This window comes from Nannocystis pusilla (assembly GCF_020073745.1).
GTDB classification, from domain to species: domain Bacteria; phylum Myxococcota_A; class Polyangia; order Nannocystales; family Nannocystaceae; genus Nannocystis; species Nannocystis radixulma.
Map to the genome: position 1 here is coordinate 57672 of NZ_JAIRAU010000059.1, position 57671 is coordinate 115342.

The 57671-nt window shown below is 72.7% G+C and carries 44 protein-coding genes (1 of these 44 only partly in view); 23 read left to right on the forward strand and 21 right to left on the reverse strand.

Annotated features, from left to right (window positions below; genetic code table 11):
* Positions 1-8: 8 nt before the first annotated feature.
* The 3 genes from K7C98_RS41755 to K7C98_RS41765 are packed head-to-tail and all read left to right on the forward strand — an operon-like array spanning position 9 to position 2892.
* Positions 9-299 carry an acyl carrier protein gene (locus tag K7C98_RS41755; protein WP_224197539.1) on the forward strand — a complete coding sequence of 97 codons (291 nt, stop codon included), beginning with the start codon at positions 9-11 and terminating at the stop codon, positions 297-299.
* A complete protein-coding gene (locus K7C98_RS41760) occupies positions 296-1243 on the forward strand; it encodes a class I SAM-dependent methyltransferase (RefSeq protein WP_224197540.1) in 948 nt (315 codons plus the stop codon). Before K7C98_RS41755 ends, K7C98_RS41760 begins: the two co-directional genes overlap by 4 nt.
* A complete protein-coding gene (locus tag K7C98_RS41765) occupies positions 1240-2892 on the forward strand; it encodes an AMP-binding protein (protein WP_224197541.1) in 1653 nt (550 codons plus the stop codon). The genes K7C98_RS41760 and K7C98_RS41765 overlap by 4 nt, the downstream gene beginning before the upstream one ends.
* Positions 2893-2987: 95 nt before the next feature.
* On the opposite strand, the gene K7C98_RS41770 is transcribed toward K7C98_RS41765, so the two are convergent.
* Positions 2988-3836, reverse strand: a complete 849-nt coding sequence (locus tag K7C98_RS41770) for an alpha/beta fold hydrolase (RefSeq protein WP_224197542.1) — start codon at positions 3834-3836, stop codon at positions 2988-2990.
* Positions 3837-4419: 583 nt separating this feature from the next.
* Here K7C98_RS41770 and K7C98_RS41775 point away from each other — a divergent pair.
* Positions 4420-6603 carry a YncE family protein gene (locus K7C98_RS41775; protein ID WP_224197543.1) on the forward strand — a complete coding sequence of 728 codons (2184 nt, stop codon included), beginning with the start codon at positions 4420-4422 and terminating at the stop codon, positions 6601-6603.
* Positions 6604-6730: 127 nt separating this feature from the next.
* Here K7C98_RS41775 and K7C98_RS41780 read toward each other — a convergent pair whose 3' ends face one another.
* Positions 6731-7483, reverse strand: a complete 753-nt coding sequence (locus tag K7C98_RS41780) for a hypothetical protein (RefSeq protein ID WP_224197544.1) — start codon at positions 7481-7483, stop codon at positions 6731-6733.
* 896 nt (positions 7484-8379) lie between these two features.
* Here K7C98_RS41780 and K7C98_RS41785 point away from each other — a divergent pair.
* From K7C98_RS41785 to K7C98_RS41805, 5 genes are all read left to right on the forward strand, one after another.
* Positions 8380-9270, forward strand: a complete 891-nt coding sequence (locus K7C98_RS41785) for a DUF2490 domain-containing protein (protein ID WP_224197545.1) — start codon at positions 8380-8382, stop codon at positions 9268-9270.
* Positions 9271-9714: 444 nt separating this feature from the next.
* On the forward strand, positions 9715-11313 hold the full coding sequence (locus K7C98_RS41790; protein WP_224197546.1) for a DUF1592 domain-containing protein: 1599 nt from the start codon (positions 9715-9717) through the stop codon (positions 11311-11313).
* Positions 11310-12671 (forward strand): DUF1552 domain-containing protein, encoded by a 1362-nt coding sequence (locus K7C98_RS41795; RefSeq protein ID WP_224197547.1) that lies wholly within the window; start codon positions 11310-11312, stop codon positions 12669-12671. Before K7C98_RS41790 ends, K7C98_RS41795 begins: the two co-directional genes overlap by 4 nt.
* Positions 12672-12829: 158 nt before the next feature.
* Complete coding sequence (locus K7C98_RS41800; RefSeq protein ID WP_224197548.1) at positions 12830-13438, forward strand: hypothetical protein; 609 nt, start codon at positions 12830-12832, stop codon at positions 13436-13438.
* Between the two features lie 273 nt (positions 13439-13711).
* Entirely contained in the window at positions 13712-14005 is a 294-nt protein-coding gene (locus tag K7C98_RS41805; RefSeq protein WP_224197549.1) for a hypothetical protein, read from the forward strand.
* An 82-nt stretch (positions 14006-14087) separates the two neighbouring features.
* On the opposite strand, the gene K7C98_RS41810 is transcribed toward K7C98_RS41805, so the two are convergent.
* From K7C98_RS41810 to K7C98_RS41825, 4 genes are all read right to left on the reverse strand, one after another.
* Complete coding sequence (locus K7C98_RS41810; RefSeq protein WP_224197550.1) at positions 14088-14273, reverse strand: hypothetical protein; 186 nt, start codon at positions 14271-14273, stop codon at positions 14088-14090.
* A 29-nt stretch (positions 14274-14302) separates the two neighbouring features.
* Positions 14303-16018, reverse strand: coding sequence for a pectate lyase family protein (locus tag K7C98_RS41815; RefSeq protein ID WP_224197551.1), 1716 nt, complete (start codon positions 16016-16018; stop codon positions 14303-14305).
* A gap of 495 nt (positions 16019-16513) precedes the next feature.
* Positions 16514-19558, reverse strand: coding sequence for an AgmX/PglI C-terminal domain-containing protein (locus K7C98_RS41820; RefSeq protein WP_224197552.1), 3045 nt, complete (start codon positions 19556-19558; stop codon positions 16514-16516).
* 206 nt (positions 19559-19764) lie between these two features.
* Positions 19765-20691: a carboxypeptidase-like regulatory domain-containing protein gene (locus K7C98_RS41825; protein ID WP_224197553.1), complete on the reverse strand. Its 927-nt coding sequence runs from the start codon at positions 20689-20691 to the stop codon at positions 19765-19767.
* Positions 20692-20943: 252 nt separating this feature from the next.
* Between K7C98_RS41825 and K7C98_RS41830 the strand changes: the two genes are divergently transcribed.
* From K7C98_RS41830 to K7C98_RS41850, 5 genes are all read left to right on the forward strand, one after another.
* Positions 20944-22035 (forward strand): hypothetical protein, encoded by a 1092-nt coding sequence (locus tag K7C98_RS41830; RefSeq protein ID WP_224197554.1) that lies wholly within the window; start codon positions 20944-20946, stop codon positions 22033-22035.
* Between the two features lie 64 nt (positions 22036-22099).
* Positions 22100-22663, forward strand: coding sequence for an RNA polymerase sigma factor (locus K7C98_RS41835; protein ID WP_224197555.1), 564 nt, complete (start codon positions 22100-22102; stop codon positions 22661-22663).
* Positions 22656-23513: a hypothetical protein gene (locus tag K7C98_RS41840; protein WP_224197556.1), complete on the forward strand. Its 858-nt coding sequence runs from the start codon at positions 22656-22658 to the stop codon at positions 23511-23513. The genes K7C98_RS41835 and K7C98_RS41840 overlap by 8 nt, the downstream gene beginning before the upstream one ends.
* Before the next feature lie 79 nt (positions 23514-23592).
* Positions 23593-24258, forward strand: coding sequence for a hypothetical protein (locus tag K7C98_RS41845; RefSeq protein WP_224197557.1), 666 nt, complete (start codon positions 23593-23595; stop codon positions 24256-24258).
* A gap of 195 nt (positions 24259-24453) precedes the next feature.
* Positions 24454-24648 carry a hypothetical protein gene (locus K7C98_RS41850; RefSeq protein ID WP_224197558.1) on the forward strand — a complete coding sequence of 65 codons (195 nt, stop codon included), beginning with the start codon at positions 24454-24456 and terminating at the stop codon, positions 24646-24648.
* Positions 24649-24772: 124 nt separating this feature from the next.
* Here K7C98_RS41850 and K7C98_RS41855 read toward each other — a convergent pair whose 3' ends face one another.
* The 7 genes from K7C98_RS41855 to K7C98_RS41885 form a co-directional block, all read right to left on the reverse strand.
* Positions 24773-25654 carry a hypothetical protein gene (locus K7C98_RS41855; RefSeq protein WP_224197559.1) on the reverse strand — a complete coding sequence of 294 codons (882 nt, stop codon included), beginning with the start codon at positions 25652-25654 and terminating at the stop codon, positions 24773-24775.
* A gap of 108 nt (positions 25655-25762) precedes the next feature.
* Positions 25763-25942 (reverse strand): hypothetical protein, encoded by a 180-nt coding sequence (locus tag K7C98_RS41860; RefSeq protein ID WP_224197560.1) that lies wholly within the window; start codon positions 25940-25942, stop codon positions 25763-25765.
* On the reverse strand, positions 25926-26156 hold the full coding sequence (locus K7C98_RS41865) for a hypothetical protein (RefSeq protein ID WP_224197561.1): 231 nt from the start codon (positions 26154-26156) through the stop codon (positions 25926-25928). Before K7C98_RS41865 ends, K7C98_RS41860 begins: the two co-directional genes overlap by 17 nt.
* Positions 26153-26473, reverse strand: coding sequence for a hypothetical protein (locus tag K7C98_RS41870; RefSeq protein WP_224197562.1), 321 nt, complete (start codon positions 26471-26473; stop codon positions 26153-26155). The genes K7C98_RS41865 and K7C98_RS41870 overlap by 4 nt, the downstream gene beginning before the upstream one ends.
* Before the next feature lie 6 nt (positions 26474-26479).
* Complete coding sequence (locus K7C98_RS41875; protein WP_224197563.1) at positions 26480-26860, reverse strand: hypothetical protein; 381 nt, start codon at positions 26858-26860, stop codon at positions 26480-26482.
* Between the two features lie 27 nt (positions 26861-26887).
* The gene (locus tag K7C98_RS41880) at positions 26888-27772 is read right to left on the reverse strand and encodes a hypothetical protein (protein ID WP_224197564.1); all 885 of its coding nucleotides are present in this window, start codon (positions 27770-27772) and stop codon (positions 26888-26890) included.
* A gap of 435 nt (positions 27773-28207) precedes the next feature.
* Positions 28208-29332: an NADPH:quinone oxidoreductase family protein gene (locus K7C98_RS41885; protein WP_224197565.1), complete on the reverse strand. Its 1125-nt coding sequence runs from the start codon at positions 29330-29332 to the stop codon at positions 28208-28210.
* 105 nt (positions 29333-29437) lie between these two features.
* On the opposite strand from K7C98_RS41885, the gene K7C98_RS41890 reads away from it, so the two are divergent.
* From K7C98_RS41890 to K7C98_RS41905, 4 genes are all read left to right on the forward strand, one after another.
* Positions 29438-29842 carry a hypothetical protein gene (locus tag K7C98_RS41890; protein ID WP_224197566.1) on the forward strand — a complete coding sequence of 135 codons (405 nt, stop codon included), beginning with the start codon at positions 29438-29440 and terminating at the stop codon, positions 29840-29842.
* Positions 29843-29937: 95 nt separating this feature from the next.
* A complete protein-coding gene (locus tag K7C98_RS41895) occupies positions 29938-30156 on the forward strand; it encodes a hypothetical protein (RefSeq protein WP_224197567.1) in 219 nt (72 codons plus the stop codon).
* A 116-nt stretch (positions 30157-30272) separates the two neighbouring features.
* A complete protein-coding gene (locus K7C98_RS41900) occupies positions 30273-33371 on the forward strand; it encodes an FG-GAP-like repeat-containing protein (protein ID WP_224197568.1) in 3099 nt (1032 codons plus the stop codon).
* An 88-nt stretch (positions 33372-33459) separates the two neighbouring features.
* A complete protein-coding gene (locus K7C98_RS41905) occupies positions 33460-33966 on the forward strand; it encodes a DUF2505 domain-containing protein (RefSeq protein ID WP_224197569.1) in 507 nt (168 codons plus the stop codon).
* A gap of 255 nt (positions 33967-34221) precedes the next feature.
* Here the strand turns inward: K7C98_RS41905 and K7C98_RS41910 are convergent, their stop codons facing one another.
* Entirely contained in the window at positions 34222-36891 is a 2670-nt protein-coding gene (locus K7C98_RS41910; protein ID WP_263430315.1) for an FG-GAP repeat domain-containing protein, read from the reverse strand.
* Between the two features lie 418 nt (positions 36892-37309).
* Between K7C98_RS41910 and K7C98_RS41915 the strand changes: the two genes are divergently transcribed.
* On the forward strand, positions 37310-38191 hold the full coding sequence (locus K7C98_RS41915) for a hypothetical protein (protein ID WP_224197570.1): 882 nt from the start codon (positions 37310-37312) through the stop codon (positions 38189-38191).
* A 28-nt stretch (positions 38192-38219) separates the two neighbouring features.
* Here the strand turns inward: K7C98_RS41915 and K7C98_RS41920 are convergent, their stop codons facing one another.
* From K7C98_RS41920 to K7C98_RS41930, 3 genes are read right to left on the reverse strand one after another with little or no spacing between them, the layout of a single operon-like run.
* Positions 38220-41438 carry a serine/threonine-protein kinase gene (locus K7C98_RS41920; protein ID WP_224197571.1) on the reverse strand — a complete coding sequence of 1073 codons (3219 nt, stop codon included), beginning with the start codon at positions 41436-41438 and terminating at the stop codon, positions 38220-38222.
* Positions 41435-42814 carry a sigma 54-interacting transcriptional regulator gene (locus K7C98_RS41925; protein WP_224197572.1) on the reverse strand — a complete coding sequence of 460 codons (1380 nt, stop codon included), beginning with the start codon at positions 42812-42814 and terminating at the stop codon, positions 41435-41437. Before K7C98_RS41925 ends, K7C98_RS41920 begins: the two co-directional genes overlap by 4 nt.
* A 56-nt stretch (positions 42815-42870) precedes the next feature.
* Positions 42871-44856, reverse strand: a complete 1986-nt coding sequence (locus K7C98_RS41930) for a potassium/proton antiporter (protein WP_224197573.1) — start codon at positions 44854-44856, stop codon at positions 42871-42873.
* Between the two features lie 567 nt (positions 44857-45423).
* Between K7C98_RS41930 and K7C98_RS41935 the strand changes: the two genes are divergently transcribed.
* From K7C98_RS41935 to K7C98_RS41950, 4 genes are all read left to right on the forward strand, one after another.
* The gene (locus K7C98_RS41935; protein WP_224197574.1) at positions 45424-46299 is read left to right on the forward strand and encodes a universal stress protein; all 876 of its coding nucleotides are present in this window, start codon (positions 45424-45426) and stop codon (positions 46297-46299) included.
* 356 nt (positions 46300-46655) lie between these two features.
* Positions 46656-47783: an STAS domain-containing protein gene (locus K7C98_RS41940; RefSeq protein WP_224197575.1), complete on the forward strand. Its 1128-nt coding sequence runs from the start codon at positions 46656-46658 to the stop codon at positions 47781-47783.
* Between the two features lie 86 nt (positions 47784-47869).
* Complete coding sequence (locus tag K7C98_RS41945) at positions 47870-49585, forward strand: hypothetical protein (RefSeq protein WP_224197576.1); 1716 nt, start codon at positions 47870-47872, stop codon at positions 49583-49585.
* A 58-nt stretch (positions 49586-49643) separates the two neighbouring features.
* Positions 49644-50570 carry an AraC family transcriptional regulator gene (locus tag K7C98_RS41950; RefSeq protein ID WP_224197577.1) on the forward strand — a complete coding sequence of 309 codons (927 nt, stop codon included), beginning with the start codon at positions 49644-49646 and terminating at the stop codon, positions 50568-50570.
* A gap of 4 nt (positions 50571-50574) precedes the next feature.
* Here K7C98_RS41950 and K7C98_RS41955 read toward each other — a convergent pair whose 3' ends face one another.
* The 4 genes from K7C98_RS41955 to K7C98_RS41970 form a co-directional block, all read right to left on the reverse strand.
* Positions 50575-52371, reverse strand: a complete 1797-nt coding sequence (locus K7C98_RS41955; RefSeq protein WP_224197578.1) for a DUF3369 domain-containing protein — start codon at positions 52369-52371, stop codon at positions 50575-50577.
* A gap of 5 nt (positions 52372-52376) precedes the next feature.
* Complete coding sequence (locus K7C98_RS41960; protein ID WP_224197579.1) at positions 52377-53660, reverse strand: sensor histidine kinase; 1284 nt, start codon at positions 53658-53660, stop codon at positions 52377-52379.
* A gap of 367 nt (positions 53661-54027) precedes the next feature.
* On the reverse strand, positions 54028-54945 hold the full coding sequence (locus tag K7C98_RS41965; protein WP_224197580.1) for a hypothetical protein: 918 nt from the start codon (positions 54943-54945) through the stop codon (positions 54028-54030).
* Positions 54946-55258: 313 nt separating this feature from the next.
* Positions 55259-57671, reverse strand: partial view of an Eco57I restriction-modification methylase domain-containing protein gene (locus K7C98_RS41970; RefSeq protein WP_224197581.1) — the 3' portion only. Its footprint extends 521 nt past the window's final position; only the last 2413 of its 2934 coding nucleotides appear in the window; its start codon lies off the right edge, out of view — the gene reads right to left on this strand; its stop codon occupies positions 55259-55261.

The following is a 57671-nucleotide window of genomic DNA, read 5'->3' on the forward strand; positions in this document are numbered from 1 at the left end:
TATTTATCATGGACGGAATCATCGACAATGACCTGATCGTCGCCCGCGTGCGCGCGCTGATCGCCGACGCGGTGCGGCAGCCCGTGGCCGCGATCCCGCTCGACGTCCGCGTCGACGGCAGCGAGCTCGGCATCGATTCGCTGGGCCTCATCAAGCTGACCGTGCGGATCGAGGAGACCTTCGACATCACGATGCCCGACCTCGCCGCGCCGGGAGCCGGGCCGCTCGGCTCGGTGCGCGAGGTGGCGGCGCTGGTCGCGGAGCAGGTGGCGGCCCGCCAGGCGGGAGGTGCCCGGTGAACGCGATCGCCCACACCCGCGCCGAGCGCGAGGCCAACCTGCGCAGCGCCGCCGACCAGCGCGAGCACGAGCGCCAGGCCGTCGCCGCCCACTATGAACACAGCCCCGAGATCTTCTCGCTGGTGCTCGACAGCCGCCTGGCCTATGCGACAGGTGTATACGCGGACCCGGGCGAGGACCTCGAGACGGCGCAGGCCCGCAAGTACGCCCGGATCGCGGCCAAGCTCGACATCCGGCCGGGCCAGCGCGTGCTCGACATCGGCTGCGGCTGGGGCTCGAACCTGCTGTACCTGGCGCAGCACAGCGAGGGCGTGTTCCACGGCATCACCCTCAGCGCGCAGCAGCGCGAGGAGGCGCTCCGCCGGGCCCGCGCGTGGGGCGTGGCCGAGCGCGTCACGATCGACGTGTGCCACGTCGAGGACCTGCAGCTCGCGCCGGAGTCGTTCGACGCGATCCTGTTCAGCGGCAGCATCGTGCACATGCACAACCGGCCGGCGATCCATGAATGGGTCGGCCGGACGCTGAAGCCGGGCGGGCGCATGCTGATCTCCGACTGCTACTTCCCGGTGCAGCAGCGCGGCGACCGCGACAGCGCGGCGACCGAGTACATCTTCGTCGAGGCGCTCGGCTATTGCCGCCTGATCGGCCTGGCCGAGGAGCTGCAGCTGATCGAGCGCGCCGGGCTCGACATCCTCCACGTCGAGGACCTGACCCGCCACTACGCGCAGACGCTGGCCCACTGGATCGACAACGTGCGGCGAAATCGCAGGACGATCGAGGCGATCGCGCCGGGCTTCGCGGCGGTGCTGCAGCAGTACATGACGGTGGCGCGCATGAGCTTCGCCCGCCGCACGGCGCTCGAGTACATGATCCTGGCGACCAAGGGCGCGCCCACGGTCGACCCCGGCGCGTGGCCGATCGCGCAGAAGGGCGGGCGGTCGTGACGGCGCGGACGCTGGCGGGGCTGCTCGCGGCGCGCGCCGAGACCCACGCCGACGCGATCGCGCTGCGCTGCCGGGTCGCGGGCGACGAATGGCGCGAGCGCAGCTGGGCGGCCTACTGGGACGGCGCCCGCCGGGCCGCCGCGGGGCTGTGGGCCCGCGGCGTGCGCCCGGGCGATCACCTGCTGATGCTCGTCACCGACGTCGAATCAGCGGTGCTGACATTGTTCGGGGCGTGGTCGATCGGCGCGGTGCCGATCCAGGTCGGGCTGCCGTTCCGCCTCGGCGACGTCGCCGGCTTCATCGCCCAGCTCGAGGACACGGCCGCGCGGCTCGACGCGCGCGCGCTGGTGCTGTCGCGCGCGCTGGCCCCGTTCGCGCCGACGTCGGCGTCGCTGCCGGTCCACGTGGCCGAGGAGGTGGTCGAGAGCGAGCCGGCCGAGGGGCTGCCGCACCCCGACCAGTTCGCGGCCGACACGGCGCTGATCCAGCTGACCAGCGGCAGCACCGGCAGCCCGCGCGGGGTGGTGCTGACGCACGAGCGCCTGCTCCGGCACCTGCAGTGCATGAGCCGGGTGCTGCCGAGCCGCGCCGACTCGGTGGCGGTGTCGTGGCTGCCGCTGCACCACGACATGGGGCTCATCGGCGGGCTCCTGTTCCCGTTCTACAACGGGTTTACCGCCAACATGATGTCGCCGCTCGATTTCCGCGGGCGGCCGCTGGTGTGGCTCGAGGCGATGGCGAAGTTCCGGGCGACGATCTGCGCGGCGCCGCCGTCGGCCTACGCGATGCTGCTGCGCCTGGCCCCGAAGGCGATCGCGGCCGGCTACGACCTGTCGGCCTGGGAGTGCGCGATGATCGGCGCCGAGCCGATCGCGCCCGAGCTGCTGCGCCGGTTCGCCGACGCGTTCGCGCCGGCGAACTTCCGCGCGGAGGCGTTCTTCCCGGTCTACGGACTGGCGGAGGCGACGGTGGCGGTCAGCTTCCCGCGCCTGTTGGCGCCGGCGCGGGTGGTGCGGATCGATCGCCTGACGCTCGAGCGCGACGGTGTGGCCGCGCCCTCGGACGGGCCGCACGCGCTCGAGCTGGTCGGCGTCGGTCGGCCGATCCCGGAGACCAAGGTGCGCGTGGTCGATGCCGCCGGCGAGCCGCTGCCGGACCGCCGCGTCGGCGAGATCCGCGTGTGCGCGTCGACGCTGATGCGCGGCTACTACAAGGACCCCGCGGCCACCGAGGAGGCGCTCGCCGAGGGCTGGCTGCGCACCGGCGACCTCGGGTTCGTCGACCGCGGCGAGCTGTTCATCACCGGCCGCCTCAAGGACATCATCATCCGCGGCGGGCTCAACCTGATCCCGACGGTGATCGAGGACATCGCCGGCGCGGTGGACGGCGTGCGGCCGGGCGGGGTCGGGGCCGTCGGCGTGCGCGAGCCGGAGCTCGAGACCGAGGTGGTCTACCTGGTCGTCGAGACACGTCTCGAAGGACAGGACCAAAAGGACTTGCGCGAGCGCCTCGACGCGGCCCTGCAGCTGCGCGGGGTGACGGTCGACCGGATCGCGCTGGTGGCCCCCGGCGCGCTGCCGAAGACGACCAGCGGCAAGCTGCGGCGGCGCGAGATCGCGGCGGCGCTGGGCCGCGGCGAGGCGCTGTGACGGCGCGGCTCGGCGGGCCCCGGGCCCGCCGGGCCATGAACGACCGGGTGATACGACCGGCGGCGCTGAAGGACATGTCCTTCAGCGCATGAACATCAGGCCAGGAACTCGAGGACCAGCGCGCGCCAGCGCTCGGGCGCCTCGATGGCCACGGTGTGGCCGACGTCGGGAAGGACCTCGGCGCGGGCAGGGCCGGGGAACGCGGCGGCCAAGGCCTCCAGCTCGCGCGGCGGCGCCAGGCGGTCGAGCGCGCCGGCCAGCAGCAGCACGGGCGCGCGCACTCGCGGGGCCAGGTTGGGGGGAGCCCACGGCGAGTCCGGGCCGTCGCCGAGCGTCTGGGCGAACAGGGCGGCGATGCCCTCGTAGCTGTTGCGCCGCACGGTGGCCTTGACGAACGCCGCGAGCACCGACTCGTTGGCCTCGAGGTATTTGGGACCGAGCGTGTCGGCGAGGCTGAGCCAGGCGAGGGCCTCGAGGTCGCCGGTCCTGAGCGCCTCGCGCCAGGAGCGGAGGATCACGCGCCCGAGCGCCCCGCGGCCCGAGCCGACGCCCGACAGCACGAGCCGGCGCACCCGCTCCGGCCGCTCCGCCGCGATCCCGAGCGCGATCCGCCCGCCGAACGAGAAGCCGCACAGGTCGACCGGCTCGGTCACGCCGAGCGCGTCGAGCAGGTGCTCGAAGTCGCGGACGTGCACCGGCGGCGACACGTCGTGCGTGGCGAGCCGCGTCTGCCCTTGCCCGCGCGCCTCGACCACGATCACGGGCCGCTGCGCCGCGAGCGGCCGCACCTGCCCGCCCCAGCTCGACAGCGTCTGTGTCATGCCGCCGACGATCACCAGCGGCGGCGCCGTGCCGCTCTCCGGCCCGGCGTGGCGGTCGATCTGCACCTGGCCCGTGACTCCCGGGCCGGCGACTGGGTCGGGGATGGCGATGAACTCGGGCACGCCCGCTCCGAGCTTAAAGCCCGGGTCGCGCCGATTCAACCACCCTCGCGCGCGACGACGCGGGGCGCACGCGGGCGCGGAGAACCTCGCGTCCGCTCTTCCGCAGGGTCGGACGCGAGGTCGAGCTCGAACGATCGCGGCGGGCCGATCGATCATACGTGTCACCCGGCCGTACGTTCGGGTCATCCGGAATGTGGGCAGTGTCGGCCAGGAAATCCTCGCCCTCGAGCGCCGCCACAGCGCGCAGCAATTCGGGCGCAGCGCTACCGAGCGGGCCGTCGCGGTGATTGTCAAGCCTGAACCTTGAAGCTCATTGGCGAACTGCGTTGCGTGTTTCTCTCGCACTGGCTCGCACGGGCACGTACGAGCGCGTAGAACGGGAAATTCCATGAGTCGCACGGTTCCGCGCATTCAGCGAACTCAGCCGTGGGGAGGAATCGCCCGAGGGGGCTGAATGACCCGGTATCCGCAAATGCGAAGACGATGATTGTCGAGGCCGGTGGCCGTATCACAATTCGTCGATGAGTATTGCGAACAGCCGGCTCTGCCGGTTATCGTAAGATCCCACTGGAACCATTCCCCCATGCACAAATACCGCCTTGACCGTAGCTCCTCATTGTTCCTCGCCAACGCGCTCGTCCTGGCCCTGTCGGCATGCAATAATCCGGCGCCGGGTGGGAGCGATTCCGACACCTCGACCGGCACGACCGACGGCACGGAGACCGATCCGAGCGCGACCGACACGGTGCCGTCGACGGACCCCACCAATCCGACGGTGCCGACCACGAGCACCGATCCGGTGACGACCGATCCCACCACCGATGACCCGACCGTGGGGCCGACCACGGACACCGACACCAGCTCGACGGGCGACACCGAGACGACCGGCGAGCCGGTGATCGAGGTTGCGCGGGTGTGGGCGACCGCGAACCCGCCGCTGTTCGAGCAGGACCGGATCGTCGCCCTGACCCCCGCGCTCGACGCCGCGACCGCGACGCTGTCGGTGCTGGGCGATGTCGTCAGCATCCAGAGCGTCGCGGTGACCCAGCAGGGCCACGCGATCATCACCTACGACGCGCCGGGATCGACCGGTGGTGTGATCATCAAGACCGACCTCGCCGATACCCCCGAGGACGGCCCGCTCGGCCTCGGCGACCGGGTCATCCGCGGGCCGGAGACCGGCCTGCAGACCCCGAAGGGCGTCGAGGTCGGGCCGGACGGCGTGTTCCTGGTCGCGGACACCACGGCCGGCACGATCAAGGCGTTCGAGTTCGACGCCGAGGGCGACGTCGCCCCGGTGTTCGAGATCACCGATCTCGGCAGCTCGGACGCGGTGTGGGACGTGCATTACGCCGCCGGCGGCAACGCCGACGTGCTGTACGCCGCGGGCACCAACGGCGAGGTCCAGGTCTACGAGGACTTCTCGAACACGATGGGGCAGGCCGGCCCCGATCGCACCATCATCCCGATCCAGAACGGCAGCAAGGTGTCCGTCAACCTGCACGGCGTCGCGCTCGTCGGCGGCAGCCTGTTCCTCAGCGACGTCGGTGACCCGATGGACGCGGCCGACGGGCAGATCTTCCGCATCGAAAACGCGGCCGACGCCGACGGCGAGGTCGAGGTCACGCAGCGGATCCAGGGCGACGACCTCGGCAACCCGGTCGATCTCGAGGTCACCTCCGGCAACCCCGCGACGCTCTGGGTGGTCGAGAAGGCGAACGACAAGCTGCTGCGCTACCGCCCGGGGCTCCTCCAGAGCGACTTCGAATTCGTCGACAGCCTCGACGTCGTCAAGCCGGAGTCGGTCGCGCTGGCGACCAACAATCGCCTGATCCTCGCCGGCAACCCCGACGGCCTCGACGCCGACGCCGTGCTCGAGGTCGAGGTGCCGCTGCTCGGTGCGCCGACGATCGGCGCGACGATCGACCGCCTCGGATCGATCACCTCGATCCAGAGCCTCGCGCTCGCCGGCGCGGGCGACGGCTTCATCGGCTTCGACGGCACCGCCGTGTCGAACGGCGGCGGGGCGTTCTCGACCGCGGCCCTCATCGACGCCGCCGACGGCTCGACGGTCGACGCCATCGCCACGCGGATCTGGGGCCCGGCGACCGGCGTCATCGCGCCGAAGGGCATCACGCTGAACAGCGCGGGGGATCGCCTGTTCGTGGCCGATATCGGCGATTCGACGATCAAGGTGTTCGACCCCGTGACCTTCGGGGACGCCCCCCCGCTGTTCGAGTTCGCCGAGCTCGGCGGCGGCGCGGTGTGGGACATCGACTACGACGACGCCAACGACCGCCTGTTCGCCGCCGGCATCGACGGCACCGTGCGCGTGTTCGACGCGGCGCTCGCCGACGAGGGCGCGAACGGTCCAGCCCGCCTGATCACGCCGACCCACGAGGACCAGAGCATCGGCGTCAACCTCCACGGCATCCAGTACGACCCGGTGAGCAAGATCTTGATCTTGACCGACGTCGGCGACGCGATGTCGGACTCCGACGGCGCGATCTATCTGATCGCCGACGCCGACGCGGCCGAGGGCGACGTCGCGATCACGGCGTTGATCGCGGGCGACGAGACGCACCTCGGCAACCCCGTCGACCTCGCCTTCGACGGCAAGCACCTCTACGTCGCCGAGAAGGCCCAGTCGCGGGTCCTCCGCTACGACGACATCCTCGGGTACACCGGCGCCAACAACGTCGCCGAGGACGCGTTCATCGAGGTGACCAACGCCGAGTCGGTCCGCATCGAGTGGACCCAGCCCTGAGCCCGGGCCCGCGGGCCACGAGAGCGGCCAGCGCCGCCGGAGCTACTCCGACGGCGCTGGCTCTTCGCGTGGGCAGGATCGATCACCGCGCCGGCGAGCGCGACGGCTCGCCGCGGAGAGGTCGGCTTCAGTCGCAGGAGGCCGCGCCGACGTAGATGTCGGCGTCGCAGAACAGCGCCCCGTCGAGCTCGCAGGCCGCGTAGCAGTGGGCGATCAGCGCCGCCTCGCAGGCGGCGAAGGCGTGCAGATCGGCGTCCAGGCCCAATTCGACGAGGCAGGCGGCCTGGACCGCCAGCGGGTCGCACTTCGCCAGGCACTCCAGGCCGAGCGCCACCTCGCAATCGACGCCGACATCGAGGTCGACGTCGAAGCACGCGTCGATGCCGAGGTCGAGGTCGAGGTCGACGCCCAGGCCCAGGTCGACGTCGAGCGCCGCGTCGACATCGAGATCGATGCCGAGCAGGCCGCCGAGGCAGATGTCGGCGCCGACGAACAGGCCGTCGCAGAACAGGGCGCCGCCCGCCTCGACCTCGGCCTTGCAGTGCGCCGTCACCTCCGCGAGGCAGGCGGCCCACACCTCGATGTCGGGGTTGAGCCCGAGCTCGGCCGCGCAGACCGCCTCGACGCTCAGCGGGTCGCAGTAGAGCGAGGCGTCGACGCCGGCGACGACGGTGCAGGCGGCCCCGAGCTCGAGGTCGATGTCGAAGCACGCGCCGAGGTCGAGGTCGAGGTCGAGGTCGAGGTCGAGGTCGAGGCCGATGCCGAGGCCGAGGAGCCCGCCGTCGCCGCAGCCGAGCAGGCAGGCGTTGGCCGGGCTGACGGCGCCGGCGGTGGCAGCAAACGCGAAGATCGTGAGAGCGGAGGAGATGAGGCGTGACATGAATATCCCTTTCTTTCGCTCGCCGGATTCGTCGGTGCATGAAACGACGCGACGGCTCCGGGCGAATCCCCATGTCGAATGTGCATGGGTCATTGGCGGGCTAATCATGGGAGCGGCGGACGTCGCCGGCAAACTCCGCGGGTGATCGTTCGCACAGCGACGAGAAGGTGCAAATCACCGCTGCTCCGCCGATGAACGCCGTTCGCCAGCGCCCGCCGCAGATGTCGCGAGCGACGGGGGGTAACGACGATCGGGGGAGCACACCCCCGATTCGTCGTTCGATGCACCCATATCGACGATGCGAACGCGGCAGAACCCCCATTGGGGGTGGAGCCCCACGCTTCAGGGACGCCCCGAACCGGGGCGAACGGCAGGTCGTGGTTCCGCGTCTGCGATGATTCCTCGTCCGCTCCGATCGCGTGAATCCTCGCGGGTGTGCCGCATCGCGGCGCACGGCGAATGTGTCTCTTCGCGACAGCGGGCGCACGGCGGCAGAGCGCAGCTCTGCGCATGAATCGCCGCGCTCCCCGGTTTGAAGTCATATGATTGCAGGCCAAATCCGCGGTCGCCCCAATTCGTGGCAGTTCTGCATCGTCGCGGGACGTCGCCGACGCCGTTGCGGAATCGGGGCCTCGTGTCGTCAGCATCAACTCCTTCGTCATCAAGCTCGGCCACGGCAAGCACGCCAAGCCCGCGCCCGACGGCGCGGTGGTGAACGGCGAGCGTGCGAGCGGCGGTGCGGCGGCGGCAGCGACCGTTCGCGGCGCCCGCGCCGGTGCTCGTCGCGGCGCCGCGTCGACGAGGCGACGGCCACGTGCGAGCGGCCACGACGCGTTGTCGCGCGACCCGGCTGTCGGGGACGCGCGGTCGGGGGTTGGTTTGGCCGCCGCGCACCCATGCCTCCGAGGATTCGCCGTCATCCGCGCCCGCCCGGCCGACTCGTCGGTCTCGCCGTGCTGCTCGCCGGGACGACCGCGCGAGCGACCAGGCCGTCGGAGCCGGACATCGGGATCTGGAATCAGATCATGCTCGACATGAACCTCGACGCGAAGGCCAAGGGCCTGCGGCTGCACCTCGACTTCCACCTGCGGCGCATGAACTCGCCGCTGCAGTACGTGCGGGACATGTCCGGCGCGATCGTCGAGACGAAGCAGAACCCGAACACGTTTCTCCTGGTGCGCCCGGCGATCGGGTACATGTGGGCCAAGTGGGGCGGGTTCTTCGTCGGCTATATGTGGTTCCCCGACTTCTTCGACGACCCGGTGTTCGCCCGCACCCGCAACGTCAACGAGCACCGGGTCTACGAGCAGTTGACGCTGCGCTGGGCCTGGGAGGGGCGGCTCGACGTCAACTGGCGCACCCGCGTGGAGCACCGGATCCGCACCCACGGCCTCGGCAGCGACGACATCGTCAACGGCGTGCCGCAGGACATGGGGCTCGGCCGCTGGGCCCATCGCTTCCGCCAGCGGCTGCGGATCGCCTTCAACCTCAAGAAGGACGCGCCCTGGCAGCTCCTCGTCCACGACGAGATCTTCGTCCACCTGAACAGCACGGCCTATTCCCGGCCCGGCTTCGATCAGAACTGGCTGTTCGTCGGGTTGGCCCACGACACCAGGGCGATGCGCGTCGAATTCGGCTACCTCAATCAGTACATCCGTCGCCCCCGCGACCCCGACAACAACAACCACCTGCTCTCGCTGGCGTTCATCATCAAGCTGGCTCCGGGTCAGAAGGCCAGGCCGCCGGCGACGCCCGCCGCTCCCTCCGCGCCGCCGGCCAAGCGGTGACGGGCGGACGCGCGCGGCCGACATGGGCGCGATCGCTGCGCGCGGGCGAGCCCGACGTCGGCGCGCGCCGGTGGTGACATTCGCCGGCCATCGCCCCGGCGGCGACGCGCCGCGGTGGCGAATGTGCGCCTCGATTGCGATCCGCAGCACGGCCGGCGCGGTTGAAATCACCACAGTCGGGACGAGGCTCCGGGCGCGGACGAGGCGGGCGCCGCGCGGTCGGCCGCGTCGCTGTAGCGGACAATCGACGGACTCGCGAGCGCCTGTCCGGCGAGGTCTCCGCCGGCACGGATGCTCGAGCGCACGATCCTCGGCGGCGATGCGTTCCACAAAGCGGATATGCGGACGAGAGGGATGATGGCGTGGATGCTCGCAGCCGCGGCGGCTGGAGGATGTGAGCCTGACGCGAGCGGCGAGGACGGGTCGACTTCGGGCTCGTCGACCATGGATACGACGGACAGCGACGGCCCGGCGCCGGACACCGAGGGCGGCGACCCGGCGTGCGCGCCGATCGAGCCGGGGCCGTCGCCGATCCGGCGGCTGAACCGACGCGAATACGACAACACCGTGCACGACCTGCTCGGCGACAAGACCCGGCCGGCGCGCGAGTTCCCGGCCGAGGAAGAGGCGCTCGGGTTCAACAACAACGCCGACGCGCTGGTGGTCACGCAGCTGCTGGCGGAGCAGTACTTGAACGCCGCGGAGAAGCTGGCGGCGGCCGAGATCGAGGACTTGCCGGCGTTCCTCGGCGGCTGCGACGTCGCGGCCGAGGGCGAGGAGGCGTGCGCGCAGCGGTTCATCGCCGAGTTCGGCCGCTCGGCCTATCGCCGGCCGCTGGAGTCCGAGGACGTCGAGGCGCTGGTGGACGTCTACCACACGGCCCGGGACCAGTTCGAATTCGCCACGGCGATCCGCCTGGTGGCGACGACGATGCTGCAGTCGCCGCATTTCCTGTACCGCGTCGAATTCGGCGAACCGGTCGCGGAGGCGCCGGGGGTGCGGCAATTGACGGGGTACGAGCTGGCGTCGCGCCTGTCGTACCTGTTGTGGGGCACGATGCCGGACGCGAAGCTGTTGGCCGCGGCGGCCGACGGTCGCCTGGCGACCGCGGCGGACGTGGCCGGGCAGGCCGAGCGCATGCTCGGCGACGCGCGGGCGCGCGAGGTCGTGCGCGACTTCCACGGGCAATGGCTCGAGCTGAAGCGCGTCGAGGAGCTCGAGAAGGACGGCGACGCCTTCCCCGAGTTCGACGCCGAGGTGCGGCCGCTCCTGCGCGCCGAGGCCGAGGCGTTCCTCGACCACGTGATCTGGGACGGCCCCGGCGACCTCGACAGCATGTACCTCGCGCCGTACACGTTCCTCAACGGCCCGCTCGCCGCGTATTACGGGGTCGACGGTCCGAGCGGCGAGGCGTTCACCAGGGTCGAGCTCGAGCACGGGCAATCGTCGGGGTTCCTGACCCAGGGCGGGTTGATGTCGGTGCTCGCCAAGCCCAATCAGACCTCGCCGATCCACCGCGGCAAGTTCGTGCGCGAGCGGCTGCTGTGCCAGACCGTGCCGCCGCCGCCCGACGACGTCGACATCACGCCGCCCGAGGTCGACCCGACGCTGCCGACGCGCGAGCGCTTCAAGCAGCACTCCGTCGATCCCAGCTGCTCGGGCTGTCACGACATGATGGACCCGATCGGCTTCGGCTTCGAGCACTTCGACGGGGCCGGGCGCTTCCGCGCCAGCGAGGCCGGGCAGCCGATCGACGCCACCGGCGAGATCATCGGCGGGAGCACGCGGGGCAAGTTCGACGGCGTGCCGGAGCTGGCGGCGATGCTCGTCGAATCGCCCGAGGTCGAGTCCTGCATGACCCTGCAATGGTTCCGCTACGGCTACGGCCGCGCCGAGTCCGAGGCCGACGCGTGCACCCTGGCCGAGCTGACCGCGGCGTTCGCCGGATCGGGCCGCAGGATCCGCGATCTCATCATTCACCTCACCCAGACCGATGCGTTCCTGTACCGCCGCGCCCCCGAGGGCGAAGGAGAGTCGTCGTGAAGAATTCCACCCTGTCCCGTCGCGCCATGCTCAAGGGCGCCGGCGGCGCTTGCCTGGCGCTGCCCCTCCTCGACATCATGGGAGGTTGCAACGCCGACCTCGCCAGCAAGCCGCAGCAGTTCCGCGGCAGCGGCGGCGTGCCCAAGCGCTTCGTGGTGTTCTGGACGCCGAACGGCACGATCATGCAGCACTGGCGGCCGAGCGGCAGCGAGTCGTCGTTCACGCTGCCGCGGATCTTGCAACCGCTCGATCCGCACAAGCAGGACATCGTCGTGCTCGACGGGATCGACGAGCTGTCGGCCTACAAGGGCCCCGGCGACGCGCACCAGAAGGGCACCGGGCAATCGCTGACGGCCACCGAATTGCAGGAGGGCGACTTCCCCGGCGACGCCGGTCTGTCGGCCGGCTGGGCCGACGGCATCTCGGTCGACCAGGCGATCGCCGACGTCGTCGGCGACCAGACCAAGTTCCGCTCGCTCGAGTTCGGGGTCTACGTCTACGGCGCCAACGTCGGCTCGCGGATCTCCTACCGCGGCCCGGCCCAGCCGATCCCGCCGGAGAACGACCCCACGGCGGCGTTCAACCGGATCTTCGCCGACCTCGAGGGCGACCCGGAGGCGCAGATGCGCAGGATCGCCGAGCGCAAGATCGTGCTCGACGCGGTGGCCGCCGATTACCAGCGCCTGGTGAAGAAGGTCGGCGCGGCCGACAGGATCAAGCTCGAGGCCCACCTGGCGGCGGTGCGCGACATCGAGATGCGGCTCGAGACCGGCGGCAACGTCGGCGGCGCGTGCGAGCCGCCGATGCTCGGCGCGGTCGCGGACCCGCTCAAGGTCGCCAACATCCCCAAGACCGGCAAGCTGCAGATGGACCTGCTGGCGATGGCGCTGGCCTGCGACCTCACCCGCGTGGCCTCGATCATGTGGACGAACTCGGCCACGGCGAAGCCGTTCCCGTGGCTCGACATCCCCGAGGGCCACCACGAGCTGGCCCACCGCGGCGACGGCGACCTCGACGCGCAGGAGAAGCTGACGGTGATCAACACCTGGTACTGCGAACAGTTCGCGTACCTGATCGAGAAGCTGAAGTCGATGCCGGAGGGCGACGGGACGGTGCTCGACAATACGCTGCTCATCTGGGTCAACGAGCACCAGAAGGGCAACGACCACGACCGCCACGAGATCCCGTACGTCCTCGCGGGCAAGGCCGGCGGGGCGGTGAAGACGGGGCGCTGGCTGCAGGTCCCCGGCGACCGGGCCCACAACGACCTGTGGTCGGGCTGCATGAACGCGATGGGGATCGAGGCGAAGACGTTCGGCAACCCGACGTACTGCAAGAGCCCGCTCGCGCTCGGGTGAGGCGCGATGATGTGTTGGAATGGGCATGTCCTGGTAGACATGTCCTTTCGGGAATGAGCACAGTCGAGCCCGCCGGGGCCGGGCTGTGACGCGCGGCACTTGCCGGGGTCGGGGAGGCGGGCACCCTTGCGGGGATGGCGAGGTGTGCTCGAACGATTGTGCTCGCCTGGCTGGTGGCCGCGGCGGGCTGCGCGGCGCCCGACGCGGCGGTGACGACCGAGGGCGCGACGGCGACGGAGACCGAGGGCGGGCCGGTGTTCGAGTTCGCGGGTCAGGTCGCGGGCGAGGACGTGCCGGCCGAGGCGACGGTGGCGGTGGTGTGGCTGGTGCGCACGGCCGGGCTCGCCAGCATGTTCAAGTACGGCGACGGCCGCGCCGGCGGCGGCGAGTTCATGGTCTCGATCGCCGGCGAGGCACCGCCCGACGTGGCCTTGAGCCCGCTCAACAAGGAGGGCGTGGGCCAGCGGATCGCCTTCGGCATGCTGATGATGTGGCCGGCGGAGCGCGAGATCCCCGAGGGCGTGGTCGGGTTCGAGGCGATCGGCGGCCTGATCGGCCTGGCCGAGCAATACGCGGTGATCTGGCGCGACGGCGAGGACTGGGGCGACGCGGTGCACGACTGGCCGCTGGCGTTCCCGGCGGCAGCGTTCGCGTGCGGCCGCTGTCAGCAAGGGCCGGGCATCGATTGGTACGAGCCGGTCGATTGCGCCGAGGTGACGATCACGGTCGGCGCGCCGGAGAGCTTCGTCGGCTGCGATTTCCTGTGAGCGCGCGACGGGTGCGCGGGCGCGCACTCGACCGCGATGTCCATGGCGCCGGCGCGAATCTCCGCACCGCGCGGCCGCGCTCCGGGCGATCGTGTCCCCCCACCGACAGCCCCCTGGTATTGTCTCGAATTCGAGTGCCCACGCGGCCCCTGGCCCGGATGGGCGCATGCTATGCCAACCACCCCGCAGCCGCTGCACGGTCACGCGGGGAGGATCATTATGTGGGATACACCCGAGGCAATTGCCCTGAAGGCCGGTCAAAGCACGACGATCGTGATCGGAGGAGTCACCGTCACGTTCCCTTCGGGGAGGTTCTGCTCGAGCTACGTGGACGACAACTTCCTCAACCACGTCAGCGACATCGTCAACTACGGCCGCAACAGCTACGGCAACGGCGCGGTCAACATCGGCCTCACGAAGAATTGTGGGCACAAGAAGCTGACGGGGGGCGACGCGATCGGCTACAAGTGGAGCTCCGACACCGATCTCGCCATCGTCGGATACGGCGAGAAGTCGAGCAAGGGGAGCAAGCGCCAGGGCAGCGGCGGCTACGAATGGGAGGACTGAGGGCGTCGCCCCGGGTGCATGCTCGGACGGCGCGGGTCGCCGCTACACGGGCGGTCGACGGGGCGGTGACGGTCGGGCGTGGTCAACCGCAGCGGCTCGCCTGGCCGGACTCGTAGCCGTCGGCGAGGGCGACGGCCTCGTGGCCGCGGGCGTGGAAGTGGACGTCGTCGCCGGCGAACCCGCCCGGGCCAGCGCAGCGCGGCGACCGCGAGCGCCACGACGCACCGACGCGCACGCTCGGCGCAGCGCCGCCGCGACCTGTCTGCAAGGCCAGGTTCGCTTCGCGCGGCGGGTGCGTCAGCGGCGGCGGCGACGGAGCAGCGGCAGCAACAGGGCGGCCCACCACGCGTCGGCCGGGCCGGGTCCGCCGCTGCGGCAGGCGCAGCCGCCGGCGTCGGTCTGGCCGGCGCCGGTGGTGTCGCTGGCCCCGCCCGGGCCGGGGCCATCGGATGTCCCCGGGGACATGGTCTCTTCGACCTGTCCAGAAGTATCACCGGCAGAGCCGCCGGTGGTCGGAGCGTCGCCCGAGGTCGGGCCGCCGGTGGGGTCGCTGCCGGTGGGGTCGCTGCCGGTGGGGTCGCTGCCGGTGGTGCCGGTGGTGTCGTCGCCGGTGGTGTCGCCGGGGTCGGGCGCGCCGCAGGCGATCATGTCGGCGCGCTCGTTGATGTACTCCTCGATCGCGGTGTAGCCGGAGGGCATGACGGTCGCGTGGTCGTCGCCGTCGGCCGGGTCGAGGCCGTGGTCGCTCTCCCACGCGTCGGGCATGCCGTCGTGGTCGCCGTCGGCCGGAGCTGTCCCCGGGGACAGGCCCGCGAGCAGGTCGGCGGGGTACTTGGCGCCCCAGTCGCCGCCGCGGTCGGCGAGCTCCTGCAGCACGCGCAGGGTGCCGGCGTCGCGCGGGAAGGCGCCGGCGCAGGCGAGCACGTCGGCGTGGGCTTCGGCGGCGGGCTGCACGCCGACGGGGAGGTAGAATCCGCCGTCGAAGGTGAAGGGGCCGCCGGCGCGGACGGCGTCGGAGGCGCCGATGTTGTCGAAGTAGGCCTCGGTCCACGGGTCGTCGATCACGCCGCTGAATTCGCCGGGGTCGTCGACGGCGTTGTCGGCCAGCCAATACTGCACGCCTTCGCCGCCGTCGAAGAACAGCGGGATCAGGGAGTCGTTCGGGCCCTGAATGAAGGTGTTGCCGACGACGGTGATCTCGCCGCTGGCGTCGTTGTGATTGACGAAGCCGTGGCGCACGTTGTACGCGGTGTTGTTGATCGACTCCGAGGGCCCGGTGGCGAGCGCGGGGTTGCGGTTGCGGTTGTGGGCGAACAGGCTGTGGTGCACGCTCGTGCGCCCGCCGTAATTGAGCAGGCCGTAGTTGTGCGCGCCCTCCGGATGGCCCTCGTCCGCGGCCTCCTCGACGGTCGACCACTGGAAGGTGATGTCGCGGCCCTCGTAGAGGTCGACGCACTCGTCGACGCCGCCGGAGACGGTGACGTGGTCGACGAGGACCTCGGCGTTGACCGAGAAGCGCAGCGCGTCGTACTGCTCGCCGCCGTCGCCGCCGCCGGGCCACGCCGGCGGACGGATCCGCAGGTGGCGGACGATGATGTTGCCGACGCCCTCGTCGTACGCGGCATAGAGGCGGCCGCGGATGGTGATGCCGGCCCCGGGCGCGGTCTGGCCGGCGATGGTGACGTCGCCCTCGGGGATCGTGAGGACGTTGTTGCCGTCGCTCTCGTCGAAGATGTCGTCGGTGTTCGGCTCGCCGAGATCGATGACGCCGCTGACCTCGAAGACGATGATCCGCGGGCCCGGGGTCTCGAGCGCCTCCCTCAAGCTGCCCGGGCCCGACTCGGCGAGCGAGGTGACCCGAAGGACCTGTCCTCCGCGACCTCCGGTGATCTCGGCGGCGAACCCCTCGGCGCCGGGGAAGGCCGGCAAGGCCGCGGCGATCGCCGGAAACGCGGTTGCGAGGCCCGCCAGCGCGAGCGGGAGACCATGGCCGAAGCGAAGGCGAGCGAACATGGGGGCACTCTATGCGAAGGCCTGGTGGCCGGCGGCGGGGGCCCGCGCGAGTCCTGGCGGGGTCACAGGCGCCCAGCGTGGCCGCAAGGCCCCGGCGCGGTCTCGACCTCGACCGAATTGCTGGCGGCGTCCGGCGCGACGGGCAGCCTGCCATGCGCGTGCCGCCGCTGATCGCCGCCCTGGTCGCCGAGGCCAAGCGGTCGCGGCCGTTGCGAGTGCTGCGCTTCAGGTCATGTCGAAACGGACATGTCCTCGCGGGCTCCTCGTGGAGGCGGGCGCGGTCCGAGGCGATCCGCGCGGCGAGGATGCACGCGTGGGGGAGCACGAGCCACACGGGTCGCCGCTCGCGCGGCGGCGGGCAATGGCGAACATCACCGCGCCGGGCCCGGGCGTCGCCGCCGCGAGCGCGCCGGCGTCGAGCGGGTCGCCCTTGACGACCGCGCGCACCGGCCGCGCCCGCGAGCCGCCGAGATATCTGTCCTGGGGGACATGCGGTCAGCGGCGCGTGAAGTCGAACTGCCAGCGGATGACCGCGTCGCTGTCGGCCGAGGACCAGGAGGTGTGGCGCGCGATCGCGTCGACGATGCAGCGCTCGACCTCCGGGTGCTTCAGCGTCGAGGACGCGATCGTCACGGCGCCGAGCTCGCCCGCGGCCGAGACCGCGAACTCGACGACGACCTTGCCGGCGAGCGTGGGCTGGTCGGCGAGGGCGCGGCCGTAGCAGTACTCGACGCGGGGCTTGGCCCTGAACAGGCCGGAGTTGATGTTGTTGGGGCCGCGCACCTTCGGCGCGACCGACAGCGGTTTGGGGCCGTGGGGGTCCCACAGGATCGACACGCTGCGATCGGGCGGGCCGAGCTGGGCCTGCACGTCGGCGGCCTCGGCGAGGACGTGCGGGCTGCAGGTGCCGGCGAGGGCGACGGCGACGGTCGACCACGGGGTCGCCTCGGTGGCGGTGACGAGCGGCGGCAGGCCGTTGTCGGGCCGCTCGCGCGCGTCGACCTCGATCGTCGTGGCGTGGAGGTAGGGATAGAGCCCGAGCGCGGTCGTGCCGGTGCGCATGCGCAGGGCGTCGCCGTCGCCGGCGAGCACGAGGGCGCCGACGCGCAGGTTCGGCGACAGCGGCGCCTGCTGCGAGGACGCGGGCAGGCTCGCGGCGATCTGCGGGGTGACCATGGGGATCGCGTAGGTCCCCGTGCCGTCGCGGTCGTGGCTGGCGAGGATGCCGAGGCGGATGGTGCGCTGCTGCGCGAGGGCGGCGAGCAGCGGACGCAGCGCGGCGAACGGGGTGCTGGCGTCGATCGCCAGCGCGAGGTTGGCCTCCGCGAGGAGGCCGCCGTTGGCGTCCTTCGCCTCGGCGAGCGCGGCCAGGCGCTGCGTCAGCTCGGCGAGGTCGCCGACGGGTCGATCGTCGAGCGCGAGCCGGTCGCCGGCGAGGGCGAGGCGGTGGGCGTAGCGGGCGTGGTGGGCGGGACAGTTCGAGTGTAGCTCGGGCAGCGCGACGTCGGGCAAGGCCGCGAGCTCGACCCGCCGCCGGCAGGCGATCGGGTCGCCGGCCTCGCACGCGCCGGCGAGCGCGCGCGCGCCCTCGCCGGGGCGAAGCTCGTCGGCGAGCAGGTCGGCGAGCGCCAGCGGCAGCATGCGCCGCAGGGCCGGGGCGTGGGCGGCGGTCGCGGGATCGGACTCGACGCAGTGCAGGTTCGGCTCGAGGGCGGCGAGCTGCTGATCGAGCGCCGGGCCCGAGGGCGCGACCGCGGGCGGGCGGGCCCGATCGAGCAGGTCGATGGCCTGGGCCACGAAGGAGCGGGCACAGACGACGCCGGACGACGGCGGCGGCGCGGGCGGAGGGGCCGGCGGCTCCGCCACGTCGGCGGGGGGCGTCGCCGCGGGCTCGCCGTCGCCGAGCACGAGCTCGCCGCGCAGGTGCGAGCCGACGCGCGCGAGGTCGAAGGCGGCGCGGCGGTGGGGCGAGAGGGCGGCGGCGAGGTCGGGCGCGAGCGCGCGGAGCAGCGGCAGGACGGCGGCGAGGTCGACCCGCGCGGCGAGGAGGCCGACGGGGACGGTGGCGTCGGCGAACACGGCGCGCGGATCGACGCCGGCGCCGACGAGCACGCGCTGGCGATCGCCCGCGGGCACGGCGTGCAGCTCGAACTCGCGGGCGAGGCCGGTGACGACCTGCTGGGCGACGCTCTGGAACCTGGTGAGGTCGGTCGTCGCCGCCAGGTCGAGGGCGAGGGCGGCGCGGGGTCCGTCGACGTCGAGGCTGGTGATCGCCAGCTGCGCGGTGACGGCCGGCGGGAGCGTGGCGCGCGAGCGCCGGAGCGCGGACAGGGGTGTCCCCAGGGACATGGCGGGAAGGACATCTGCGCAGCGCTTCAGCACCTCGAGCGGGCTGGTGTCGCCGGGCGGAGCGCCGGACGGATCGTCGGCGAGGTCGAGGCGCACGACGGCGCTGGCGATCGCGGGGACGCGCAGCGCCAGCGGATCGCGGGTCGACGGCGGGCCGAGGGCCTGCGCGCCGGTGGCGGTGAGCCCGGCGGCGAGGCGCAGGCGCAGGCCGTGCGGGTCGTCGGCGACCGACAGCAGCCAGCTCTCGAGGTCGACGACGCCGTCGCCGAGGGCCTGCTCGCAGCGCAACTGGTTGGCGAGCGCGGCGCGGCGCAGCTGGGCGCCCTCGACGAAGGGGGTGCGGGCGAGCGCGTCGGCGGCCTCGCGGGCGCGCTGCCACTGCAGCAGGGCCGGCAGCACGCGCGGCCGCAGCAGCACGGTCAGCGGCTCGCGGCCGGCGTGGGCCGGCCAGGCGCCGGTCGAGGGCGGCGCGGCCGGCCGCAACAGCTCGCCGCGGAGCGCCGGCGGGACGCTCTCGATCGGCGTCCCGCCGGGGGCCAGCGCTCGCTGCAGGCCGACGACGCGGACGGCGTCGGCCCCGGCGACGACGGCGACGAGGTCGCCCGGCCCGGTCACCCACGCGCGTGCGCCCGGGGTCGCGGCCAGTGCCGGCTCCGAACGCCCGAGCGCGTCGAACCAGCGCGCGAGGCCGTCGGCGAGGCCGGACGGATCGAGGGCCGGGAGCACGAGCTCGTGCCGCAGCCCCGGCAGCGATCCGGGGCTGTGCGCCAGCTCGGCGGCGAGCAGGCCGGGCGGGGCGAGCAGGCCCGGCTCGTCGAGCGCGAGGACGACCGGCCGCGCGGGATCGAGGCCGGTCAGGCCCGGGCCGGCGGGTGAGGCTGGCCCGAAGAGCATGTGCAAAAAGACAGATAAATCGCCGGCCAGCAGCAGCGCCGCGCGCGGGGGCGCCGAGGCGCCGAGCTGCTGCACGAGCGGCGCCAGGTGAGCGCTGACGGCCGGCCAGGCCTGCAGGCGCACGACCGCGACCAGCGCGGCGCGCTCGCCGAGCGAGGCGACGGCCGCGGACGTCCACGGGTCCGCGGGGGCCGCCGCGGCGCCGGTGGTCGCCGGGGCGTCCGGGCGGTCGCAGGCCGCTCCGCCGAGGAGGGCCGAGACGAGCGCGAGCGGGACGAGGCGACGCAGGTGCGGCACGCCAGGCGAGGATGGCACAGGCCGGGCGGGGACACGAGGTCCGGCGGCGGGCGTGCTCCAGGATGTGTGTCCAAGAAATCGAGGGCGATTTGCGGCGCTCGCAGTGGGGCGTGGTCGCTCGCGCGGGGGTCGGTGACCTCGGGGTGGCGGGCAATGCTACGACCCCGCGAGGCCGTCGCGAATGGCGGCAGCGTCGCCGCGGCCGCTCACAGCCGCTGCAGGCCCCACGGCGGCGACGCGTTGATCAGCCAGCCGACCCGGCACTTCATGCGGACCTGGCGGAACTCGGCGCCTTCCTTGCTGGCGGTCCAGGTGTATTCGCCGGGCGGCACCTGGACGAACAGCACGCCGCCGTCGTCGCTGGTCTCAGTGAGGCCGGGCTCGGGGATGACGTCGGCGTTGAAGTAGATCGGGCCGTTCTCGGCCGGCAGCGGCGGATCGAGGGTGACGGTCACGTCGGCCTCGCCGTGCGCGCCCGGGTCGTAGATCGATTTGCCGACGCGCGTCACGGTCGTCACCATCTGACAGTATTGCGTCTCGTCGGGGGTGACCATGACGATGGCGGCGAGGGCCTGGTAGATGCCGTGCTTGACCGCCTGAAACGTGAGCCGCTGCAGGCCCTCCTCCGGCAGCACGTGGGTGCCGGTCTGGATCGGGTGATAGTCGGGGTGCTCCATCACCAGCGTGATGTCGGCGCCGACCGGGAGGTCGGTGAACTCGAACTTGCCGTCGGCGCCGGTGACCAGGCTGCGCTCGGGGAACTCGAGGATCGAGACGGTGGCGCCGACGACCCGCCCGTCCGGCCCCTCGTCGAACGGGATCGCGTCGCCCGCGACCGAGGCGACGTAAAGGCCGCTGCAGTCGGTCCTGCACTTGCCGCCGACGCCGTTGTCGGGGCCGTCGTCGCACGCCTCGTCGCCGGCGAGCACGCTGTCGCCGCACACCGCGGGTCCGCCGGTCGTGGTGCCGGTGGGATCGTCGGTGCCGGTGCCGGGGTCGAGGGCGCCGGTGCTGCTGCCGGTGGCGGCGTCGGAGCTGCCGGACCCGCTGTCACCGCAGGCGAGCAGGCCGCACACGGTCAGCGTCGCGGCGCGGCGGAGGATGGTCGAAGGGACAGGGAGAGTCGAGGGCATGCGAGCGAGCATCGGCCAGGGACGCCCGCGCTGTCCATCGCGCGGCCGCGATCGCGGCGTGAGGCGACATTCATCGCCGGCGCGGCGACGCTGTCGTGATTGCGACTCGCATGATTGTCGCGCGGCGGGCCCGGCATTGGCGTGAGTCGAGGGTCCGCATTGTCTGGACCGATCCGGCGCGGGTTCACACGTGGTCGACGGTCCATCTTCGGGGTTGGGGTTTCGGGCGAGGCGGGCTAGTCTGCGCCGCCGATGCTCGCGCTCGCGACGTGCGCCGCTCTGCTCCTCGCGCCAGGGTCCGCGCCCGCGCCGACGATGCCGGAGGTCCGCTGGGAGGCGCCGGCGGGCTGTCCCGACGAGGCGGCCGTGCGCGCGCAGATCGCGGGGCTGCTGGCCCGCGCGCCGGCCGGGACGGGCGGGGCGGCGCAGGTGACGTTGCGCGTCGAGTCGCTGCCGGGCGGGCGCTGGCGGCTCGACGCGACGATCACCAGCCCCGAAGGACAGGGCCGGCGCAGCCTCGAGGGCGACCGCTGCGAGGCCCTGGCCGAGGCCGCGGCGCTGCTGACGGCCATCGCCGCGGCGCCCGGGCTGCAAGGCGGACCGACACCGGCGCCCGGGGTGCAAGAAGGGCTGCCGCCGGCGCCCGGATCGCAAGAAGGGCCGGCACCGGGGCCCGGGGTGCAAGAAGGGCTGCTGCCGGCGCCTCAGGTCCCGCCGCCGGTGCCGGAGGTCGACGCGGGCGAGCTCGAGCCCGAGCTGCCGGCGGTGGACCGCGAGCCCGAGCCGCCTGCTGCGCCCGCGCCCGGGCCCGCGAAGCGGCCGCCTCGCGCGCTGCGGGCCACGCTGGGCCTCGGGGTGGGCGTCGGCGCGGGGGCCCTGCCGGGGCCCACGGCGCTGCTGCGGGCGGCCGCGGGCGTGCGGGGGCGGCGCTGGGCGGTGCTGCTGAGCCAGAGCTTCTGGCTGCCGCGCGATTTCCCGGCCGCGGGCGACGAGCGCGTGGGCGGGCGCATGTGGCTGGCGGCCACGGGCGTGCGCGCGTGCGGGATCGTCGGCAAGGGCCGGGTCGAGGCGCCGCTGTGCGCGGGCGTCGAGGTCGGGGCGCTGCGCGGGCGCGGGATCGGCGAGCTGATGGCGTCGCGCCGGGCGACCTCCGCGTGGGCGGCGGCCAGCGCGGGGCCGGGCCTGCACGTGCGGGTGGCGCCGCGGGTGGCGCTGACGGCCTCGGCCGAGCTGCTGGTGATGCTGACGCGCGTGCGCTTCGAGGTCACGGGCCGCGGGGCCATCTGCTGCACGTCGCCGGTGGGGGTCGCGGGGACCGCGGGGCTCGAGGTGCGCCTGCCGTGAGCGGGGGGCCAACGATTTTCCCGGGGCGCGGACATGAACGCCTGCGCGCATGATCGCCGCCGCCATGCCAGGGCCGCTCGCCCAGGATCCGTCCGCCCAGACGTCCGCCGCGGATCGCGAATTCGAGGCGGTCTACCGCGAGCACGTCGGCTTCGTGTGGCGCAACCTGCGGCGCCTCGGGGTGCCCGAGCCGGAGATCGAGGACGCGGCCCACGAGGTGTTCCTGGTGGTCCTGCGGCGCCTGCCGCAGTTCGACGGCAGCGCGGCGATCACCACCTGGCTGTATGCGATCACCCGCGGGATCGCGAGCAACCGCCGGCGCGGCGATCTGCGGCGGCAGCGGCGGCACGCCGAGGCGCCGGAGCCGGGGCCGGCGGAGGGGCCGGGCGAGTGGCTCGAGCGCTCGCAGGCGGCGGCGACGGTGGCGCGATTCCTGGCGACGCTGACCCCCGAGCAGCGGGTGGTGTTCGAGCTGTTCGAGATCGAGGGGCTGCGCGCGCACGAGGTCGGGGCCGCGCTCGACCTCAATGTCAACACCGTGTACACGCGCCTGCGCGCGGCGAGGGCCCGTTTCGCCGCCTTCGTCGCGGCGCTGCACGGCGGCGCGGCCGGAGGTCCCCATGGCTGACGAGCTCGATCCGCAGGCCCGCGAATTGTTGGCCGCCTACCGCCGCGACGCCGGGCCGTCGCCGGCCGCGACCGAGCGCCTGCTGGCGGCGGTGCGCCGCAGCGCGGCCGCGACCGAAGCGGCGCAGGTGTTGCCATTGCGGCGGCGCATCGATTCACGCCACTGGGTCGGCGTGGCGGTGGTCGGGCTGGTCGCGGCCGCGGTCGCGCTGGCGATCAAGATCTCGCCGCGGCGCCTCGACGCCGACGCGGGGGCGGCCGGCTCGGCGGCGGCGCTGCACGCCGCGGACGGGTCGTCCGGAGCGTCGGTGACGCCGCGCTCGCGGCCAGGCGCGCCCGCGGAGGCGACGACCGCGGAGGCGACGACCGCGAGCGTCGCACCCGAGCCCGCGCCGCCGACGGAGCCGCCGCTGCAGCGGCCGACCGCGCGCGAATCGACGGGCTCGCAGCGGCGCGATCCGAGGGTCGGCGAGACGCGCGAAGCGGGCACGATCCCGCCGTCGCTCGCGCCGGCCGGCGATCCGGCGCCCGGCGAGCGGCAGGCGGCTCCCGCGAATGCGCCGGCGGTGCACGGGGAGGGCGACGCGCTGGTGCACGAATTGGCGGCGATGCGTGCGATCAACGATTCGCTCGCGGCCGGCGCGACCGCGCAGGCGCTGGCGCGGATCGACGAGTACGAGGGGCGCTTCCCCGCGGGCGCGCTGCGCGAGGAGGCGGCGGCGTTGCGCGCGGTGGCGCTGTGCGCCGGCGGCCGCGAGCGCGAGGGCGCAGCGGCGGCGACCGAGTTCCTGCGCGCCCACCCGGGCTCGCTGTCGGCCGAGCGGGTGCGCAAGGCCTGCGGCGCGCCCTGAGGACACATGTCCTGCGGGACATGTGACTCGGCGGCGCGGACCAACGATCCCGCCGGCGGTCGGACATTCACGGGTCACCATGCACACTACGCTTCGCAACATTGTCCCCGCCCTCGCGCTCGCGCTCGCCGCCTGTCAGCTCTCGACCAAGAACCTCGGTGACCCGAACGTGGACTCGGCCTCGGACACGGACGGCGCGACCGGGAGCGCGAGCGCGACCGAGGGACAGACCTCGGCCGGGACGCCATCGACGGACGGTCCGCTGACCCAGGGGCAGACGACGACCGCGGCCGACACGGACCCACCGAGCACGACGAGCACCTCGGAGATCTCGGCGACGGTGACCGGGCCCGGGACGACGGAGGAGTTCGTGACGGAGGGCTCGACGACGGGCGAAGCGGGGCTCTCGACGTCGACCGGGCTGCTGTCGTCGACCGGCGGCCCCGAGGCGTGCGAGGCGGCCCCGCTGCAGGCGCCGGGCGTCGACAAATCGTGCCAGAGCGACGACGATTGCGCGGTCGTGTTCCACCAGACCGATTGCTGCGGCACGGTCGCCGCGTTCGCGGTCAACCTCGCCTCGGTCGAGGCATACAACGAGGCCGAGGCCCCGTGCATGTTCGAGCCGTTCTGCGACTGCGCGCCGGAGGCGACGGAGGCGGAGGACGGCGACGCGACCGCCGACAACGCCTCGATCGTCGCGGTCTGCCTCGACAACCAGTGCCGCAGCGAGGTCCCGGGCCCGTAATCAATCGCGGGGGGCGTCGCCGGCGCTTGCGAGATCGAGCACAATGCGGGTCCGATCGCCGTGCCCGTCGCGTGTATACGCATCCGGCGCATTTGCGCGGTGGCCCGTCACGGTTATGCTCGACGGCGAGAAAGGGCATTCATGCAACATCGTCCTCGAATTCGAATCCTCGCATCCCTGCTCGGGATCGCCATGATGACGGCGACCGCCGCCAGCGCACAGGCTGCGGCGGGCGAGAAGGGCACCGACAAGACCGCGACGCCCGACACCAGCCCCACGCCGCCCGCGCCGGATCCGGAGCCCAAGCCCGATCCGAAGCCGAAGCCGAAGAAGCCGCCGCCGACCCCGGAGCCCACGCCGCCGCCGCCGCCGACCCCGCCGTCGCCGTGAGGCCCGCGCGCTGAACGATTCCCATCCACTCCAACCATCACTCTGCGATACGACAGGCGAATCACCGGTGTGGGGTCCTCGGACCCCCGCCGGTGATTCGCCTGTCTCGACTTTCGGTCTCGCGTCAATCGACGCGCGGGTAGGTGCGACGGGCGACGCGCAGGCGCTCGCCTCGACGCACGCTGACCAGCGCGCCGCCGACGGCCGCGCCGAGGCCGAGCAGCATCGCCAGCGACAGGCCGAGCAGCGCCTTGCCGGTGCCCTCGGCGGCCTCGAGCGCCTTCGTCTTGGCGGTGTGGCCGAGCTCGGTGACGCGATTGTCGTAGGCTCCGACGATCCGGTCGGCGATCTCGGCGGACTCGGCCGGGGTCAGCGCGGTGTTCTCGGCCAGGGCGTCGACGACGGACTGGCGATCGAGGCGACCCTGGCGGACCGAGGTTTGCAGGGCCTTCTTGGCCGAGGCGACCAGCTGGTCGGTGGTGACGGGCGGCTTGCCCTCGGATTGGAGGCGGCGATTGACCGGGGCGAGGAGATCGTCGGTCGACAGGCCCAGCGATTCGAAGCCCATCTCGCCGATTTCGCCGGTCGCGCCGGCGCTGACGGCCGCGGCCGCGCCCCCGGCGGTGGCCGAGGCGACGCTGCTGCCGGCCGCGACCGCGCCGCTGAGGACCGCGGTGAGCGCCATCCACAACAGCGTGATCGAGGCGACGGTGGCGAGCGCCCACACGACGGCGCCGTGAATGGCGCCACCGGCCTTGTCGAGCGGACCGGCGAGCTTGCCGGCCGCGAGCCCGCCGACGAACAGGGCGAGGAGCGGGGCGATCATCGTCCACACCCCCGCGCCGATGCCGACGCTGCGCAGCGAGCCCGGGTGGTGCGGCTGGATCGACGCCAGGCCGATGCCCATGCCGAGCAGGTGGAGGAGGAGCCACGCGCCCACGGCGATCAGGGTGCCCGCGAAGATCGAGCCCCAACAGACGCCGGTGCGCGCGGGGGGGGTGGGCATCGGACCCACGGCTGTGTCGGAATCGTCCTGTGTCATGCGCATTGGCATGCCACCGGTCGGCGACGATCGCACGCGCAAATGTGCACAGCGCCCGCGGCGCGCGACGATTCACGGCGAGCGCAGCAATATCACCACCACGAGCGCGACCAGGGCGACGAGGATCATCGCGGCGGAGATCCGCAGCGGCCGGCGATACGCCGACCGCGGCCGGCGGCGCCACCAGCGATAGAACCACGGGTCGTCCACGCGGGGCGCCAGCGGGTCGTGCGGATCAGGGGATGCGGACACGGGCATGGGGTGCTCCGGCGATGATGGGTGGGGGGTCCTCGAAGGGCGGCTGGTCCGGCGGGGGGTCGATCCGCGGCGGCTCCGTGGGCGGCGGCTGGATCTCCGGCGGGCTCGGCGGGGTCGGGTCCTCGCGCGGCGGCGGGCTCGGCTCGTCGCGCCGCGGCGGGGTGGGCTGCTCGTCCGGTCGGGTCGGGTCGCCCGGCCCGGGGCTCATAGACCGAACGTGCATTGCAACCCCGCTCCGATGGTGCAGGCCGGGAATTCACCGCACGAGTTGCTGGCGCACGAGTCGAGGTCGTCGAGCGTGCTGCGCTGCTCGTCGGCCATGCAGTCGCCGATCCGGCTCTTGCAATCGTCGACGCACTCGTCGGTCGAGACGTCCTCGTCGCACTCGCGGGCCTTGTCGCAGTACGACTTGCAGCTGGCGCCGATCTCGAGGTTGGTGGCGCCGCTGTCGTCGTCGCCGCAGGCGGCCATGCCGGCGCCGAGGATGAAGGCGAAGGCGAGGGCGAATCGATGGCGATTGTTCATCATGTCCTATCTTACTCCTGATAGGGGTATAGGCGGACCTGGCGGGCGTGCAAGCGACGATCGCAGGCCGCTGTACCACTCGGCGTAGTGCGTATCGGCGACTTTGCGGCGCCCGAGGTCGGGCGCGCCGTCGGTCCACCACACCGGCCCGCGCTCGCCGAGAGCGACCTTGGCCGCGTGCACGCGGGCGCGGGCGCTGTGCAGCGCGTCGGCGTCATTGGCCGCGCGGGCCGCCTTCATGTCGCGCCGCGCGGCCATCAACGCCCGCACCAGCTCGGCGCGGGTCGCCGCGGACAAATACGGGTTCGCCGCGCGCCACAGCCGCCCGCGGACGACGATGTAGCGTCCGTCGGGGGTGTGCAGCGGCGGCGAATCAGGCGAGGGCATGGTCGCTCCGGCGCCCGCGAGCGCGGCTCAGTTGCGGCGCTGGTCGTCCGGTTGGACCTCGCGGACCGTGACGGCCTCGATGTAGACGACCTTGCCGAGGTCGTCGGCCATGTCCTTGGGCAGCTCCCACGTCTCGAGCGCGTTGGCCGGGATCTCGCGCATGGTGCCCGACACGGTGACCACGTCGCCGACGGCGACGTCCTTCGGCATCATCGTCGGCAGCACGAACACCTTGGCTGCGGCCGTCGGACCGACCCAGAAGCCCTTGCCCGCGACCGCCTGCACCGTCTCGCGGCCGAGGTCGACCTCCTTGCCGGTGAGCTGCTTGGGGTCGTTGACGGCGACGATCTCGTCGACCGTGTCGACCTCGCCCTGCGGCTCGGCGGCGGCGGTCTTCTCGTCCGCCTGCTGCGGCGGGCCGACCTTGCGCACCGTGTTGGCGATCAGCACCGGCCGCTCCTTGAGCTTGATCTCGATCTCGGGCGAGAGGTCCCAGCCGAGGTCGCGCTCGACGTCGGCGACGACGAAGCGACGCACGGTGCCGTCGACGATCAGCTCGTCGTCCTCCTTCAGCGCGCCGCCGGAGGCCGCGTCCATCGGCTTCTTCATCAGGACGGTGATGTCGTCGTCGAAGGCCCAGCCGGTGCCCTCGAGCTTGAACGCGCGGTCGCTGTAGACCTCGTCGACCTCGCCGGTCACGCGCACGTGCTTGTCGAAGTACCACTGCGGGTGCTCCTTGACCGTGTCGACGCTGGTCGACGGCGGCGCGGGCGTGGGCGCCCGCTCGCCCTGCTGCACAGGGGCGCGCTCGGCCACCCGCTCGCGCTCGTTGGTGCAGGCTCCGGTGGCGCTCGCGGCGAGCAGCGCCGCACCCGCGATGGCCCACGCGTGGGCATGATTGGTTCGTCGCATGAGTCAGTGTCTCCCTGTTCTCGGGTGATGCGTTCTCGAGTCTGGTGCCGCCCGGCGGTTCGCCAGGGCGGCGGCGCTGAGGGCATGCACCGCATTGCGAGAAGTGCAAGGCTCGTCGGTCACATTTGCCTGGATGAGATCGGAGCACGGTCGCGCGCTCGCGAGCCGGCGCCAGGACGACGGCCTCGAGCGCCGCCTGGCGGCCCGGGCGCTTCATCCGCGGTCGCGCCGGAACCAGCGAGCCGAGCCGCCGACGGGCACGACCGTGAGACCCCCATTCACACTGGTGAATGCCCTGACCGTAACACCGCGACCCTACCGCGCAAGTCGCGGAATCGACGAGGTATGCCACGAGTGCGACGTGTGCCGTCATTCACGGCCGAGGCCGCTGCTGCGTCGATTCCGCCGCGCTCGCCGGGAGCGGGTCCTGCGCGGTCAGGGCCGCAGCACGCAGCCGCCGACGATCTCGCCGCGCCACTTGGCGAGCATCGCCTCCTTGAAGGCGGGCAGCGGGAACACCCGCGAGACGAGGGGACGGATCCGGCCCTCCTCGACCCACTGGAAGATCGCGGCGAGGCGCGGCCGGCGGAGCGACGGATCGTGCAATGTCGAGAGGACGGTCGGGCAGCCGCGCACGGTGAGACCCTTCATCATGATGAGATTGGTCGGCAACGTGTTGGCGTTGGGGGCGCCGCGCAGGCCCTTGCCGCGGGCGACCGCGGGCGTGGCGGCCCAGCCGACGATCAAGAAGCGGGCGCCGAACTTCACGCAGCGCAGGCTCTCGAGCGAGATGTCGCCGCCGACCCCGTCGTGGACGACGTCGACGCCGAGGCCGCCCGTCAGCTCCTTGACCTCGTCGCGGAATCGTCGCACCCCGGACCCGCCGTCGGGGTCCTTGCAATTGATCACGTGATCGGCGCCCTGGACCTTCACGGCGGCGAGCTTGGCGTCGGAGCGGCCGGTGGCGATGACGGTGGCGCCGAGCAGCTTGGCGAGGTGGACGGCGGCGAGGCCGGTGGAGCCGGAGGCGCCGTGGATCAGCACGGTCTCGCCGGCCTGCAGCCCGCCGCAGGTGACGAGGCAGTGATAGGCGGTCTCGTAATTGCCGAGCAGGTTGCAGCCCTGGTCGAAGTCGAGGCCGGCGGGCAGGCGGCGCACGGCCTCGGCCGGCGCGACGGCGTGGTCGGCGAAGCCGCCCCAGCGCTGATAGGCGCCGAGCGAGCGCGGCCCGGTCAAGAGGCCGTCGACCAGCACGGCGTCGCCGACCCGCAGCTGCTCGGGCGCGACGTCGGCGCCGAGCCACACGACCTCGCCGGCGTACTCGAGGCCCGGCGTGTACGGCACCGGCGGGACGTGCTGGTACTGCCCGCTCGTCATCAGCAGGTCGACCCAGCCGACGGCGGCGCTGCGAACGGCGACGATCACGTCGCGCGGGCCGAGCGTGGCCGGGTCGGGCGGCTCGGCTGGCTCGAGGGACAGGTGCTCGATCGCCTGCGCCGGATCTTCGGCGAGCTCGCGGACGACGACGCGGTGACCTGGACGCAGGTGTGGTTCGGTCATGAGGCGGCGGGGCAGGGTACCGCCGCCCTGGCGCCGGCTCAACGCGAAGCGAGCGGGCGCCGCGGCTTGACGCCGGGCGGCGCCGGCGGCGATAGTGAGGCGCGAATGAGGCGCGCGCTCGTCGTCGTCTGTCTGCTGCTGCCGGCCTGCAGCGGGGGGCCCGAGACCTTCTGGCGCGGGCTGCAGCGCGGGCTGTGCAAGTTCAACCGCCAGTGCACCGACCGCGAGCGAGAGGCGGTCGGCGACTGCGAGCGGTCGTACTACGAGCGGGTCCAGACGCCCGAGGGCTTCGCCGACAACTGCGAGGACTACGACGCGGACGTGGGGCGCGACTGCCTCCGCTACATCCGCGAGTCCCGGCGAGCGTGCCGCGACCTCGATGCCCGCCCGCAGGCGTGCGCGGGGATCTGCGGGCCGGACACGGGGATCCAGTTCTTCCAGGCCGGCGCCGGCGAGGAGGCGGCCGAGGCCGCGGCGACGGCGTGGACGCCGGGGCTGGTCGCCGAGTGACCTGTTCGAATGGACATGTCTTGGCGGACAGTCCATGCTCGGTCGGCGGGCGCGGACGGCTTCCGGGCGACCAGGCGGGGTGTTAGGGTGACGACATGCGGGTCATGGCGGGCGCGATCCTCCGCTTCGACAGCGTCACCGAGATGATCGAGTACTGCCGCGCGCGCTACCGGACCGACGAGGTCCGGTCCGGCAGGCAGGACGGCGAATTCGTGCTGTTCGTCCGCCCCGCCGAGGGCCCGGCGTTCGAGAGCCTGATCGTCCATTTCGAGGGCGAGCGGACGTACGCGGTGATGCTGCCGGTCGACGAGTGAGTTCGAGCGTGGCGCGCGCAGGCGACCGGCCGCGGGCGGACGTGTAGACTCGGGCAGGCATGCGGCCGCATGGCGGTTCACCCGGCCCCGGCAGGGCGCGGCGACTGGTCACGCTCGTGGCCCTGGCGGTCGCGGCGACGGTCGCGGCGTGCGGCGACGAGGAGGGTCGCTGCGGCCCGCTGACGCGGCTGTGCGCCCACGACGGCCGCTGGCAGCGGATCGCGCCGAGGGTCGACGGCGCGGTGGCGGTCGACCTCGACGGCGACGGCGAGGACGAGTACGTCGTGCTCGATCGCACCGGCGAGCTGTTGAGCGTGGGCTCGGGCCCCAACGGCTCGCGCTCGACGGTGTTTCTGACCGGCCAGGAGCCGGTGGCGATCGCGGCGCTGCCGGGCGCGGTCGCGGTCGCGCTGGGCCGCCCGCCGGTGCTGGCGATCTTCGCGGCGGACGAGTCGGGGCAGCTGACGCGACGACGGGACATCGCGTTGCCCGACGACGCGACGGCGCTGGCCGCCAGCGACCTCGCCGGCGACGGCGCGCCGGAGCTGGTGGCGGCGGTCCCGGAAGCGGAGGCGATCGTGGTGATCGACCCCGAGACGGCGACGATCCACGAGCACCCGGTCGGGCGGTTTCTGCTGCAATTCGCGGTCGGCGACGTCGACGGCGACGGTCACCCCGACGTCGTCGCCCTCGACACGGTGGCCGGGTTGCTGGTGCTGCGGGGCACGGGTGATGGCGGCCTGCGCGAGGCGGTGAGCAATCCCGGCTCGAAGCGGCCGGCGAACGTGGGCATCGCCCTCGCCGATCACGACGGCGACGGCGACCTCGACGCGTTCACGCGCGCGGGCCCCGATCGCGTGCTGGTGCACCGCAACAACGGCGGCGGCGAATTCTCGACCCCGATCGAGCTGCTGCTCGATTCGTGGGGCGAAGGCTTCGGCCTGGCCGTCGGTCCGGTCGCGGACAACGGCCTCGTCGGGGTGAGCGTGCCGTCGCCCGAGGGGATGGCGACGTGGTTCGGCAAGGGCTCGGTGTGGCTCGGGCGCATCGACGTCGCGCTGGGGGACGCGAGCTCGTGGATCGGCGCGGGCAGCGAGGGCGAGATGCTGGTCGGCGGGATCGGCTACCTCGCCCGCTGGGCGTACCGAACCGCGGGGACGGCGATCGAGGTGTGGCGCTCCGGAGAGCTCGCGGGCAGCCTCGGCACCAAGGTGACGACCGGCCACCTCGACGGCGATCACCTGCTCGACGTCGCGGTGGTGAGCGACGACAGATTGACGCTGCTGCGCGGTCGCGCCGACCGCGGGTTCGAGCCGCTCGCGTCGCTCGAGCTCCCGTCCAAGTTTCGTCCGTGGGCCCTCGCGATCGCTGACGTGACGGGCGACGGTCGCGGGGACGTCCTGGTGTCCGAGGGGCCGACGGTGTGGCTGGCGCAGGCGACCGAGGACGGACAGTACGTGCTGCATCCGCGGTACGTGACGAAGCGGTCCCCGGTGGAGCTGGTGCCGGTGCGCACGGGGCCGGACGGTCGGGCGGTCATGCTGACGAGCCCCATGACCTCGGCGGTGTATTCCCCCGATTCCGGGAGCTCGGTGCTGCGCTTCGACGAGGCCGGCGCGCTGATCGAGGAGATCGATCTCGTGGGCGAGGACGACGTGTTCGGCGCCGCCGCGGTCGACTTCGACGAGGACGGGGTCGAAGAGCTGCTCCTGTACCGCCAGGACGCGACGAGCTCATACCTCGTGCACATGTCTCCCGAGGGCGACACGTACGTCGTCGACGGCACGTACGACCTCGTCGCGCTGACGGACGCGACGGTGACGTTCGGGCCGCTCGCCTTCGCCGTCGGCGATGTCGACGGCGACGGGCAGGTCGAGGTGGTCGTGGCGGGCAGTCTGGAGACCGTGGTCGTGTCGGGTCTGGCCGACGGCGCGCCGGTGGCGACGATCGGGCCCGGCATCGAATCGCCGCGACATCTTCGCGACTTCGACGGCGACGGCGTCCTCGACGCCGTGACGGCGCTCGGCTCGGGAGGGCTGTTCTGGTACCACCACGGCCGCGGCGACGGCACCTTCGACCCCGAGCCGATCGCCGTCCAGTTCGACGACGGCGTGGCGATCGCCCTCGCCGCGGTGCCCGACGCCCAGTTCGACCTCGTCCACGTGTCGCGCTCGGAGATCGCCGCGCACCTCATGCGCTCGGTCGCGCGGCCCGTGAGCCCCGGCGGGTCGGTGTTTCACGGGCCGGTGGACGAGCTGGTGCTCGCCGACGTCGATCAGGACGGCAGCGACGACGTCGTGACCGCCTCGCACGGGCTCGCGGGCGGCGTCGGGGTGTGGTGGGGCGGCGAGGAGGAGCCGCTCACGCGCATGAGTGTTTGGGTGCCGGGGCGCTCGAACCGCGGGCTGGCGGTCGCCGATCTCGACGCCGACGGCGACCTCGAGGCGCTCGTCGTCGACGCGACGGGCGAGATCGACGCCTATCCGTTTGCGCAGCGCCGGGCCGGCGAACCGATCCGGATCGCGGAGACCGGGACGACGGTGCAGAGCCTCGCGGTCGCGGACGTCGACGGCGACGGGCTGCCGGACCTCGTCGGTCTTCTCGAATTCTCGGACGACATGAGGGTCATGGCGGTCGCCCGCGGGGTCGCGCCGCTGCAGTTCGCCGAATTCGAGACGGCGGTCGAGTTCGCGTTCAACGCCCACTCCACGCTCGAGCTCGGCGATGTCGGCGGCGACGGCGACCTCGACGTCCTGATCCGGAGCGACGATGGCAGCGCGAGCGCGCTCGTCCGCGCCGACGCGCCGGGCGAGTGGGCCGCGAAGGTCGAGGTGCTGCCGGGGATCGCGGCGATGTTCAGTCCGCCCGCCGCCGACAAACGCGTCGAGGTGGTGACACACGACGGGACCTCGATTTACCGCCACCCCGAGGGCGGCGCCGAGCCCCGCACGCTGCTGCTGGAGGGCGAAACCCGCGTGGGCTGGTTGTTGCTGGGCGTCGCCGACGTCGACGGCAATGGCCAGTACGATCTCGTGGTCGGCGACGACAAGGGCACCCACGTGTGGCTGCGCCGCGACGACGAGCTCGCGCGGGTCACCCTGTGCGACCTGCCGCTGTGGGGCGGCGTGGCGTTCCCCGACGTCGACGGCGACGGTCGCCGCGATCTGGTCGGCTTGAACCACAACAACTTGTTCGTCCGCAGGACGCGGCCGTAGCCGCGCGGGCGCGCGACTCGACGCTTCCCGGCCGGCCGGCGCGCTGGTACAGTTTGGCGCGCAGCAGCAGCAGCAAAGGGATCACGTCATGGCCAAGTTCACGCTCACCCACGAGATCAATTGCGACGCGGACACCTTCTGGCGGATCTTCCTCGACCAGGAATACAACAAGAAGCTGTACCTCGAGGGGCTGGGGTTCTCCGGCTACGAGATCCTCGACCAGCGCGAGACCGACACGACGGTGACGCGCAAGGTCAAGGGCACGCCGAAGATGAACCTGCCCGGGCCGCTCGCCAAGCTCGTCGGGTCCAACTTCAGCTACATCGAAGACGGCAAGATGGAGCGCGCCGACAAGATCTGGACGTGGAAGGTCACCCCCAGCTCGATGGCCGACAAGGTCCGCAACGAGGGCTCGCTCCGGATCGAGCCGATCGGTGACAACAAGGTGCGACGGATCGCCGACCTCGTCGTCGAGGCCAAGGTGTTCGGCGTCGGCGGGATGATCGAAAGCACGCTCGAGAAGCAGCTCCGCGAGGGCTGGGAGGCCAGCGTGCCGTTCATGCACAAATGGCTGGCCGCTCACGGTGCCGCTTGAAATGTAAGTGATGACACGGGGTTGGCGGCGCGTTCGTCACGGCCGCCTCGCGTCGCCGCGGGCTGTGTCAGATCTGTGCCACTCTCGGTGGCCAGGCTCGTCCGAGACGAGGACCTCGAGCTTGCGCCGGACGCCGCAGCCGAGGACACGGTGACGAACACGCGGTCGTCCCGATGCAATGAGTGCCCGCCACGAAGCGTCCGCGGATGGGCCCGCCGCCGAAGCTGCCGCGCGAGGCGGTGTGTCGTTCGAGGATCAGCGGCAATTGCTGCGCAGCAGGTAGGTGCCCTCGTAGGAGGTGACGACGAAGTCGGGGCGGCCGTCGCCGTCGAGCTCGCCGACGGCGGCGCCTTGCGCGGAGCCGATGCGATAGGCGCGGGTGGGGGCGAAGGTGCCGTCGCCTTGATTGAGCACGGTCGAGACGCCGCGGCCGGCGAAGAAGAAGTCGAGGTCGCTGTCGCCGTCGAGGTCGAGCGGGAGGACGCGCTCGTAGCTGGCGGTGACGTGGGTGATGTGCTGCTCGGGGGCGGCGTAGGCGGCGCCGCCGAGGCCGCGCAGGACGGTGAACTCGGCGATCAGGAGGTCGGGCACGAAGAAGTCGAGGACGCCGTCGCCGTCGAGGTCGAGCGGGTAGACGATGTCGGCGTTGGACTCGGTGATCGTGTACTTGCCGGTCGGCTGGAGCTGGCCGTCGCCGAGGCCGCGGAAGACCTCCGTCTCGTACTCCGCGACGACGACGAGGTCGAGGTGACCGTCGGCGTCGAGGTCGGCGACGCGGGCCGAGCGGAAGTAATCGGTGGTGTGGACAATGTGCGGGGTGAACTGGCCGCCGCCGTCGTTGCGGAAGAGGCGGACGTGGTCGGGCTGAAAATCGGGAGACTCGACGATCAGCAGGTCGATCCGGCCGTCCTCGTCGAAGTCCCCGACCTCGATCGACTGCGGGTTGCCGAGCGAGGGCAGCGCGCCGGCGAGCGTGAATGCGACGCCCGGCTCGCCGTGCATCAGCGCGATCGTGCCGCTCCGGATCAGGACGCCGTCGCGGCGGCCGTCGTTGTCGTAGTCGAACAGGTCGAGCTGCGAGGCGTTGCCGCCGGACGGCGAATTCACGCGCTCGAAGTCGCCGCCGCCGAGGTTGTGCAGGACGCCGATGCCGTCGTGGCCGGTGAAGACGAATTCGTCGAGGCCGTCGCCGTCGAGGTCGACGAGCTGCGGGTCGGTGCCGTTGGAGAGCAGGGGGTGCACGCCGGCGAGGGCGAAGCTGCCGTCGCCCGCGCCGACGAGGATCCGCGCGGCGTTCCAGCCGTTGATGAGGATGTCGGCGACGCCGTCGCCGCTGAGGTCGGCGATGAACGGCTCCTTGCCGACGGCGCCGTCGATCCGCGGGGGCACGGCGCCGAACGAGGTGTCCGCGTTCTGCAGGAGGACGCTGAACGAGTCGGCGGCGAGGTTGGAGACGAGGAGGTCGGGGCGGCCGTCGACATCGGCGTCGGCGACGGCGATGGCGATCGAACGCGAGCCGCCGAGGAAATGGCCGTGGGGGACGAAGGTGCCGTCGCCGAGGTTGCGCAGGGTGTAGATGTCGCCCTCGGGATCGGTGGAGGCGATGTCGAGGTGACCGTCGGCGTCGAGGTCGGCGACGGTGATGTTGTGCCAGTCGCCGCCGAGGTCGACCACGTACTCGACCTCGGCGGCGAAGTCGCCGCCGCCGGCGCCGCGGTGGATGCCGACGCTCAGCGGATCGCCGTGGCCGACGGCGAGGTCGAGGTTGCCGTCCTGATCGAAGTCGGCGAGCGCGAGGGAGGTCGGACGGTCGCCGACCGGGGTGGCCTTGGGCGCTGCAAAATTGCCGTCGCCGTCGTTGGGCAGGGCGATCACGAGGTCGCTCATGTAGGCGGTGACGAGCAGGTCGAGGTCGCCGTCGCCGTCGATGTCGCCGGTGACGAAGGGGCGCAGCGGGTGATCCTCGCTCTGGCTGTTCTCGACGGCGCCGGGGCCGTAGGTGCCGCCGCCGAGGTTGAGCTGGATCAGCACCTCGCCCTCCTCGTGGAGGGTGGCGAGGTCGATCTCGCCGTCGCCGTCGAAGTCGGCGGCGAGCACGGAGGTCGGCCTGGGGAGGGTGGGATAGGTCGTGTCGGTGAAGGTGCCGTCGCCGTCGTTCGCGAGGACGTGCAGCTGCTCGTTGAGGCCGTCGGCGGAGACGATGTCGGGATCGCCGTCACCGTCGAAGTCGGCGACCACGACCGACCAACTGCCCCTCGAGTGGCCCCAGTCGTAACCGGTCGGGTAATGGCCGCTCATGGCGTAGGTGCCGTCGCCCAGGCCGCGCAGGACGCCGACGCCCCAGGTCTGCGATTCGACCCCGTTCGGGTCGAGGTAGGCGGCGATGTCGTCGATGCCGTCGCCGTCGAAGTCGGCCATGGCGAAGGCGTTGGGCTGACCGACGGCCGGCGAGTCGGGCAGGGCGTCGTTCAGGAAACAGGCGAGCTCGGGTGGCTCGACGAGCGGCGGGGGGTCCTCACCGCCGGAGTCGGTGGTGTCGGTGGTGGAAGTGGCGTCGGTGGTGGAAGTGGCGTCGGTGGTGTCGCCGGTCGAGGAGGTGGAATCGGTGGTGTCGCCGGTCGAGGTGGAATCGGTGGTGCCGTCGTTCGTCGTCGGATCGGTGGTCGGATCGCCGGAGGAGGTCGACAGGACGCCCTCGGTAGGATCGGTGGTCGAGGTGCCGACGGGCGGTTCGGTCGAGGTCGGCTGGACGGCGGTGGTGCCTGGCGACTCGCCGGAGGACTCGGTCGTGCCGGGATCGTCGCCGGTGGCGTCCGTCCCCGCGGTGTTGTCGGGACAGCCGGTCAGGCCGAGGGTCGTGACGAGGGCGCAGCCGACGGCGCGCAGGCGAGGAAGAGAATGGTGAAGGCCGATCGAGGTATTCATGGAAATATCACCGGTTCGCAAGAAACCCTGGACGTTGCAGCGGGCGTGCCAGCGCGTCCGCGCCGCGCCGTGCGGTCGTGATGCGGTCGCTGTCACTTTCGCATGACACCGCGGTGTCACGCGCTCCGGACACCGTCGCGCCGGCATGACACGGGCGGGTCGCTGACACGCGGACGCGACGGTGTCACGGGCGCATGACATCGGCGCGGTCGGCCCGAAAGCAGCCGTAGCGCCGGGTTCGCGGCTGTTCGCGCGCTCGCGATCGTCGCGGCGCCGGGACAGCGGCGAGACACGGGCGCCCCGGACGCGCCGGGCACGGGGTCGGCACGCGAGTTGCTAGTCAGGCTCTCGCACGCGCCGCGTCCGTGGCTGCGCGGCCCGATCTTCCACGACGACAGAGACGATCATGAACCATTCGATGTTGACATTCATTCACCGACACGGCCGCGCGCTCCTCTTCACGGGCGCCGCGTTCGCGGGTTGCGGCGACGCAGGCGGCCTGACGACGGACGGTCCGGCGCCGACGGACGCGTCGACGACGGGCACCCCGGCGCTCACCGCCGGGACGGGCGAGGCACCGACGAGCGGCACGGGGATGGCGTCGCCCGACGCCGGCCTCGACGAGGAGCAGTGCGACCCGTGGGCGCAGGACTGCCCGGAGGGGTACAAGTGCATGGCGTACGCGGACGAGGGCTCGCCCGTGTTCACCGGGAACCGCTGCACGCCGGTGGCGAAGGACCCGGGCAAGATCGGCGATCCGTGTCGCGTCGACGTCGGGTGGTGGACGGGCGTCGACGACTGCGATGACGGCCTGGCCTGCTGGAACATCCATCAGGAGACGAACACGGGCGAGTGCGTGTCGATGTGCACGGGCACCCCGGACTCCTACGATTGCCCGGGCGACCGCGACGCCTGCGTGTTCTGGGTGCCCGGCATCGCCCACGTGTGCCTGCCGACCTGCGATCCGCTGCTGCAGGACTGCCAGGCCGCCGATCGCCTGTGCCTGCCGGAGTGGGGCAGCGACGCCGAATATTGGGTCTGCAAGCCCGATTACAGCTTCGAGGAGGGCCAGGAGTTCGACGTCTGCGAATACGGCGCCGTGTGCGACCCGGGCCTCGTGTGCTCGTGGCCGTCGGACGCGGTCGAGTGCGATCAGACCGCGGAGGGCTGCTGCCTGGCGATCTGCGACCTCACCGATCCGGTGTGTCACGGCGAGGGCGCCGTGTGCGAGCCGTTCTACGGGCCGGGCGAGGCCCCGCCGGCGTACGAGAACGTCGGGGTCTGCGGATTGCCGGGCTGAGCGGCTCGCGGGCTGTGCTCCGCAGGGCTCACGGGGAGGCGCCCGCGAGCCGGCGCGCCTCCGCCAAGCGCTCGCCGAGGGTGCGAGCGCGGTGCGGATGGCCGTCGATCGCGGCGGCGAGCGCCGCGGCGGCGCGCCGCGCCCCGTCCTCGCGGGCGGCAGGGTCGGAGGCCGTGGTGGCGAGCAGCAGCCACAGCTCGCCGCGGACCGCGTGCGCCCGGTCGAGTCGTGGGTGCAGGGCGAGCGCGGTGTCGGCGTGGCGGAGCCCCGCGGCGATGTCGGCGGCCGGGTCCTCGCTCCGGCTGGCTCGCAGCGCGGCGCGGGCGTGCAGCAGCTCGGCCACCAGCGCGTAGAGGCGTGGCTCGGCGCGCGGCTCGGCGAGCGGCTCGGTGAGCGCGAGCAACCCGGCGTCGAGCCGCGCGCCGTCGGGTCGGCCGTGCTGCCTGCTCCACGCGAACGCGAGCTGCTCCGCCTCGGCGAGCTGGACGCGGTTCCCCAGGTCCCATGGCGCCTCGGCGATCTGGCGCGCCAGGACCTCGCGCAGGGTAGCGAGCGCGGCGGAAGGGTCCTCTCCGCGGGCCAGCCCGACGCGGGCCTGGAGGGTCGCCAGCATCGCCAGCACCGTGTCGGGGAACACCTGCCCCTCCGGAGTCATGGCCCGCGCGCTCGCCTCGGCGCGGGCGAGCGCCGGACCGGCGTCCTCGCCGGCGTCGAGGGCGTAGAGGCCGGCGGCGTGCTCGAACCACACGCGCCAGTACGGGGCCCAGGCCCAGGTCGGGTCCTGGCGCTTCATCTCGTCGAGGAGCGCGTACATCCGCGCGATCTCGGCGGCGGGCGAGAGGCCGGCGCGGACGAGGTGATCGACGACGTAGTAGCCGATCCGCAGCCGCAAGGACCGCGGGCCCTCGGCGTCGGGCTCGATCGTGCGGGCGCGGTCGCACAGCGCCGCGGCGCGGGCGAAGTCCTCGGTCGGGTCGCCGCCGTGCAGCGACGCGTGGCGGCCGTGCTCGGCGAGCACGAAGGCGAGCTCCTTGATCGCCCAGTAGAAGTCGGGGTCGAGCTGGAGCGCGGCCTCGTAGGCGACGATCGCCCGCGCCAGCGCCTCGCTCTGGTCGCGGCCGATCATGTCCTCGTAGTAGGCCCGCGCGCGGTAGGCCGCGGCGACCACGTACTGCGTCATCGCCTCGCCCGGGCTCATGTGCAGGGCGGCCTCGGCGGTCGTGATCGCGTCGCGCAAGGCCGCCTTCGCGTCCTCCTGGTTCTGCATGCCGCTGGCGATCCAGAAGGCGAAGCAGCCGTGAAGGAAGGCCAGCTTGGTGTGCGCCTCGGGGCTGCGCGGGCCGGCGGCGATCGCCCGCTCGCAGGCGGCCCGCGCCCGGTCGAAGCTCGGGCGCATCGACTCGCCGCGCTTGGCGCTGGCGTTCATGATCTGCGCCCACAGCTCGCACTCGGCGAGGTGGACCGAGGGGTCGGAGCGGCCGTGCTCGGCGGCGATGGCGTAGGCCGCGGCGGCCGGATCGAAGTAGCTCCGCATCTTGTCGAAGTCGAACACGGCGTCGTGGCGGTGGCGGCTGCCGAGGGCGTAGAGCACGTCGCCCTCGAGCTTCTTGGCCTCGTACAGCCAGGGCGCCGCCGCGAACGCGGCCCGGGCCCGCGCGAGCGCCTCCTCGTGGCGCTCCTCGGCGAGCGCGAGCAGGCCCTCGACGTACGGCGGGGCCTCGATGACGCCGGCGAGCGCGGCGCGCAGGTGGAGGACCGCCGGGGCCTTGAACTCGGCCGCGAGCGCGGCGCTCCGCGCCTCGCGCTGCGCCGGGTCGCGGATCCGTCGCGTCTCCTCGAGGCCGCGGCGGTACAGCTCGGAGAGGGCGACGCCGGCGGCGTAGTCGAGCCCCGGGGCGCGGTAGCCGGCCTGCTCGGCCGCTCGCAGGTGGTGCAGCGCGGCGCGCGGCTCCTGCAGCCCGAGCAGGCCGCGGCCGAGCGCGTAGTGGCCCGGGCCGCGCCCCGGCTCGCCCGCCGCGGCCATCCGCGTTTCGACGTCCCGCAGGCGCGCGCGCACGACGTCGCGCTCGCGCTCGACGTCGTGCAGCGGCATGCCGTGGGCGCCGCGGAGGAACAGCTCCATCTCCTTGACGGTCTCGCCGAGCTCGCGCGCCAGGGTCGCCTGCTCGGCGGCGGCGCGGCGGCTGCGGACGAACATGCCGCCGACGACCAGCGCGGCGACCACCAGCGCGGCGACGCCGGCGACCGCGGCGCGATGGCGTCGGGCCCGTCGGACGAGGCGGCGCACGAGCGACGCGCGGCGCGCGAGCACCGGGTCGCCGTCGAGGAAGCGCTGCAGGTCCTCGCCGAGCGCGCGCGCGGACTCGTAGCGGGCGCCGGGCTCCTTCTCGAGGCAGCGCGCCACGACGGCCTCGAGGTCGGCCGGGACGTCGCGCACCAGGTCGCACAGCGGCGGCGGCTCGGCGGTGAGCACCTGCGCCAGCACGCGCATCACCCCGTCGCCGACGAACGGCGGGCGGCCGGCGAGCAACGCGTAGAGGGTCGCGCCGAGGCCGTAGACGTCGGTGCGCCGGTCGAGCGCGCGCGCCTGCCCGGCGGCCTGCTCGGGGGCCATGAACGCGGGGGTGCCGAGCGGCGCGCCGGTCAGCGTCGGCCCGCTCTCGCCGACCTCGCGGGCGATGCCGAAGTCCATCAAGTACGGGTGCCAGGCCCCGTCCTCGCCCCGCTCGAGCATGATGTTGCTCGGCTTGACGTCGCGGTGCACGAGCCCGAGGCGGTGGGCCTCGTGCAGCGCGGCGGCGATCGCCCGCAGCACGCGGACCTTCTCCTCGGACGTCAGGTCGCCGCGGGCCTCCTGCAGCGAGGGGCCGTCGATGTGGCGCATGACGATGAACGGCACGCCCTCGGCGACGCCGGCCTCGTAGACCTCGCAGACGTGCTCGTGGCGCAGTCGGGCCTGGGAGCGGGCCTCTCGCAGGAAGCGGCCGTCGACCTGCGCGCCGGCCGAGACGAGCTTGATCGCCACGCGCCGGCCGAGCCTCCGGTCCCAGGCGCGGTAGACGACGCCCATGCCGCCCTGCCCGAGACGGTGGAACTCGGCGAAGCGGGCGTGCAGCGACGGCGGGATCGCGGTCGCGCTGTCGCCCTCGAGATCGGCGGTGTCGGCCGGCCCGGGGGCGCCGGTGAGCGTCGCTGCGTCGCGACCCCGCGCGGGCGCTTCGGACTCGTCGGTGTCGGATCGCGTCATCGGGCGCGCAGGTTGTGTCGGAGCAGCAGGCGGTGGACGAGCTGGCGCGACACGCCCATCGCCTCGGCCGCGTGCGAGATGTTGCCGTCGTGCTGGCGCAGCTTCTCGGCGACGTAGGCCCGCTCGAGCTCTGCGATCACGACGTCGCGCGCCTCGGGCAGCGGCAGCTCGAGCAGCCGGCGCAGGCGCGCGTCGGCGAGGCTCGCGGGGCCCTCGGGCGGATCGGAGGCCGGGCTCGCGGGCTCCGGCGACGCGGCGGCGCCGACGACCTCGTGGAGCAGCTCGGGGAACAGCACGAGCCGCGCGACGGTGTTGCGGAGCTCGCGGACGTTGCCCGGCCAGTCGTAGGTCGCCAGCAGGGCGAGCGCGCCGGGCGGCAGGTCGGCGAGCGTGCGCGGCGGATCTCTGCCGGCGAGGAAGCGCTCGACGAGCGGCGGGATGTCGTCCTTGCGCTCGCGCAGCGCCGGTACGTGGAGCTCGAGGACGGACAATCGATAGTAGAGATCGGCGCGGAACGACCCCTCGAGGACCCGCGCGCGCAGGTTGCGGTGGGTGGCGGCGACGACGCGGGCGTCGAAGGGCAGCCACTCGTTGGCGCCGAGGCGGCGGACCTGCCGGCTCTCGAGCGCGCGCAGGAGCTTCGGCTGGAGGTCGAGCGGGAGCTCGCCGATCTCGTCGATGAACAGGGTCCCGCCGCTCGCCTGCTCGAGCAGCCCCGGGCGGGCCCCCGCGGCCCCCGTGAACGCCCCCCTGGTGTGGCCGAACAGCTCGCTCTCGACGAGGTTCGCAGCGACGGCGCCGCAGTCGACGACGACGAACGGGCCGCTCTGGCGCCGGCTCCGGGCGTGGATCGCCCGCGCGAGCACCTCCTTGCCGGTGCCGGACTCGCCGAGCAGCAGCAAGGTCTCGTCGGTCGGCGCGGCGCGCTCGAGGCGGGCGAACAGGGCCCGCATCGTCAGGCTGCGGCCGACCGCCTCGCCGAACGCGCTCTCTTGTGACAGCGGCAGGACCGCGGCCGGGCCCGCGGCGCCGACGACGAGCTCGCACCCGCCGACCGCCGCGGCGACGCCGGGGGGCAGGAAGGCCTCGACGACCCGGACGTCGCGCACGAGCGTGCCGTTCTTGCTGCCGAGGTCGCGCAGCAGCACGCCGCGCTCGGTCAGGCGCAGCTCGCAGTGCCGCCGCGAGGCCCGCGGATCGGCGACGACGAGGTCGCAGTCGGCCCCGGCTCCGACGACCAGCGGCCGCAGGTCGAGCGGCGCGGTGAGGGTGCGCCGGTCCGGCAGCGTGACCGTCACCGCGAGGGCAGGCAGCCGGAGCGAACGCCCGTGATCGAAGCTCGTCAGCGTGCAGTCCGCCGCGAGGTCGTCGCTCATGCGGGCCATGGTACCGGAACCGGCGTCGGTTCGACCTCCGATCTTTACGCGCCGCGCTAGCTTCGCGCCTCCGGTCGAGTCGGCCCCGCTTCGTTCGCCTCCGCCCTGAATGCGTCGAGGCCCAGCCGGGCCATCGCGCGGGCGAGCTCGTCCTCGCCGTTCACGCAGTGCGTGCGTGGGAACCGGCTCAGCGTCGCCCGCTGCTCCGCGAATTGAACGCGCGCGACCACCTCGATGGTCGGATTGACGCGGTGGGCGTGCTCGATCGCCGCCTCCGCGGCCAGCGGGTTGGTCGTCGTCACCAGCAGCACGCGCGCGCGGGCGATGCCGGCGTAGTTGAGGACCTCGGACGATTCGCCGTCGCCCGCGAGGGCCAGGGCGCCGTCGCGGCGCAGCAGCTCGACGATGTGCCAGTCCTGCTCGATGACGATGATGGGGAGGCCCTCGCGGCGCAGCAGACCTGCGAGCGTCGCCCCGACGCGACCGTGGCCGAGCAGCACCACGTGCTCGCGGAGCTGCCGGATCGCCTCCTCGTCGGCGGCGGGGACCATGTCCGGCTTCTCCAGCAGCTCTGGCTCGACCCCCGGCTCGGGCTCCTCGAATCGTCGCAGCATCGCCGTGCGCACGGCCGCCTCGTCCTCCGGCCGCGCCAGCACGGTGACCTGGTCCCAGCCGAGCAGGCGCGTGTTGCCGGTGGGTCCGATGACCTCGTTGCCGCGCGCGATCAGGGTGATCAGGGCCGACTGCGGGAGGATGAGTTCGCGGATCCGCGGGCCGGTGCGGCCCTTGGGGCCCGGCAGGTCGACCACGATCAGGTCGAGCTCGCTGTGCGCCATGGTGACGAGCTCGAGGCCGTAGCGCGGCGGCGGTCGTTTGATCTCCGACAGGCCGAGCTTGCGCGCCAGCAGCCCGAGGGTCGAGCCCTGGATCGACACCGACAGCAGCACGGCGAAGAAGACGAGGTTGAAGATCTCCCGGCCGACGGCGAGCCCCGACGCCAGGGGGTAGGTGGCGAGGACGATCGGGACCGCGCCGCGCAGCCCGGCCCAGCTCATGAAGAGGCGCTCGCGCGCGCCGAGGCGCATGCCGAGCGTGCCGAGCCACACCGCGGCCGGGCGCGCCACGAAGGTGAGGACCAGGAACAGCACGATCCCGCGCAGCCACAGCTCCGCCCATTGGCTGGGGAATACGAGCACCCCCATCAGCACGAACACGCCGATGTTGGCGATCATCGCCAGGGCCGCGGCGAAGTTGCTCACGCCCTGGCGGTAGACGAAGCGCGTGTTGCCCATCACGAGGCCGGCGGTGAAGGACGCCAGCATGCCGCTGGCCTGGACGAGCTCGGTGAAGCCGTAGCTGAACATCACGACGCCGACGAGCAGCACGTAGTAGTAGCCGCGATCCTGCGGGTTCAGGCGGTTGAACACCGCGACCGCGCCGCGGGCGATCAGCCAGCCGATCACCGGGCCGGCGAGGAACTTCCACAGGAACAGCAGCACGGTGAGCCACCCGTGGGTCGCGCCGGACGCGTACGCCTCGACCACGATCAAGGTCGTCAGGATCGCCATCGGGTCGTTGGCCGCGCTCTCGATCTCGATCGTCGAGCCCAGGCGGCTCGGCAGCGCCTGGCGGCGCAGGATCGAGAACGTCGCGGCCGCGTCGGTCGAGGAGATGATGACCGCCAGCAGCAGCGACTGTTCGATCGACCAGCCGAGCCCGAGGTGGAGGCAGACGAAGGTGCCCGCGGCGGTCAGCAGGACGCCCCAGGTCGCGAGCCCGAGGGCGGGCAGCGCCACGGCCTGCAGGTCCGCGCGCTTGGTCGCGAAGCCGCCCTGGAACAGGATGAACACGAGCGCCAGGTTCGCGACTTGGTTGGTCAGTTCGACGTCGTCGAAGTGCCAGACGTTGAGCACGTCGCTGCCGAACAGGATGCCCAGCCCCAGGGCCACGAGGATGACCGGCACGCTCCACCGGTCGAGCCACACTGCGGCCAGCACCACCCCGATCAGCAGCAGCGGGACGACGATGTAGACAGTCTCCATGTCGGCCAGAAGATACCTCGTTTGCGCCGCGAGGCCCCTGCCGGGCCGGTTCACCTGCACCTTACGTCACCGGACGAGACGAGCCTGTGAGCTCGGCGGCGGGGCGCGGGGAGCCGGCAACTCGGCGCGTCACCGTGTCGCACGTGCCACGGCGAGATCTTGGCGGCGATCGACCCGCGACGGCGGCGCGGAGCCCATGGCGTGCGCCGTCGCCGAGCCCGCCGGCTGTTGCTCGCGTTCGGCGCCCGGGCCCGCAGGAGGCGGCCCGCGTGCCGGCGCCGTCGATCGACTCGCGCGCCGCGGGCTCGTCGCCCCGCGGCCTTGCTCGTGGTCGCACAGTAATAATTAAACATGTCCAAAGGGTCATATGATGATTGATCGGCGTGGCGGCGCGATGATGTGGGCAGGGCGAATCGCTTCACGATGGCAGGCGAGCGCGCGGGCGCCGGGCCCGAGTCGTCGCTGTCCGGGGCCCTCGGCCGGGCTGCCGCGGCGTCACGGCCGCTGCATTCGTACGAGTCCGTGCGCGCGGTCGGCTTGACGAGTCTGCTTGACGAGTTCGTCTCCGTGCAGGACCCTGTCGACATGGCGCCGCAGACGATCTTGCTGGCCACGGACCTGAGCTGCCGCAGCGATCGAGCGCTCGACCGGGCGACGATCCTGGCGACCGAGTGGGGCGCGCGGCTGGTCGTCGTCCACGCGCTGCAGGAGCCGAGCGGGCGTGAGGACCTGCCGTCGTGGCGGCGCCGAGCCGACCCGCGGCAGCTCGCGTGGCAGCGGGTGCAGCAGGACCTGCGCGACGCGGACAAGCTCGACGTGCAGATCGTGGTCGAGCGCGAGGAGCCCGCCGCGCTGGTGCTCGCCACCGCTGAGCGCTTCGGCTGCGAGCTCCTCGTGACCGGCGCCGCCCGCGAGGAGACGCTCGGGCGCATCCTCCTCGGCACGACGGTCGAGCAACTCCTCAACAAGTCGGCCGCGCCGGTGCTGGTGGTCAAGCGACGGCCCCGCGGACCGTACCGCGACGTGGTGGTGGCGACGGACTTCTCCGAGGGGTCGCGTCGAGCGCTGGAGGTCGCGCTGGAGCTGCTGCCCGCGGCCCAGATCAGCCTGTTCCACGCGTTCGACGTGCCGCTCCGCGGGCTGATGAACGACCCCGCGGCTGCCAGCGAGGCGTGGTCGAACGAGGCGGCCACGGCGTCCCAGGCGTTCCTCGCGGCCACCCCGAAGGTCGCCGCGTCGCGCCGGTTCATCGCCACGCAGTGCGAGAGCGGGCCGGTGACGTCGCTGCTGGCCGAGCTGCTCGAGACGCGAGACATCGACCTGGTGGCGATGGGCACGGAGGGCCGCGGCTACCTCGCCGGCCGACTGCTCGGCAGCGTGGCGCTGACTCTGCTCAACACCCTCCCGGTCGACATGCTGGTGGCGCGCCGCCCGCGGGCCTGACGGCGGCCCCGACACGTATTCGAGTGTGTCGCCGAACGCCGGCCGCCGGGCCACTGCACGCACCACGACGGGGCCTCTCCATCACCCCCCGGTGCATTACGCTGGACACCGGTGGCGACACCGCATTGGCACCGGGGCGGGCAGGCGCGGGGAGCCTGATGCGGCGCCCGGCGCGGCCCGTATGCGACGAGCAGGCTCCGATATCGAAGGTATGCGTGACAGGGTCGGGCGAGCGGAGGATTCATCGCACCTCGTCGGCTGAAACACGTTGCAGAACCGATTTCACCGGCGCGCCGGCGCGCCGGCGCTCGAAAGAAAAGGGGGACAGGCGGCAGAACCTCGGATAAACAGTGTCTGTGCGTGAATCGAGCCTGTTGCAGGATGCCCCGCTGATCGTGTTCGAGGTCGACGCCGGGTTCACGGTGGTCGCCTGGAACCGCCGCGCCGAGCTGGTCTTGGGGAGAGATGCGGGCGAGGTCGTGGGCCGCGACCTGGCCGAGGTGCTGCCGCTCGCCCGCGGCTCGTGGCGCGACCTGGTCGACGAGGCCGGGCCGAAACCGAGGGTCTGGGAGGTCCGGCTCGGCGAGGCGGAGCGCGCGATCGAGGCGTGGGCCCAGATGGTGCCCGACGCAGCGGGCGGGGCGTCACGCACGATCGTCTACGGCCACGACGTCACGGCGCGCGTGCAGGCCGAGGCCCAAGCGGCGCTCGAGTCGACGATGCTGACGGCGATCAAGGAGAACCTCGAGATCTCGCTGTGGGCGACCGACGAGCGCGGGACGTTCCTGTTCATGGACGGCAAGTCGATGCGCTCGCTCGGCATGACCCCGTACCAGTTCCTCGGCCAGAACATCTTCGAGATGTACGGCGCCGCCGGCAACAACGAGCGGATCGCCGCGGCGATCGCCGGCCAGCCGGAGGTCACCCAGGGCGTCGAGCTGCACGGGCATTTCTTCGACACCTGGTACATCCCGGTGGCCGAGGACCCGAACCAGGTGCGCCTGGTCGGCGTGACGCTCAACGTCAGCGAGGCCAAGCGCGCCGAGCTCGAGCTGCGCGGCAAGCTCGAATTGATCGAGCGCCAGCAGGAGGTGATCCGCGTGCTCGCCACGCCGATCATCGAGGTGTGGGACGGCGTGCTGACGATGCCGATCGTCGGCCTCATCGACACCGCCCGCACGGCCGAGATCATGGACAGCCTGCTGCAGGCGGTGACGCAGACGCGGGCCCGCTTCGCCATCCTCGACCTCACCGGCGTCGAGGTGGTCGACACCGGCACCGCGAGCCATCTGATCAAGATGATCCAGGCGATCCGGCTGCTGGGCGCGGAAGGGATCCTCACGGGCATCCACCCGACCATCGCCCAGACGATGGTCGCCCTCGGCGTCGATCTGTCCCACGTCGGGGTGCACGCCAAGCTGCGCGACGCCCTCAAACGCTGCATTCGCAGCGGTGTGACGAGCGCGCGGCCGTCGACAGGGTGAGCGACCGCGTCACGCGAGGCCGCCGGTGACGCCGCGCCGTGGTAGTGATTCGCGGGCCGCGCTCGTGTCGGCGCGGAACTTGCCACATGGTCCGGGCAATTCATGCGCGAGCGGCTCGAGCGGCCCGAACGAGCGCGACGCGAGCGTCGCTGGCGTTCTTCGCCGGCACCTGGGCGCTGCTGGCCGCCTTCCGCGCCCACGCGCCGCTCCACCTCGACACCGCGCGTGACCTGCTGATCGCCCGCGACTGCGCGCTCGGCCTGTATTGCCCGGGCGCCGGCCCGCGCAGCAGCTTCGGCGGGCTCCTGCAGGGCGCGACCTGGCCGCGGCTGCTCGAGGTGCGCGAACAATTCGGCTGGAGCCTCGCGGCGCTCGAGCACGCCGCCGACCTGCTGCTCGCGTGCGCCGCCGCGGCCGTCCCGCTGGTGGCCCGGCGAATCGGTGCACCCGCGAATGCGCTGACCTGGGCGCTGTGGTTCCCGGGGACGCTGTGGACGATCGGCTACCCGCGGCTGTGGAACCCGACGCCGTGGCCGCTGGCGCTGGTGTTGACATTCCTCGCGCTGCTGCAGGCGGCGCGCAGCGGCGGCGCCGCGATGTTCGTGCTGGCCGCGGGCGCGCTGGCGCTGGCGGTCGACGTCCACGTCGCCACCGCCGTGATGCTGCCGCTGGCGATCGCGGTCGCGGCCGCGGGCGCGCGCCGGCCGGTCGTGGCGCTGGCGCTCGCGGCCGGGGTGTTCGTCGGGGTGCTCGCGTGGCTGTCGCCCGGGGCGTTCGCCGAGAACCGCGCCACGCTGGCGCCGTACATGGCGCTGCTGCTGGCCGGGCTCGGCCTCGCGGTGGTCGTCGGGCTGCTCGCGCGGCGGTGGTTCGTCGGCGACGGCGATCGACGCGCGCGCCTGGTGGCGGTCGTGGCGTGCGGGTACGGGAGCGTGGCGCTCGCGCTGCTGTCGCTGATCACCGGGCACGGGCTCGACCCGCGTTACTTCGCGCCGATCGTCACGCCGGCGGCGATCGTGCTTGGCATGCGCGGCTCCTCGCTGCTCGCGCCGCGCTGGCGCGTCGGGTTGCTGGTCGCGGTGGCGGCGGGGCACATCGCGCTGTGGGGCGTGCAGCGCGTCGTCGATCGCCAATTCCGGTTGATCGAGGCCGAGGCGGTGGCCGCGGAGCTGTACGGGCGCGGCCTCGCGTTCGGCGATCTGTACCGCCACCTCCGCGGGCCGCGGGCCTTCGACCTCGTCGGCACGCTGGCCGCGCTCGAGCCGAACGACGGGCGCACGGCCGGCCGCGACGGGCTCGACTGGTTGATCGTGCGCGCGCCCCGGGCCGCGTTGCCCTCGCCGGTGCCCGACGCCTGGCAGGTGGTCGAGCTCGGTGATTCGCACGTGGCGGTGATCGTGGCGGCGGCCCCGACTGTCGCCATCGAGCCCGTCGAGGTCTGCGGCGCCGGCGATTGCACGCGCGTCGCGGTCGACGTCGAGCGCTTCGCGCAGGGCCCAGGCATGCAGTGGTCGGCGCGGGCGCACGCCGGGCTCGTCGGGCTGCCCGGGCGGTTGGCCGGCGCGTCGGCGGTGACCTATCGCCTGCCGCGACGAATGGACGCCGCGCCGCGGGACATCGTCGTGTTCCCCGACGATTGCGGGCGCTGGCAGGTCGACGGCGGACGCGGCGACGTCGTCGCATTCACGGTCGCGCCGCGCCGGCGCTGCCGCTGGTGGCTGCCGCCGTTCGCCGAGGTCGACGTGCGAGATCTCGCGCTCTCCTCGCTGGTGGCCAGCGCCGGCGCCGATTCGCCGCAGTGACGGCAAATTCGCAAGGACCGTCAAGCCGCCCGCCGGCGCCCGCGCTACTTCCCGGGGGGTGAAGACGGAGACGCGAAGCTTCTACGCGGCCGCGGTGCAGCGGACGGTCGTGCACATCACGCGCACGCTCGACGAGGCGCTCGACCTCACGGCCCTGGCGCGGGCGGCCGCGCTGTCGCCGTTTCACTTCCACCGCATCTTCCGCGGCATGGTCGGCGAGACCCCGCTCGAGATGCACCGGCGCCTGCGGCTCGAACGCGCCGCGCAGGCGCTGCTCGCCGGCGACGCGGGGATCACCGCGATCGCCTTCGACGCCGGCTACGAGACCCACGAGGCGTTCACGCGGGCGTTTCGCCAGGCCTACGGCAGGTCGCCGTCGGCGTTTCGGCAGGGCGCGATCGACCCGCGGCCGGGCTGCGAGCGCCCGCCGCAGGTCGAGCTGGCCGCGCCGTCGGGCGTGCATTTCTGCGGCGACCCGACGCGAGAGATCGTCATTCGCTTCACCACGGAGGAGTCCATCATGAATGTCACCATCGAGACCATGCCCGAGCTGCGAGTCGCGACCGTGCCCCACGTCGGTCCTTACAACGAGATCTCGGCGGCGTTCCAGCGCCTCGGCGCGCTGGTCGGCCCGACCGGGCTGCTGGGGCGCCCGGAAGCGGCGATGCTCGGCATCTACTACGACGATCTCGAGACCACCCCGCCCGAGCAGCTGCGCTCCGACGCCGCATTCGTGGTGCCGGCCGACGCGCGGCTGCCCGAGGGCGTGACGGAGAAGCGCCTGCCCGCCGGGCGCTATGCACATACCACGCACGTCGGCCCGTACACGCAGCTCGGCGACGCGTGGTCGCGGCTGATGGGCGAGTGGCTGCCGCGCAGCGGTCAGCGGGTCGGCGAGGGTTCGAGCTACGAGATCTACCGCAACAACCCCGGCAACGCGCCGCCCGACCAGCTGCGCACCGAGCTGTACCTGCCGCTCGCGTGAGCGGTCACGCGCCGGTGGTCGCGCAGTCGAGGAACTGACGCGCGACGGTGTCGCCGGGGTCGGCGTCGACGACCTCGGTGAAGCGGGCGGCAGCGACGGCGAATTCCTGGCGATCGAGGGCCGCCACGCCGGCGGCGAACGACCCCGCGGTGGCGGCTCGCAGCGCCCGCACGGGGGCGGGCGCTGCCGCCAGCACCTCGAGCAACTCGACCGGCTGCGTGCGCCCGCGCAGCGCGATCGGCCCGAGCGAGCGGAGCGCGGACCGCCGCGCCGGATCGACGCTCTCGGCCACGGCGCGGCTCACCAGCAACGTCGTGCCGAGCACGCGGTTGTACTCCTGGATCCGCGCGGCGGTGTTGACGGTGTCGGCGATCACGGTGGGCGCCATGCGCCGCGCGTGGCCGACCATGCCGACGATGACCGGCCCGTGGTGCACGCCGATGCCCATCACCAGCGGGCCGTCGGGCAGCGGGGTCTCGCGGTTGAAGCGATCGATCGCGGCCAGCACCGCGAGCGCCGCCTCGACCGCCTCGCGCGGGCCGGACGGGAACAGCACCATCGCGCCGTCGCCGAGGTACTTGTCGATGATCCCGCGGTGCTGCTCGAGGCACGGGCCGACGATCGCGTACAGGCGATTGAGCAGTTCGAACACGGCGGGCGGCGTCATGGTCTCGCAGCGGGCCGTGAACGAGGCGATGTCGAGGAAGAGGATCGACATGTCGCGCGCGAGGTGGTCGCCGACCTCGACCCGGCGGAGGTCGTTCTTCTGCAGCAGGTGCACCAGCGACTTGGGCACGAACCGCTCGAAGGCCCGCAGCCACTGCTCGCGCTCGGCGTAGAGCCGGTGGTTGCGCAGGGCCATGCCCGCGTTGGCGCAGAACAGCGAGACGACCTGGCGCTCCCAGCTCTCGAGCGCGCCGCCGCCGTCGAGGTAGAGCACCGGGCGCACGTCGCCGCCGAGGTCGAAGCTGTAGACGCTGTAGTCGCCGCGCTCGACCGAGCCGAGGCCGGCCAGGCTGCGCTCGACGTCGCGCAGCACCGTCGCGTCGAGGACCTCGTGCACCGGCTGCCCGAGCGCGGCGCTGAAGCGCCCGCTGGCCGCGATCACCGTCGGCGTCGCCTCGGTCGGCTCGAACAGCGGCCGGCGGGCGACGAAGAACACCGAGCTCTCGCGCGGCAGCAACAGGCCCGACACCTGCTCGAGGATCCCGCCGAGCAATTGCTCGAGCGAGCGGGCGTCGAACAGCGTCGAGGTCGCCTCGATGACCTTGTGCAGCCCGGCGCGCTGAATGGTGATGGTCCGCAGATCGCGGTAGGCGCGGACGCCGGCGATCACCGAGGTGATCAGGCGCTGGGTCGTGACCTCCGTCTTGGCCAGGTAATCGTTGATGTCGTACCCGGTCATGACCTCCATCTCGGGCGCGAGGCCCGGCTGCCCGGTGCGCAGCACGATCCGGATCATCGTGTTGATCCGCTCGCGCCGCAGCCAGTCGACCAGCCGCAACCCGGCGTCGTCCGACTCCATCACCACGTCGAGCAGCAGCAGCGCGGCGTCGCCGTGGTCGTCGAGCACGCCGCGGGCCTCCCGCGCCGAGGCGGCGAAGTGCAGCTGCAGCGGCACGCCGTCGACGGTGAGCCGCTGCAGCGCCAGCCGCGAGACGCTGTGCACCGACGGGTCGTCGTCGACGACGATCACCTTCCAGCGGCCCCCGCTCGTCTCCGCGGCCGGAGCGGGCGGGCCCTCGCCGTCCTCGGCCCACGCGGGCGCGTCGTCGTCGCTTCGGCCTTGCGGATCGTGCATCCCCATCACTCCTCCACCCGGCGGATCGCGGGCGTCCCCAGCGGCAGCTCGATCGTCCAGCGCGTCCCCGCGTGCGACGGGTCGAGCTCGATGCGCCCGCCGAATCGCTCGACCACGATGTTGTGGACGATGTGCATCCCGAGGCCGCTGCCGCCCTCGCCGCGCCGGGTGGTGAAGAACGGCTCGAACACCCGCGACGCGTGCTCGCGGGCGATCCCGCGGCCGTTGTCGGCGCATTCGAGCTGCAGCGAGTCACCGCCGACGCGCGCGCCGAGGACCAACCGCCGCTCGTGCTGCTCGGGCGCGAACGCGTGCACGCAAGCGTTCTGGACCAGGTTCGTGACCACCTGCGTCAGCGCGCCGACGGCCAGCTCGAGCGCGGGCCCCGGGGCGCAGCGGACCTCGTGCTCGACCCTCGCGGCGCGCAGCATCGGCCGCAGGCTGGCGACCACGTCCTGCAGCCACTCGCACAGCGCCACCCGGCGCACGCCCTCGCTGCTCTGATCGACGGCGACTTTCTTGAAGCTGGTGATGAGGTGCGCGCCGCGGCGGAGGTTGTCGACCGTGAGCGCGCAGCTGTCGTCCAGGTCGACCAGCGCGCGGCGCAGCTCGCCGCGGGTCAAGGTCCCGCGCTCGACCTCGTCCGCCAGGCGCTTCAAGATCTGCTGGCCGTGGGTGACCGCGGTCAAGGCCACCCCGAGCGGCGTGTTGATCTCGTGGGCGACGCCGGCGACGAGCCCGCCCAGCGCCGCCATCTTCTCGCGCTGCAGCAGCGCGTCGCGCGTGCGTCGCTGCTCGAACTCCATGCGCTTGCGCTCGCTGACGTCGGTGGCGATCCCGCCGAGGCCGTAGCAATGGCCGTCGCGGTCGATCAGCGGGAACACCGACTCCCAGAAGGTGTGCTCGCCGTCCCGCAGCGGGATCGTGACCTCGGAGGTCACGATCCGGCGCTCGTGGATCGCGACCGCGGTCCCGGCGTCGATCTCGGCCGCGGCCTCGGGGGCGATGAGGTCCTGCTCGCGCTTGCCCAGCACCTCGAACGGCGAGCGATCGAGCAGCGCCGCGTGACGCTGGTTGCTGAGGATGAAGCGTCCGCCGGTGTCCTTGGCGTAGATGACGATCGGCGCGTGCTCGGCGATCGCCTGCAGCAGCGATTGCGCCTGCGAGAGGTCGCGCGTCTCCCGTTCGCGAGCCAGCCGGAGCTCGGCCAGCTCGGCGCGCAGGCGGGCGTTCTCGTCGGCCAACCCGCTGTCTACTTCGCCGATGCCGGGAGGATCTGGCGGACTCACACCTTTACCTTCAGCGCCGCAGTCTATCCGCCGAGTCGCGGGCAGCGGCAGCTTCCGCGAACGTGGAGGCGCGGCGCGATCGCGCCCGCGACAGACGCCGCGCACAGACCTCGGGTTACTGAACAACAGAACGTCGCCCCTGGCTCAGAAGGGGGAGTGCTGCTGAGAACTGACATGGCCCAGGAGCCGCGTCCTCGAGCTCGCCCCGGTCTCCTGGAAGCAGACCGCCGAGCAACAGGGCACTCAGCAGCGCCTCGCCCCCAACGTCTTCCGCGTCGCCACGCTCGCCGCGCATACCCACGGGGTGTGGCCGGTCCGCGACCCGGCGTCACGACGCGGGATACCCGGCTTCGTCGAACACCTACCGTCAATCGTCGGGGGCGCTCACAACCTGCTCGTAGGCAGCCAGGAATCGACGCATCGATTCCGCCGGCTGGGAACCGGGGGCATCGTGGAGGTTGGCCTGGGCGAGCAGCTCGGCGATGGACGGGCCGAGGGCGCGCGGCCTGGCCTCGAAGTGGGGCCAGAGGGCCGTCAAGGCCGCGAGTGCGGAAGCCTGGGCCTCGGGGCCACGACCAAGCTCCGCGAGCAGGCGCGAACGGAGGGCGAGGCTCATGGCGGCCCGACGATCACGGCCGGCCTCTGCGTACACTTGCGGCGCGGCCTGATCGTAGCCGATGGCCTCCTCCACGGCCGCGAGAGCGTCTTGCAGGCGGTGGAGGCGCCGTAGATCGTCGGCGAGGGTGGTCAGGGCTTCGGCGAGCTCGCCGTGCATGAGCGGGACCCGCTCGGGGTGGTAACGCCGCTGGTCGTGGACGAGCTCCAGCGCAACGTCCACGACGTCCTGGCGGCGATCGAGCTCGAGGAGGAAATCGCGGAGCTCGAGAAGGAACTTGCGGCGCGTGAGGCGCTCATCATCGGGTTCGTCCTGCGCGAGCTCGCGGAAGCAGCGGCGCGCCTCCTGGACGACGGCAAGAGCTTCGTCGACGCGGCCGGCGTCACGCAGGAGATCGGCGCGAATCCAGAGCGCGCTGGCCACGTCGAGACGATGGGCCCCGGGGTCACGGTCGGCGAGCAGACGCAGCACCTGCAGCCGCTCCTCGACGACGGGCAGCATTTCGTCGAAGCGCGTGGCCCAGAACAGGAACTCCTCCAGTCGGTCCAGACGCTCGGCTAGCTCGGGGATGCGCGAGGGATCGCGTTCGCAGGCGCCGCGGAGGCGCTCACAGGCGGCGCGCTCGGCAACGATCTCGGCGTCGAAGGTCGGCCACTGCCGCTCACTCACGGGCACCTAGGATACCCGATCAGCTCGTCGCTGTCAGCCGCGTGCTCTGCATGCAAACCTCGACGTATCTGTGGCTAAGGGGCGGAACTACTCGGCGCCGTTTCCTTGAGCGGGCTCCCGCATTCTGAAAGCAGCTGGCGAGCCGAGGAAACTCCGCTGCGCCTGGCCGCCACCGGTGCCGTCGCCTACCGTGAGTCTGGATGCGGTTCGTCGAACGCATATCCTGCTGACGGCCGCTGCGCGTAATGAGCGTGTGTCACTGAGCGCGGGTTGACGCGTGGGTCGAGGTACTATGGCCTACGCCCCTCAATGTCTATCTTTTGCTTCTATGGATACCATAGTGGGCGTCGACCGGCTCGACCGCGCCGGCGCGCTCGCGGTTGAGGGCGAGCAGGCGGCCCAGGACCTCGTCGGCGAGCGCGGCGGACCATCCGCGGCGAATCGCCGGTGCCATCATTCGCGAGTCGTCGCTCGTCGCGATGAAGTCGGCCGTCGCGCATTCCGCCAGGTCGGCCCAGCCGTAGGCGGCGAGCGCGGCCCGGTCGAGCGCGTCGTGCAGGTCGCGGAGCTCGGCGATGTCGGCCGTGCGGTCGCCCGGATCGTGGAATCGATTGTACAGGGCGGTCAGCCCGAGCTCGCCCGCCAGCATGCAGCGGCGCCGGCATTCGTCGTAGCTCCGTCCGGCCCGCGCGAGCGCCTCGCAGCGCTGCCAGTCGCGGGGGAACGGGAACGTCTCGAAGCAATCCGAGGGGTTGTAGCGCGGGTCGGCGCGCAGGCTGGAGCTGTGCGTGAGGGCCCACAGCTCGTGCACCCGCGATTGCAGCAGCCCCAGCGCCGCCGGCCCGTCGAGGGTGAAGACGTTCAGGGCGTTGGTGAACACCGTGTGCGCGTCGACGAACGCGAACGACACGAACTTGGCGACCACGGCGCAGGCGAGCACCGTCGACTTGCCCGCGATCGCCCGGTACAGGCCGCTGCAGCCCTCGTTGTACAGCCACCAGCGCTCGCGCCGGGCCTTGCGCTTGTCGACGGCGCGGCGCGGGAGCACGCGCTCGCGCACGATCGCCATGCAGCGCTCGAACCGCTCGGCCTCGGCCAGCGTGAGCCCGGTGAAGTTGATGATGAAGCCCTCCGGCCGCAGCTGCGGCGACGAGACGAATCGGCTGGCGTTCAGCACCGGCCAGATGCACGCCGCCTCGTGCGGCGCGTCGCGGACGATCGCCTCGCGCTGGGCCGGCGTCAGGAGAAAGCCCGTGCCGCCGAAATCGACGCCCTTGTAGCTCTGGCCCGCCCGCTCGCGCAGCCGCACGGCCGTCCACGCCGCGCGCGGGCGACGAAGGTCGCTCCCGATCGCCGCCACCACCTGCCCGTCGAGGCGGCGCTCGCCCGGATCGCCGCCCCTGGCGACGCACAGGTGAGCGACGCGGACGCTCGCGCTGCCGCCCCACTCGGCGCTGCGGACCGCCTCGTAGATCACGCCGCCCGCGGCGAGCAGGTGGTCGAGACCGGTCGCGCGCGTGTCCGCCTCGGCGATCGAATTGGTGGTGACGAAGCCGAGCGCGCCGCCGCGGCGCAGCAACGCGAAGGCGCGCCGCAGGAAGTACGCCGCGAGGTCGCTGTTGCCGTGCGAGCCGGGATAGCAGCGCAGCAGCCAATCGCGGTAGCGCTCGCCGAACGCGCGACTGATGCGATTGCCCCAGAAGAACGGCGGGTTGCCGACGAAGCCGTCGAAGCCGGGGTTGTCGCGGGCGAACACCGCGGGGAAGGCGAGCTCCCAGTGGAACGGCACCACCGGCGGTTCGCTCGTCGTGAGCATCGCGGCGAGCCGCTCCAGGGCCGCGACGGCCGCCGAGTCGCCGCGCCGGGCCGATCCCACGGTCGTGCGCGCCAGGCGTTCGCGGTGCTCGTCGCGGCGCCGGTCGCCGTCGTGGCCGAAGAACGCGGCGACGGCAGCGTCGCCGATCGTGCGGGCGAGCGCGGGATCGGCGGACGATGAATGCTCGTACTCGCCGGGCGCGGCCGGGTGCCATGAAAACGCCGCGATCTGGGCCCGATCGAGGCCGACCAGCGCGTCGCCGCAGCGGATCGTCGCGGCCATGAATCCGCGCAGCGGCGCGCCGCCGCCGGTCGCCAGCCACAGCGACAGCCGCGCCAGCTCGACCGCGCAGGAGTCCTTGTCGACGCCGTGCAGGCAGTGCCGGGCCACCATTCGCCGCGCGTGCTCGCCGGCCGCGACGCCGCCCGGAATCACCGCACCGTCACGGCGCCACGCCTGCTCCAATTGCTCGCCGAGCTGGCGACAGGCCGAGAGCAGGAACGCCCCCGAGCCCATCGCCGGATCGCACAGCCGCAGCTCGAGGATCTGCGCCGCCGTCGGCCGCTCGCCGAGCGCGGCCAGCAGCGGGCGCAGGGTCGCGCGTACGAGCCGATCGGTGAGCTCGCGCGGGGTGTAGTGCGCGCCGGCCCGCCGGCGCTCCTCGCCCGGCTGCACATACAGGCGCCCCGCGGGGATGATGGCAGGCGATTGCGGGCTGCGCCGGCGGGCCAGCGCGGCGGCGAGGTCCTCGGGCGAATTCGCCGCCGCGAGCGCGGCCTGCAGGGCCTCGTCGAGCGCCCCGCCGGCCGTCTCCGCCAATCGGTGGATCCGCCGGGCCGGCGCATGCGACAGGAGCTCCGCCAGATCGACGACCACGTGCCCGGGCCGCACCGCCAGGCTCGGCCCGCGC

What these genes read in the sequence shown, in the direction of transcription:
- K7C98_RS41755 (WP_224197539.1), top strand. Translation starts at nt 9, where the DNA reads ATGGACGGAATCATCGACAATGACCTGATCGTCGCCCGCGTGCGCGCG.
- K7C98_RS41775 (WP_224197543.1), top strand. Translation starts at nt 4,420, where the DNA reads ATGCACAAATACCGCCTTGACCGTAGCTCCTCATTGTTCCTCGCCAAC.
- K7C98_RS41780 (WP_224197544.1), bottom strand. Translation starts at nt 7,483, where the DNA reads ATGTCACGCCTCATCTCCTCCGCTCTCACGATCTTCGCGTTTGCTGCC.
- K7C98_RS41785 (WP_224197545.1), top strand. Translation starts at nt 8,380, where the DNA reads ATGCCTCCGAGGATTCGCCGTCATCCGCGCCCGCCCGGCCGACTCGTC.
- K7C98_RS41790 (WP_224197546.1), top strand. Translation starts at nt 9,715, where the DNA reads ATGGATACGACGGACAGCGACGGCCCGGCGCCGGACACCGAGGGCGGC.
- K7C98_RS41815 (WP_224197551.1), bottom strand. Translation starts at nt 16,018, where the DNA reads ATGTTCGCTCGCCTTCGCTTCGGCCATGGTCTCCCGCTCGCGCTGGCG.
- K7C98_RS41825 (WP_224197553.1), bottom strand. Translation starts at nt 20,691, where the DNA reads ATGCCCTCGACTCTCCCTGTCCCTTCGACCATCCTCCGCCGCGCCGCG.
- K7C98_RS41830 (WP_224197554.1), top strand. Translation starts at nt 20,944, where the DNA reads ATGCTCGCGCTCGCGACGTGCGCCGCTCTGCTCCTCGCGCCAGGGTCC.
- K7C98_RS41835 (WP_224197555.1), top strand. Translation starts at nt 22,100, where the DNA reads ATGCCAGGGCCGCTCGCCCAGGATCCGTCCGCCCAGACGTCCGCCGCG.
- K7C98_RS41840 (WP_224197556.1), top strand. Translation starts at nt 22,656, where the DNA reads ATGGCTGACGAGCTCGATCCGCAGGCCCGCGAATTGTTGGCCGCCTAC.
- K7C98_RS41845 (WP_224197557.1), top strand. Translation starts at nt 23,593, where the DNA reads ATGCACACTACGCTTCGCAACATTGTCCCCGCCCTCGCGCTCGCGCTC.
- K7C98_RS41850 (WP_224197558.1), top strand. Translation starts at nt 24,454, where the DNA reads ATGACGGCGACCGCCGCCAGCGCACAGGCTGCGGCGGGCGAGAAGGGC.
- K7C98_RS41855 (WP_224197559.1), bottom strand. Translation starts at nt 25,654, where the DNA reads ATGCCCACCCCCCCCGCGCGCACCGGCGTCTGTTGGGGCTCGATCTTC.
- K7C98_RS41865 (WP_224197561.1), bottom strand. Translation starts at nt 26,156, where the DNA reads ATGAGCCCCGGGCCGGGCGACCCGACCCGACCGGACGAGCAGCCCACC.
- K7C98_RS41870 (WP_224197562.1), bottom strand. Translation starts at nt 26,473, where the DNA reads ATGAACAATCGCCATCGATTCGCCCTCGCCTTCGCCTTCATCCTCGGC.
- K7C98_RS41875 (WP_224197563.1), bottom strand. Translation starts at nt 26,860, where the DNA reads ATGCCCTCGCCTGATTCGCCGCCGCTGCACACCCCCGACGGACGCTAC.
- K7C98_RS41880 (WP_224197564.1), bottom strand. Translation starts at nt 27,772, where the DNA reads ATGCGACGAACCAATCATGCCCACGCGTGGGCCATCGCGGGTGCGGCG.
- K7C98_RS41885 (WP_224197565.1), bottom strand. Translation starts at nt 29,332, where the DNA reads ATGACCGAACCACACCTGCGTCCAGGTCACCGCGTCGTCGTCCGCGAG.
- K7C98_RS41890 (WP_224197566.1), top strand. Translation starts at nt 29,438, where the DNA reads ATGAGGCGCGCGCTCGTCGTCGTCTGTCTGCTGCTGCCGGCCTGCAGC.
- K7C98_RS41895 (WP_224197567.1), top strand. Translation starts at nt 29,938, where the DNA reads ATGCGGGTCATGGCGGGCGCGATCCTCCGCTTCGACAGCGTCACCGAG.
- K7C98_RS41905 (WP_224197569.1), top strand. Translation starts at nt 33,460, where the DNA reads ATGGCCAAGTTCACGCTCACCCACGAGATCAATTGCGACGCGGACACC.
- K7C98_RS41910 (WP_263430315.1), bottom strand. Translation starts at nt 36,891, where the DNA reads ATGAATACCTCGATCGGCCTTCACCATTCTCTTCCTCGCCTGCGCGCC.
- K7C98_RS41915 (WP_224197570.1), top strand. Translation starts at nt 37,310, where the DNA reads ATGTTGACATTCATTCACCGACACGGCCGCGCGCTCCTCTTCACGGGC.
- K7C98_RS41920 (WP_224197571.1), bottom strand. Translation starts at nt 41,438, where the DNA reads ATGACGCGATCCGACACCGACGAGTCCGAAGCGCCCGCGCGGGGTCGC.
- K7C98_RS41925 (WP_224197572.1), bottom strand. Translation starts at nt 42,814, where the DNA reads ATGAGCGACGACCTCGCGGCGGACTGCACGCTGACGAGCTTCGATCAC.
- K7C98_RS41930 (WP_224197573.1), bottom strand. Translation starts at nt 44,856, where the DNA reads ATGGAGACTGTCTACATCGTCGTCCCGCTGCTGCTGATCGGGGTGGTG.
- K7C98_RS41945 (WP_224197576.1), top strand. Translation starts at nt 47,870, where the DNA reads ATGGTCCGGGCAATTCATGCGCGAGCGGCTCGAGCGGCCCGAACGAGC.
- K7C98_RS41955 (WP_224197578.1), bottom strand. Translation starts at nt 52,371, where the DNA reads ATGCACGATCCGCAAGGCCGAAGCGACGACGACGCGCCCGCGTGGGCC.